Annotated in this window: 38 protein-coding genes (1 of these 38 only partly in view); 20 read left to right on the forward strand and 18 right to left on the reverse strand. The window is 35.8% G+C overall.

The features are described 5' to 3' along the window. A protein-coding gene (locus ABEG63_RS13610; RefSeq protein ID WP_267405991.1) for an acyl-CoA dehydrogenase crosses the window boundary here: on the reverse strand, positions 1 to 478 show its start. Its footprint begins 662 nt before the window's first position; 478 of the gene's 1,140 nt are visible here — the first part of the coding sequence; it begins with the start codon at positions 476 to 478; the stop codon falls past the left edge of the window. Positions 479 to 753: 275 nt separating this feature from the next. Between ABEG63_RS13610 and ABEG63_RS13615 the strand changes: the two genes are divergently transcribed. Then, positions 754 to 2,532 carry a long-chain fatty acid--CoA ligase gene (locus ABEG63_RS13615; RefSeq protein WP_346585514.1) on the forward strand — a complete coding sequence of 593 codons (1,779 nt, stop codon included), beginning with the start codon at positions 754 to 756 and terminating at the stop codon, positions 2,530 to 2,532. Between the two features lie 242 nt (positions 2,533 to 2,774). On the opposite strand, the gene ABEG63_RS13620 is transcribed toward ABEG63_RS13615, so the two are convergent. Together ABEG63_RS13620 and ABEG63_RS13625 are read right to left on the reverse strand one after the other, a co-directional pair. Beyond that, positions 2,775 to 3,551, reverse strand: a complete 777-nt coding sequence (locus ABEG63_RS13620; protein WP_267405989.1) for a hypothetical protein — start codon at positions 3,549 to 3,551, stop codon at positions 2,775 to 2,777. Between the two features lie 2 nt (positions 3,552 to 3,553). Further along, positions 3,554 to 4,651 (reverse strand): Nif3-like dinuclear metal center hexameric protein, encoded by a 1,098-nt coding sequence (locus ABEG63_RS13625; protein WP_346585566.1) that lies wholly within the window; start codon positions 4,649 to 4,651, stop codon positions 3,554 to 3,556. Between the two features lie 62 nt (positions 4,652 to 4,713). On the opposite strand from ABEG63_RS13625, the gene ABEG63_RS13630 reads away from it, so the two are divergent. Next, positions 4,714 to 5,541, forward strand: a complete 828-nt coding sequence (locus ABEG63_RS13630; protein WP_267405987.1) for an ion transporter — start codon at positions 4,714 to 4,716, stop codon at positions 5,539 to 5,541. A 30-nt stretch (positions 5,542 to 5,571) separates the two neighbouring features. Then, on the forward strand, positions 5,572 to 5,733 hold the full coding sequence (locus ABEG63_RS13635; protein WP_267405986.1) for a hypothetical protein: 162 nt from the start codon (positions 5,572 to 5,574) through the stop codon (positions 5,731 to 5,733). Positions 5,734 to 5,837: 104 nt separating this feature from the next. Here ABEG63_RS13635 and ABEG63_RS13640 read toward each other — a convergent pair whose 3' ends face one another. The 5 genes from ABEG63_RS13640 to dnaE form a co-directional block, all read right to left on the reverse strand. Then, complete coding sequence (locus tag ABEG63_RS13640) at positions 5,838 to 7,799, reverse strand: T9SS type A sorting domain-containing protein (protein ID WP_346585516.1); 1,962 nt, start codon at positions 7,797 to 7,799, stop codon at positions 5,838 to 5,840. Positions 7,800 to 7,939: 140 nt separating this feature from the next. Continuing rightward, positions 7,940 to 10,645: a T9SS type A sorting domain-containing protein gene (locus tag ABEG63_RS13645; protein ID WP_346585518.1), complete on the reverse strand. Its 2,706-nt coding sequence runs from the start codon at positions 10,643 to 10,645 to the stop codon at positions 7,940 to 7,942. Between the two features lie 329 nt (positions 10,646 to 10,974). Further along, complete coding sequence (locus ABEG63_RS13650) at positions 10,975 to 13,209, reverse strand: fibronectin type III domain-containing protein (protein WP_346585520.1); 2,235 nt, start codon at positions 13,207 to 13,209, stop codon at positions 10,975 to 10,977. 229 nt (positions 13,210 to 13,438) lie between these two features. Beyond that, positions 13,439 to 14,929 carry a choice-of-anchor J domain-containing protein gene (locus ABEG63_RS13655; protein WP_346585522.1) on the reverse strand — a complete coding sequence of 497 codons (1,491 nt, stop codon included), beginning with the start codon at positions 14,927 to 14,929 and terminating at the stop codon, positions 13,439 to 13,441. A 173-nt stretch (positions 14,930 to 15,102) separates the two neighbouring features. After that, positions 15,103 to 19,779, reverse strand: coding sequence for a DNA polymerase III subunit alpha (dnaE, locus tag ABEG63_RS13660; protein WP_346585523.1), 4,677 nt, complete (start codon positions 19,777 to 19,779; stop codon positions 15,103 to 15,105). 265 nt (positions 19,780 to 20,044) lie between these two features. On the opposite strand from dnaE, the gene ABEG63_RS13665 reads away from it, so the two are divergent. The 4 genes from ABEG63_RS13665 to ABEG63_RS13680 all read left to right on the forward strand — a co-directional run bounded on the left by ABEG63_RS13665 (position 20,045) and on the right by ABEG63_RS13680 (position 26,223). Then, on the forward strand, positions 20,045 to 22,183 hold the full coding sequence (locus ABEG63_RS13665) for a S8 family peptidase (protein ID WP_346585525.1): 2,139 nt from the start codon (positions 20,045 to 20,047) through the stop codon (positions 22,181 to 22,183). Between the two features lie 84 nt (positions 22,184 to 22,267). Then, positions 22,268 to 24,340: a thiamine pyrophosphate-dependent enzyme gene (locus ABEG63_RS13670; RefSeq protein ID WP_346585527.1), complete on the forward strand. Its 2,073-nt coding sequence runs from the start codon at positions 22,268 to 22,270 to the stop codon at positions 24,338 to 24,340. 230 nt (positions 24,341 to 24,570) lie between these two features. After that, entirely contained in the window at positions 24,571 to 24,975 is a 405-nt protein-coding gene (locus ABEG63_RS13675; RefSeq protein WP_267405974.1) for a hypothetical protein, read from the forward strand. A 216-nt stretch (positions 24,976 to 25,191) separates the two neighbouring features. Further along, positions 25,192 to 26,223: a bestrophin family ion channel gene (locus ABEG63_RS13680; protein WP_312396945.1), complete on the forward strand. Its 1,032-nt coding sequence runs from the start codon at positions 25,192 to 25,194 to the stop codon at positions 26,221 to 26,223. A 257-nt stretch (positions 26,224 to 26,480) separates the two neighbouring features. Here ABEG63_RS13680 and ABEG63_RS13685 read toward each other — a convergent pair whose 3' ends face one another. Then, on the reverse strand, positions 26,481 to 26,939 hold the full coding sequence (locus ABEG63_RS13685) for an Lrp/AsnC family transcriptional regulator (RefSeq protein WP_267405971.1): 459 nt from the start codon (positions 26,937 to 26,939) through the stop codon (positions 26,481 to 26,483). Positions 26,940 to 27,085: 146 nt separating this feature from the next. Here ABEG63_RS13685 and ABEG63_RS13690 point away from each other — a divergent pair, with 146 nt between their 5' ends. Beyond that, positions 27,086 to 28,312 (forward strand): aminotransferase class I/II-fold pyridoxal phosphate-dependent enzyme, encoded by a 1,227-nt coding sequence (locus ABEG63_RS13690; RefSeq protein ID WP_346585529.1) that lies wholly within the window; start codon positions 27,086 to 27,088, stop codon positions 28,310 to 28,312. A gap of 46 nt (positions 28,313 to 28,358) precedes the next feature. Here ABEG63_RS13690 and ABEG63_RS13695 read toward each other — a convergent pair whose 3' ends face one another. From ABEG63_RS13695 to ABEG63_RS13705, 3 genes are all read right to left on the reverse strand, one after another. After that, positions 28,359 to 29,363: a glycosyltransferase gene (locus ABEG63_RS13695; protein WP_346585530.1), complete on the reverse strand. Its 1,005-nt coding sequence runs from the start codon at positions 29,361 to 29,363 to the stop codon at positions 28,359 to 28,361. Positions 29,364 to 29,442: 79 nt separating this feature from the next. Then, positions 29,443 to 29,847, reverse strand: coding sequence for a branched-chain amino acid ABC transporter substrate-binding protein (locus ABEG63_RS13700; protein ID WP_267405968.1), 405 nt, complete (start codon positions 29,845 to 29,847; stop codon positions 29,443 to 29,445). Between the two features lie 263 nt (positions 29,848 to 30,110). Beyond that, complete coding sequence (locus ABEG63_RS13705; RefSeq protein WP_346585532.1) at positions 30,111 to 31,271, reverse strand: class I SAM-dependent RNA methyltransferase; 1,161 nt, start codon at positions 31,269 to 31,271, stop codon at positions 30,111 to 30,113. Between the two features lie 124 nt (positions 31,272 to 31,395). Here ABEG63_RS13705 and ABEG63_RS13710 point away from each other — a divergent pair, with 124 nt between their 5' ends. The 4 genes from ABEG63_RS13710 (at position 31,396) to ABEG63_RS13725 (ending at position 37,580) form a co-directional block, all read left to right on the forward strand. Further along, positions 31,396 to 32,121 (forward strand): class I SAM-dependent methyltransferase, encoded by a 726-nt coding sequence (locus tag ABEG63_RS13710; RefSeq protein ID WP_346585534.1) that lies wholly within the window; start codon positions 31,396 to 31,398, stop codon positions 32,119 to 32,121. Further along, positions 32,121 to 32,846, forward strand: a complete 726-nt coding sequence (locus ABEG63_RS13715; RefSeq protein WP_346585567.1) for a ZIP family metal transporter — start codon at positions 32,121 to 32,123, stop codon at positions 32,844 to 32,846. The genes ABEG63_RS13710 and ABEG63_RS13715 overlap by 1 nt, the downstream gene beginning before the upstream one ends. 314 nt (positions 32,847 to 33,160) lie before the next feature. After that, the gene (locus ABEG63_RS13720; protein ID WP_346585536.1) at positions 33,161 to 35,914 is read left to right on the forward strand and encodes a SusC/RagA family TonB-linked outer membrane protein; all 2,754 of its coding nucleotides are present in this window, start codon (positions 33,161 to 33,163) and stop codon (positions 35,912 to 35,914) included. 13 nt (positions 35,915 to 35,927) lie between these two features. Continuing rightward, the gene (locus ABEG63_RS13725) at positions 35,928 to 37,580 is read left to right on the forward strand and encodes a RagB/SusD family nutrient uptake outer membrane protein (protein WP_346585538.1); all 1,653 of its coding nucleotides are present in this window, start codon (positions 35,928 to 35,930) and stop codon (positions 37,578 to 37,580) included. A 57-nt stretch (positions 37,581 to 37,637) separates the two neighbouring features. Here ABEG63_RS13725 and ABEG63_RS13730 read toward each other — a convergent pair whose 3' ends face one another. Both ABEG63_RS13730 and ABEG63_RS13735 read right to left on the reverse strand, forming a co-directional pair. After that, positions 37,638 to 39,050, reverse strand: coding sequence for a hemin receptor (locus ABEG63_RS13730; protein ID WP_346585540.1), 1,413 nt, complete (start codon positions 39,048 to 39,050; stop codon positions 37,638 to 37,640). 40 nt (positions 39,051 to 39,090) lie between these two features. After that, positions 39,091 to 40,152 carry a prolyl-tRNA synthetase gene (locus ABEG63_RS13735; RefSeq protein WP_346585542.1) on the reverse strand — a complete coding sequence of 354 codons (1,062 nt, stop codon included), beginning with the start codon at positions 40,150 to 40,152 and terminating at the stop codon, positions 39,091 to 39,093. 177 nt (positions 40,153 to 40,329) lie between these two features. Here ABEG63_RS13735 and proS point away from each other — a divergent pair, with 177 nt between their 5' ends. The 7 genes from proS to ABEG63_RS13770 all read left to right on the forward strand — a co-directional run bounded on the left by proS (position 40,330) and on the right by ABEG63_RS13770 (position 48,262). Beyond that, on the forward strand, positions 40,330 to 41,805 hold the full coding sequence (proS, locus tag ABEG63_RS13740; RefSeq protein WP_267406332.1) for a proline--tRNA ligase: 1,476 nt from the start codon (positions 40,330 to 40,332) through the stop codon (positions 41,803 to 41,805). Between the two features lie 127 nt (positions 41,806 to 41,932). Next, complete coding sequence (locus ABEG63_RS13745) at positions 41,933 to 43,237, forward strand: OmpA family protein (protein ID WP_346585543.1); 1,305 nt, start codon at positions 41,933 to 41,935, stop codon at positions 43,235 to 43,237. 117 nt (positions 43,238 to 43,354) lie between these two features. Beyond that, positions 43,355 to 44,689, forward strand: a complete 1,335-nt coding sequence (locus tag ABEG63_RS13750) for an Nramp family divalent metal transporter (RefSeq protein ID WP_346585545.1) — start codon at positions 43,355 to 43,357, stop codon at positions 44,687 to 44,689. A 492-nt stretch (positions 44,690 to 45,181) separates the two neighbouring features. Then, complete coding sequence (locus ABEG63_RS13755; protein WP_346585568.1) at positions 45,182 to 45,721, forward strand: nucleotide exchange factor GrpE; 540 nt, start codon at positions 45,182 to 45,184, stop codon at positions 45,719 to 45,721. Between the two features lie 77 nt (positions 45,722 to 45,798). After that, positions 45,799 to 46,917 carry a molecular chaperone DnaJ gene (dnaJ, locus tag ABEG63_RS13760; protein WP_267406338.1) on the forward strand — a complete coding sequence of 373 codons (1,119 nt, stop codon included), beginning with the start codon at positions 45,799 to 45,801 and terminating at the stop codon, positions 46,915 to 46,917. Positions 46,918 to 46,995: 78 nt separating this feature from the next. Next, positions 46,996 to 47,451 (forward strand): hypothetical protein, encoded by a 456-nt coding sequence (locus tag ABEG63_RS13765; RefSeq protein ID WP_346585547.1) that lies wholly within the window; start codon positions 46,996 to 46,998, stop codon positions 47,449 to 47,451. A 226-nt stretch (positions 47,452 to 47,677) separates the two neighbouring features. Further along, positions 47,678 to 48,262 carry a hypothetical protein gene (locus ABEG63_RS13770; RefSeq protein ID WP_346585549.1) on the forward strand — a complete coding sequence of 195 codons (585 nt, stop codon included), beginning with the start codon at positions 47,678 to 47,680 and terminating at the stop codon, positions 48,260 to 48,262. Positions 48,263 to 48,534: 272 nt separating this feature from the next. Here ABEG63_RS13770 and ABEG63_RS13775 read toward each other — a convergent pair whose 3' ends face one another. From ABEG63_RS13775 to ABEG63_RS13790, 4 genes are all read right to left on the reverse strand, one after another. After that, positions 48,535 to 49,464, reverse strand: coding sequence for an acyltransferase (locus ABEG63_RS13775; RefSeq protein WP_346585551.1), 930 nt, complete (start codon positions 49,462 to 49,464; stop codon positions 48,535 to 48,537). A 68-nt stretch (positions 49,465 to 49,532) separates the two neighbouring features. Further along, positions 49,533 to 50,417 carry a DUF808 family protein gene (locus ABEG63_RS13780; protein WP_267406344.1) on the reverse strand — a complete coding sequence of 295 codons (885 nt, stop codon included), beginning with the start codon at positions 50,415 to 50,417 and terminating at the stop codon, positions 49,533 to 49,535. A 164-nt stretch (positions 50,418 to 50,581) separates the two neighbouring features. Continuing rightward, positions 50,582 to 52,837, reverse strand: a complete 2,256-nt coding sequence (locus tag ABEG63_RS13785) for a hypothetical protein (protein WP_346585553.1) — start codon at positions 52,835 to 52,837, stop codon at positions 50,582 to 50,584. 505 nt (positions 52,838 to 53,342) lie between these two features. Further along, positions 53,343 to 55,604, reverse strand: coding sequence for a hypothetical protein (locus ABEG63_RS13790; protein WP_346585555.1), 2,262 nt, complete (start codon positions 55,602 to 55,604; stop codon positions 53,343 to 53,345). 716 nt (positions 55,605 to 56,320) lie between these two features. Here ABEG63_RS13790 and ABEG63_RS13795 point away from each other — a divergent pair. Beyond that, a complete protein-coding gene (locus ABEG63_RS13795) occupies positions 56,321 to 57,193 on the forward strand; it encodes an alpha/beta hydrolase (RefSeq protein WP_346585556.1) in 873 nt (290 codons plus the stop codon). The last annotated feature ends 313 nt before the right edge of the window (positions 57,194 to 57,506 follow it).

Below are 57,506 nucleotides of genomic sequence, written 5' to 3' on the forward strand. Positions count from 1 at the left end.
CATTTGTAATCCAGTTTTTAATACCATTTAAAAGATAATAATCCCCTTTATCCTCAGCAGTTGTTTTCTGAGAAGTTGCATCAGATCCCGCTTCCGGCTCAGACAAAGCAAAAGCTCCGATTACCTGTCCGCTAGCAAGAGGTGTAAGATATTTCACTTTTTGCTCCTCAGAAGCGAATTTTTCAAGACCTGCGCAAACCAATGAATTGTTTACAGACATTACAACAGCCGCAGAAGCGTCGATTTTTGCAATCTCCTCCATTGCCAAAACGTAAGAAACGCTGTCCATCCCAGCACCACCGTACTTAGGATCTACCATCATTCCTAAAAGCCCCATCTCTCCCATTTTTTTCACCTGCTCCGTAGGAAACTTCTGATCTCTGTCTCTTTCGATTACTTCAGGTAAAAGTTCGGTTTGTGCAAAATCTCTTGCCGCCTGCTGAATCATCAGCTGCTCTTCTGATAAATTAAAGTCCATAAAAATTAATAATTAGATAGTCGCTAATTTACACTTTTTGAGCAAATCTGAAAATAGAATTGAAACTTCCTGTTTACGCCCTGACAGATAGCGATTAAAGAGATTCAGCAAAGATTCAACATCATATAAATTATCACTAAAAATTCGCTTTTCGGCTTACTTATTATTGATAAATTATTGCGAATATTTTATCGATTCCTAAATCTAACAATCAAATTTCTCTAATTAAAAAAAATTCTTATATTTAAATTAATTAAAATTATACCTAAAGAATCATGGCCATCAAAAGATTATTCGATATACCGCACTACGCTTTAGAAAAATATCCTAAATCGGATATGTTTGTGACCAAGTATCACGGCGAATGGAAGAAAACGTCTACCCAGGAATTTATCAATCAGGCAAATAAAATATCAAGAGGACTTTTAAAACTAGGCATAAAACCTGGTGATAAAATAGCTTTAATTACTACAAATTCCCGTACAGAATGGGCGGTTATGGATTTGGGACTTTCCCAGATCGGAGTGGTTTCTGTACCTGTTTACCCTAGTATTTCGCCGGAAGATTACGAATTTATCTTTAATAATGCTGAAATTCACTATTGCTTTGTTTCAGATAAAGAGCTTTTCAATAAAGTAACTAAGGTAAAACATAATATCCCGTCTTTACAGGGAATTTTCACATTTGATAATGTAACAGGTGCTGCCAACTGGAAAGAAATTTTGGATCTTGGTGAAGATGATTCTACTCAAATTGAAGTGGAAGATCTTTCTAAAGCCATTAATTCTGATGATTTGGCAACCATTATTTACACTTCCGGAACAACAGGAAGGCCGAAAGGTGTACTGCTGACGCATGACAATATTGTTTCAAATGTGTTGGGATCTATTCCGAGAATTCCGAAGAAAAAAAGTTTAGACTATAAAGATACGAGGGTTTTAAGCTTTTTGCCGATCTGTCATATTTTCGAAAGAATGCTTTTCTACCTTTTCCAATACAATGGTTTTTCGATTTATTTCGCTGAAAGTATTGATAAAATGGGCGAAAACGTAAAAGAAGTAAAGCCTCACTACATGAGCGTTGTACCAAGATTGGTTGAGAAAGTATATGATAAAATTTATGCAACAGGTTCTTCTGCCGGAGGTTTAAAACAAAAAATATTCTTCTGGGCACTTAATCTTTTGAGCAAAAAGAAAACAGTTTCTAAACCATCAGGATTGCTTGAAATTATTGCTGACAAACTTGTTTTCAAAAAATGGAGAGAAGGTTTGGGAGGTGAAATTATAACTTTAGTTTCAGGTTCTGCCGCTTTGTCAACAAGATTAAATTTACTATTTCAAAATGCGGGAATTCCAATTTTGGAAGGCTATGGTTTAACAGAAACTTCGCCTGTAATTTCTGTAAACAGTTTCGGTAAAATGAAGATAGGAACGGTTGGTCCACCATTGGATAATTTACAAGTAAAAATTCAGGAAGATGGAGAAATTACCGTAAAAGGTCCTTCTATATTTAAAGGTTATTTCAAAAATGAGGAAATGACGAAAGAAGCTTTTACAGAAGATGGTTATTTTAAAACCGGAGACATCGGCTTAGTCGACAGTGACGGGTTTCTACAAATCACTGATCGTAAGAAAGAAATGTTTAAAACATCAGGAGGTAAATATATTGCTCCTCAAACGATAGAAAATTTGGCAAAAGCTTCTAAATTTATCGAACAGATCATGGTTGTGGGTGATGGTGAAAAAATGCCAACAGCTTTAGTTCAGCCTGATTTTGAATTTGCGAAAAGCTGGGCAATGAGAAACAATCTAAACATAGGTTCTACTCCTCAGGAAATTGCGAAAAGCCCCGAATTAAAGGAAAGAATCGAAAAAGAGATGGATAACATCAACGAACATCTTGGAAACTGGGAAAAGATCAAAAAGATAGAGCTCACACCAGAAGTTTGGAGCATTGAAGCCGGACTTTTAACCCCAACTTTAAAGTTAAAAAGAAAAGCCATAAAAGAGAAGTTTATGGATCTGTATAATAAAATGTACGAACATCACGAATAATATCAACCGCTTCTTTGGAGGCGGTTTTTTTATGCAAACACGAATGCATAAATTTTTGCACAATAACACAATTATTTAAAATTTCCGAACAGAATGTAACGTTATTTTATCTCTCGCAGATTTAGCAAATTTAGCAGATGACTGCGTTTAAAATCTGCGTCATCTGCAAAATCAGCGAGAGACTAAAAACAAAAAAGCTGTCTCAAAATTGAAACAGCTTCTATATTTTTAAAAATAAGTAATTAGAATTTAATTACAGATTTCATTCTTTCGTTTTCTTCCATTACCAACTCGTCGTCAACAAGGATTTTTCCTGAATGCTCATCGATAATGATTTTCTTTCTCTGAGCGATTTCCATTTGCTTTTGAGGCGGAATTGTAAAGAATGAACCTTTCGGTGCACCTCTTTCCAAACCTACAACCGCAAGACCATTTGGAGAGTTTGTTCTGATTCTGTTGTAAGAAGCCAATAACCTCTCATCGATCTTACCTGCGAATTCTTTAGACTGCTCGATCAAATATTCTTCTTCTTTTTGAGTTTCAGAAATAAGACCGTCTAATTCTTCTTTTTTGAATTTTAAGTGATTTTTAAGATCAGAAATCTTATTGTTAAGCTCGCTTAAAGTTTCGTTTTTGTGAGCAATTTTAGCTCCGAATTCTTTAATTCTTTTCTCAGCAAGTTGAATTTCAAGCTCCTGATATTCAGTTTCTTTACCTAAAGCTTCAAATTCTTTGTTGTTTCTTACGTTATCTTGTTGAGATTTGTATTTTTCGATCAAAGACTTTGCATGGTTGATTACCTCATGCTTAGTTTTGATTTGGTCGTCCTGCTCTTTAATATCTGTATGAAATTTTTCAGCTCTTTTCTCAAGACCTTCAATTTCGATTTCAAGGTCTTCCACCTCGATTGGCAATTCTCCTCTTGTATTTCGGATTTCATCCAATCTAGAATCAATGATTTGTAAATCGTATAAAGCTCTTAATTTCTCTTCAACTGAAATATCGTTGGTTTTTGCCATATTTAAATGAAATAATTTACTGGGTTGGTTTTCTCAATAGATTTTGAAATTGCAAATGTACTAAATTTTTGTGATAAAATTTCAAATAATTGTTGCGTTACAAATTGTTCAGATTCATAATGCCCGATATCGCAAATCAACATCTTAGATTCGGCGAGGAAAAAATCGTGGTATTTGATATCTCCCGTAAGATAAGCGTCGCATTTTTTAGACAAAGCCGATTTTATAGCACTCGCCCCAGAACCACCTAAAACCCCTACTCTTCTTATCTTTTTTCCGGTAAAATCTGAATGTCTGATGATCTCTAAATTGAATTTCTCTTTCACCAATTTCAGAAAGTCAGCTTCCTCCATCGCTTCTTCAAATTCGCCAAACATTCCCAAACCTGTGTGATGATTGTCATTATCCAACGAATAAATCTGATGAGCCACTTCTTCATAAGGATGTGCAGCTTTCATCGCTGCAACAATCTGGCCTTGCTTATAGCTTTCAAAAATTACAGAAATCATATCTTCATCAGCATTTTCTCTGATATTTTGCTGTCCGGAAAAAGGTTTGGAACCTTCTATTGGTCTGAAAGTCCCGTTTCCGTTGATGGTGAAACTGCATTCATCATAAAAACCGATATTTCCCGCCCCTGCCGAAAACAAAGCTTCTTTTACATTTTCAGAATGATCTTTAGGAACGAAAACCGTTAATTGTTTTAAATTATTTTTTTTAGGCTGAAGAATTTTCAAATCTTTTAAACCTAAATGATTACAAATTCCTGCATTTACACCAAAAAAATCATTATCCCAAGCCGTATGAATCGCATAAATGGCCACTTTATTTTCAATTGCTTTTAAAACGGCTCTTTCAACGTAATTTTTCCCGGTTAATGATTTTAACCCGGAGAAAATAATCGGATGAAAACATACTATCAAATTACAATTTTTCTGAATAGCTTCATCCACAACATTTTCAAGCGCATCGTGGCAAACCAAGATTCCGCTCACATTGCGACTTGGGATGCCGCACAGCAATCCTACATTATCAAAATCTTCTGCCTGCTGCAACGGAATGCGCGTTTCTATTTTTGAAACTACTTCGCTTATTGTCATTTTATTCTGTATGTTTGTTACGAAAATAGGCATAATTTGTTAATTTAGAAAAAACAATAAAAATGGAAAAAGAACACAGTCTTGTTCCCGAAGATTCGCTTTGGAAAAGGCATGTTTACCGAATTATTTATCGTTCAGACACCAAACTCGGAAAATTATTCGACATTACTTTATTGTCATTAATTCTTGTAAGCACCTTCATTATTATGATGGAAAGTGTTCCCAAGCTTGATAATAAATACCATTATACCTTCATTATTCTTGAATGGATTATTTCATTGTTTTTCACGGCAGAATATTGGTCGAGAATAGCCGTGGTGAAGAATAAGAAACATTATATTTTCAGTTTTTTCGGAATTATAGATTTTTTTGCGCTGGTTCCTTTTTATCTGAGTTTTATTTTTCCGGTGACAAAATATTTTCTGATTTTCAGAATGTTGAGAATGCTTAGAGTTTTCCGTGTTTTCAATCTTTTAGATTTCATGAATGACGGAACTGTGATTGTAAGAGCTTTAAAAAACAGCTCACGAAAAATTTATATTTTCCTTTTATTTTTAATTATTTTCTCAGTAATCGTTGGTTCTCTGATGTTTATGGTGGAAGGCGGAAGACCTGGTTTTGAAACGATTCCGCAATCTATTTATTGGGCGGTAGTTACGGTAACAACAGTTGGTTACGGAGATGTTTCACCAATAACCCCAATGGGAAAATTTTTCGCTGTAGTCTTAATGTTAGCAGGTTATTCAATCATCGCGGTTCCTACCGGAATTGTAACAGCGGAAATGAGAAACAAACGACAAAACCTTGAAAAAGTATGCGAACGATGCGGAAATGAAGATATTGACGATGATGCGAGATATTGTAAACAATGTGGCAAGAAATTAGCTTAGTTTAAAATATTAACCAAATATCACAAAATCATGGAACCTAAAAAGAAAAACAAGCCCAACAGTTTAGTAGTTATTCTATTTGCGCTTGTTATATTAATGATTATTATCTACTTTGTCCTCGTAACATTTTTCCCGGCAATATTTGATATGATGAATACCGGTGAACTACAGCCTGTTCCTGCGGATAAATAAACAACAATAAAGGTGGCAAAATTGCCACCTTCCTTTTTTTTAAAATTTTATATTATTTAGGGTAAATTTTAAACCAAATTAACTTCAGAATGGTAAAATTAAAGTTATTTCTTAATAGTTTTAATCGTCACTTGCGTACCATCTGACTTAAACAGTGTGATAAGATACATTCCCTGTTTTAAATCTTCCAGATATAACGTTTGCGAAGGCTTATCAATTGTTTTGATTAATCTTCCTGAGATATCTGTAATCGAAAGAGATTTTACGTTAGAAACATCCGAAATAGTAATGTTATCTGTAAATGGATTCGGATACACCTTAATAGCTTTATCTTTTTTAACCATCGCTGAAGTACTTAATACATTGCTCAACATATTAATAGTAAAAGTATCTTCCATTGCATCTGAAAAGCCGCTGAAATGCCCTACATTAACATAGTAAGTATTTCCCAAAACCGTCGGAATGCTGATAAATTCTCTTCCACCTTCTTCAAAATCATCAACAGTGCCTTCACAAATAAGATTATTGCAATTTCCGCTGTAAACCCCAATTTGAGGATCAAACAAACTATCGTTAGGCATTAAGACTTCGATATCTACATTTGTACCATTTCCTGTAAATTTAAACCATACTCCATCATTCATATGATCTTCCGTGCAGGTTGTGATAAAACCATTGTTATTGGTACTTCCCGCAGCATCTAACTGCGTATGATTATAAGGAAAACCTGCAACCGAGAAAGCTCCAAAACAATCATCATTAACAGGCGCAGGAGGCATCGTTCCCACGCAAACATTGAAGCTTTGTGCATAATCCCCGCCCCAGTAGCTGTAAACTCTCACATAATACGTTTCTCCCACCGTAAGCCCCGGAACCAAGGAAGAATTTGAATCTGAACAAAAAATACTCGATAAATTTCCGCAATTTCCGCTAAAAACCTGAAAATTCATATCTGTACTATAATCTGAACCAATAGACTGAATATTTCGTAAAGAAATTACATGAGACGATTCTGTAGCAAAAAATTTAAACCAAACATCCGCATCGGGAAGTCCATTGCAAGGATCTGGTGTGATGCCTGAATCTGAACCGCCCAGATTATAACCTGCTGTTACAGTTCCACAATTCAAATCGGGATTTACTGTTAAAGGAACAGCATCAGAACATTCATCATTCGTTGGAGTAAGCGGAACAGTTGTGAATTTAGAAACTGAACATCCGGCAGATTCTCCCGCCGCAGTTATTGCTATTAATTTAATATAATAAGATGAATTGATATTCAAAGTTGGCGCGGGAGTGTAATTTGTTGCAGAGGTTAATTGCTGACTTACAATATCTTCACCTCCCGGTGTCGTACCTACAGAAATTCTATACTGTAAGGCTCCTGGCACTGCAACCCAGCTAATTTGCGGATTAATGAAAATGAATTCGGAATTATCACTTGGAAAAGTAATGGTAGGACAAGCCGGTGTAGTATTAGCCGTTAATCCTTCTATGGAAATAACAGATTTTGTATCATTTGGAGTTCCGGAAGGGGGCGAAGAAAGATTAGGATTGGTAAAATCGCTTCTAAAATACATAGATGAGCGCGGAGCAGAATCGTAAACATAAAAAGCTTCGGCACTTCCATCATAACCGGGATCACTTTCTTTAATGGCAACCACCAAATTATCAGCATTATTATAAAAGAAAGGCGTTGTGAAATTTATACTTACCACTCCATTATTATTCAGCACATTACCTGAAAAAACCTGAGTGAGCTGAGAGACTGGAATCCAGCTATTTTCGAAGTCAAAACTTCCTTTACTCGTATGCCCAACGTAGACTGCCCAATTTGATGAATTTGTTAAAGATAATGTATTATTTAAATAAAATTTTAATCCTGTAATGCTTCCCGCAGAGACGGCATTGATTTCATATTTACTAAAAATTTGCTGAACGTAAGAATAGCTGTAGTAATTGCTGATAGGCTGCGGACCAGCTGACGTACTTCCTGTGCCCAAGTTTATCTGAGCGTGTGTAATCATACCTATTAGAAATAAGCATGAAAGTAGAATTTTTTTCATAAGCAGTAATTTATTTTGTGTATTACTAATTTAGCAATAATAAACACATATACTTATGATTTCAATTATAATTCATCATAAAAATATAGCGACTAAAAAATATTAGCCGCTATATTGAGTTTTTATGAAATTAATTCAATTTATTTCTTGATTGCCTTAATGACTTGTCTTGTTCCATCTTTCAATTCAAGTGCAATAAGATACAATCCTTGCTTTAAATCTCCCAAACGAAGAGTTGAAGTTGGCTTATCAATTACTTTCACTAATTTTCCTGAAAGATCAATCACTGAAACTGACTTCACATTAGAAACATCAGAAATCGTAATTTCATCTACAAATGGATTTGGATAAATCTTAATATCTTTTGCTTTTGCAGATTGAACATCTGAAGTTGCCAATACTGCCGTTGAAGTAATATTCAGATTAAAGTTACCTTCTGCACTATCACTAGAACCACTGTAATATCCCACATTTACAAAATATTGAGTTCCCGCTACAGAATTGAAGGTATACGTTTCAACAGAACCATTACCACCAAAACTTGAATCAGCAGCTCCCACGCAAGTAAACGAACCGCAAGATCCACTATACACACTTACTTTATGATCCCAACTAGAAGTAGTAGTTGCTTTTACAGCAATTGTATTTCCGTCACCGATAAATTTAAACCACATTCCGTCATTAGCACCCGTGGAACAAGTCATCACATAACCCGATCCGTTGGTAGAACCCGCTCCGTCCGTCTGAGAATAAGTATAAGGGAAAGACGCAGCCTCCAAAGCTCCCGAGCAATCATCATTAGCTGGCGCGGCAACCGTATTTACAGTAAATGATCTTTCTGTACATCCTGTAGATGTATTGGTGTTTACCTTGTAATAATATTTCGTTCCTAAAGTTAATGGAGTTGTAAATGTATACGTTGTTACATTTCCAACATCTACATTATTCATAATATCAGAACCTCCAGAAGTAGTTCCCACTGTTAATGTATAAGATGAAGCAGTAGCAATACCATTCCATTTAATTGTAGGTTTTACAGGCTGAAGAGTCGCCCCATCACTAGGATAAGAAACTATAGGACATGCATTCTGAGTAGTGAAATTTCTCTCTGAACACCCAGAACTTGCCTGGGTAGCAGTATATCCGTTAACCGTATAATAATATTTAGTACTGAAAGCCAAAGGAGTTTGATATGTATAAGTGGTTACGTTTCCTACATCCACATTATTCATAATATCAGTTCCGCCAGCAGTAGTTCCTATCGAAATTCTATAACCTGTAGCTCCTGTTACCGCTGTCCACACAAATGTAGGCGTAATAGAAACATTTGTAGCAGATGCCGACGAAGGCGTAGTAACCGTAGGACACAATGATAATGTTGTAAAGTTTCTTTCTGTACAGCCTACACCTGTTTGAGCAGCTGTATACCCTACAATTGTATAGTAATATTTTGTATTATAGTTTAATGAAGAATTATAATTATACGTTGTTACATTTCCTAAGTCTAAAGCATTCAGAATATCCGTCCCCCCGGCTGTTGTACCGATAGAAATCTTGTACCCAGTTGCTCCGGCAATAGCAGACCACGCAAATGAAGGCGATACAGAAACTCCAGTCGCAGAAGAAGATGGAGTACTAACCGAAGGACACAATGTAAGCGTTGTAAAACTTCTTTCTGTACATCCTGAAGATGTAAGCGTCGCATTATAAGAATTAACGGTATAATAATACTTCGTTCCGTAATTTAAAGGCGTATTGTGAGTATAAGTTGTTACATTACCCACATCAGCATTATTTAATATATCAGTTCCCCCGGCAGTGGTACCGATAGAGATCTTATATCCGGTAGCTGTAGCACTTGCCGACCATGTAAAAGTAGGGGTAACGGAAACTCCCGTTCCTCCCGATGAAGGTGCAGATACTGAAGGGCAAGGTATATTTCTCGTAGTAAACACTCTTTCTGTACAACCTACTGTTGTTCCCACAGAATTCACAGGAGAAACCGTTAAATAATAATTGGTATAATAAGAAAGCGACGATGCAGAAGGCACAGTATAAGTTGTTACGTTTCCAACATTTACATTATTCATCACATCAGAACCTCCCGGCGTTGTTCCCAACTTCACCACATAAGAAGTTGCACCCGATGCTACCGCCCATGTAAATGTAGGAGTAAGAGAAACATTTGTTTCCGCTGCAAGAGGCGCGGTAATAGTGCTACAAGGAGGTGTAGAAGCAGGATTTAACCCTAAAATCTGCATCACAGCTCTTCCTTCACTTCTACTTCCCGAAGTTGGAGGACTAGCCGGATCTGGATTGGTCGTATCATTTCTGTAATACAAAGTAGTATTTGCAGCCGCAGTATATTTATAGAAATATTCATTTAATGAACTACCGACTGTATCATAACCGTCTTTATTTTCATCAACAGCAACCACAAGATTATCTACATTATTATAGGCAAAAGGGGTTGCAAATGTAATTTCAACAACTCCGTTATTGTTGGTTACCGTTCCGGCATACACCTGAGTAAGCGAAGAAAGCGGCACCCAGCTTGAATTGGAAGTAAAGTCATCACTGCTCGTATGTCCTAGATAAACAACAACATCGTCAGAATTCAACAAAGTTTTCGAAGCAGCAAGAAAAAACCTGATTCCCGTTATATTTCCGGCATTGGTATTAAGCTCAGATTTTTTAATGATTTGCTGAGTATAAGAAAATTTGTAATAGTTGCTCCAGGGAGCTGGTACGGAAGTCGGAGCAATTGCAGTTCCACCTCCTAATTGAAGTTGAGCAGACGCACTTACACCAAGTGCCATCATGCATGCAAGTAGAAGTTTTTTCATATATTAAAGAAATTTAAAATTCGTGGGTAAATGTAATAAAATATTACATACAATTCATATTTTATTTATTTTTTTTAATAATTAAACAAACATTTAACAAAATTTAAAAAATAATCTTAAAATCATTCATTTATAAATAGTTATTACTTTAAATCTTAAATTATTTAGATAAAATTTTTACAATCTAATTCATTTAGTACAAATAAATTCTATAAATAGTCTTAAATCACAATAATTAGATACCACAAAATTTAAAAAAAATAGACAACAAAAAAAATAAGCAGCAGATTTAAAAACCTACTGCTTATATTTTAGAAAATTTATATTAATTATTTCCTAATCACTCTTACCGTTTGTTTTGAGCCGTCTATTAATTCTAAAGAAATGAAATACACAGCTTGTTTCAAATCACCTAAGCTAAGTGATGAAGAAGGTTTGTCAAATGTTTTAACCAATCTTCCTGAAACATCCATCACTGAAATAGATTTAACTTTAGAAACATCAGAAACATGTAGTAATTCAGTAAACGGATTCGGATATAGTGATAGCTTATTTTCTAAATTAGCTTCACCAGTATTCAAACATCCTGAAGAGTTGACCGTTGCCACCACCGGATATCTTTCAGACTCACAACCAGTAACGAATTTAAAATTATAAAAACACATATAATAATTTTCGTTATAACCATTCCCAGTAATACTGGCAACAGAAGAAACATAAGGATAAATGGCTCCAGACATATTTCTCATCAATCCACCGCTTGGCAATGTCGGATAGATCGTATAATCTCCCGGAGGTAAGTCTATATCAAGCGCAACAGTCTGCGCCGTTGTTCCTCCAGAAACATTAGTTGTAAAAGGAATCGTGGCAAAAGCAGAACCACCAAGCGAAACAGTTCCATTTACGATATTAATAGCCCCAGATTGACCACTCTGAACAGGGAAAACATCAATAGACTTGAATTTTGCAGGCTTTTTTACCGTAAAATAAACTCCCCATGTAGTGTTTGTCTGAGCAGCAATCCACCCTCCTATAACAGCCGGCGAGGCCAACCCGGCAGTATCTATAACTCCCGTTAATGCAGATGCATAGTAAGTAGTCGTATTATTCAACATAGGTGTCGTAAAGGTGTTACCTGTTGCCAAAATACTTCCGCCCAAAGAAGAATTATACCAATTGACTACAGCACCAGCACTTGGCGTCGCAGAAAGCATCACAGCCCCTCCCGGACAACCCAAGCCTCCCGTAGTGGAAAGCGATGGTGTTTGACAAAGCGTAGTAAACATTATGGGAATACCCGTCCAGATACTTTTACTAGTAGCATCACAAAGAGATCTCACCCAAACATAATATAACGTAGAAGGCGTTAACCCCGTTATCTGAGCAGAGGTAGTATTTGAGGCAACGGAATTTGTTGCATCCAAAACCGTAGCCGATGTAGGCGCTACATTTACTGTACTGTAATATATTTCATAGCCATTAGCCGGAATTAGCGAAGGAGCAGCCCAAGATGCGATAGCAGTTGTTTGTGCTATATTTGCATCTGCAATAACCACGGCACCTGGCGTAGGACAACTAGGCGGCGACCACGTAAAAGTAAGCCCCGATGCAGGAAAATTTGTATTATTTCTTGAAAGAGATGAATTACTTGCCGTTCCAGCAGATGAATTACTCCATGACGTACCCGCCCTATTGTTAAAATCACTTTTTGACGCTCCTCTAAAACCCACATAGGTTGGTTTATTCGCCGTACTCTCAATAAACTGAGAACCATAGACAATTGAAACTTTATTAGTTGTTTCAGCCAGCCTTAATTGAAAGTTTAGATAGCTATGCTCTGTAGCATTATCATTGTACCCCAACCATTCTACCACAAAAGTTCTATTTGGCGCCACTCCTTCTACAGAAGTAAAAACCTTACCAGTTCCATAGATAACAGGAGCACTAAAAACAGTTTTTGTAGCCGGGAGAGACATCGTAATTGTACCCGCAGTCTCATTAAAAGCAGTTATCGTAGCCCCCGAAGCAATACCATTACTTACCGTAATATTACCAAAATCAACAATAGTCTTCAATTTTTTCCCTACTGCAATACCCTTAAACGAAGCTACGCTAGTAATCATATTAGAACCGTTAATCACATTTCCGGTCGTTTCAAATTCTCCATTCAGATCTCTATTCATCACGGCTATAGCCGCGGAATAGGTAATGGTTGAAGAAATCAAAGAAGGGCCGTCACTTTTTAAAGTGCCAAATGTAACCCCTCCGTTTGAGTTTACATACATAGAAGTATAATCACTCCCGTTAAATTTGAAATTAAAAGGAATAGAAACATCCCATCCTGCAGTATCATTATTTCCAGGATTACTTACCGTAGCCTCACTCCCCGGAACCAGAATACCAGTAGCAGCAATACTATTAAAAAATCCTGTACTCTGAGCAAATGCATAATCAGCCACCTGAGCATTTACTCTTTGCATGGCGCCCAAAATCACGAGAACTGCGACACCTGCATTTCGCAAACCAACGTATCGATCCCATGTTTTTTTGTAGAAATTTTTCATGTTTAGTTTTGTTTAAAGTGTGAAAATTACAACAAATTCAATTAAAAATAAAAATTCATCAACAAAATTCTAAACATTAACATAATTATACGATTAAAAACACAGGATAAGTTCAATATAATTAAAACTCCCAAAGGATTGATTTAACCTTAAAATAATTATAATCAATAAATTAAAAAGCAGCAGATAAAAAAACCCGCTGCTTATATTTTATAAAAATTTATATTAATTATTTCTTAATCACTTTCACCACCTGTCTTGAGCCGTCTTTTAGTTCTAAAGAAATTAAATACATACCTTGTTTCAAATCACCTAAACTAAGTGATGAAGAAGGTTTGTCAAATGTTTTTACCAATCTTCCTGAAACATCAACCACCGAAACAGATTTCACTTTAGAAATATCCGATATATTTAAATTCTCAGCAAATGGATTTGGATGAACCTTAATATTGTTTTTATTAGATGCAGAAGCTTCAGAAGTAGCCAATAAAGAGGTATCGTAAGCTGAAATTTTAAACTCACCATCATCAGAAGAAGTATACTTCCAAACACTAACATATAAGGTAGTCCCAGGAGTTTGCCCTGTCAATTCTATTTTAGAGAAAGCATCGGTTCCTCCATCATCATTACAAGCAATAGACGTTGTAGACGAGCAATCTGTGAATACCGACAACACTGTATCATCCAAACCAGATCCAGGAGCCGCATCTGTTTCAATCGTTAAGTTTCCAGATGCAGGAACTACCACCTTGAACCAAACATTATTTTCGGCATTAGAAGAATTAAACAAACATGAAGCCCCTAAGCCAGAAGCATCACTTGCTCCAATTGTATTACCCGTAATGGCATTTTGTACGAATGAGCCACCCGCCGTAAGCGTAATAGCACCAGAACACTCATCATTAGTAGGTGGAGACATTGTTGTAAACGAAATTTGAGAACATCCCACCGCATCTCCAAGATTATTATAAGGAGTAATTGTTGCGTAATAGGTCGTATTCATATTCAATGTTCCCGGAATATTATAATTGATAACATCTCCTAGATCTTCATTATTTACAACATCGGTTCCGCCGCTTGTAGTTCCAACTTTCAATTTATAGCCGGCAGCACCTGAAGCAGAATTCCATGTAAAAACTCCGTCAGAATTTACCCCCGTAGCACCATTTGTTGGGGATGTAAAAGAAGTACATAAAGGAATAGCTGTCGGTGTCGTATCTACCACAAATGTATCTGCATACAAATAAAGCTGGTCAGCATCCGTCGCATGTATAGCAACATAAACCGTCTGCCCTGCATAGGCAGATAAACTGAAAGTTTTTTTCGTCCAAGTTTCTGGCGCTTTTTCAGCAGCCTGAAGAACATTGGTAAAAGCGGCAGCAGCCTGATTCGTAGTTGATAATAAAACCTCATAATCTTCAAGATAAAAATCATCATCTGATTTTACATAAAAGGAAATTCTATCACTTACACCTGCCTGAACCACAATCGCCTTTGTAATTAAATAATCATTGTGAGCATTAGAGTTATACAAAATACTTGCAACATAGTTCCCTGATTGAGCAGACCCCGTACTTGGCTCTGAAATCTCCCAAGAATTACCACCATCAACATCCACAACAGCCCATCCCGCAGGTAAAGTAGTTCCTGCATCGAAGTTCTCAGTCCATTGCCCAAAACTTAAAGCCGGAAAAGCCAAAAGAAATAAAAGTTTCTTCATAATACATAAATTTAAAATTCAAATCAAATTTATACATTATTTAAATATAATTAACTAAAAATCACAAATTTATATAAATAAATTAAAGCAATCGATTACATCACACAAATATGATAATTAAAAAAGACGATAAAAATTATCGTCTTTTAGTTAATATCGAAAAATAAACTTCATTAATTCAAATAAAATTCATATTTATTTAGTAATTGAATATTTTTAATAAGCTCTCCGCTGAGGTTTACCGAATGTTTCATCGACTGAACTTCGAGCTGCGTATCGTCTTCAATATTTTTAATAAAGAACTTAAGCTTTTGGTTTCCTTGATTTTGCTGAAGTACATTTCTAAAAAAGGCTAAATCTTCAGGTCGGAAATCCATCACATCCATTACTAAAGAAATACTTTTAGCATATTTATCAAAAGCTTCCTGAAGCTCAATTACATCATTTACATTCACAAAAACTCGCCCGTCTTTTACCTGAGCAAATTTAATCTTAAAAATAACAAATCGTTGAACTTCCAGCTTCTCCTTTAATTTCATATAATCACGATCTCCCAATCGGAAAGAATAGGATCCTGAATAATCTTCCAACGTTACAAAAGCTACTTTTTCGCCACTCCTGAAACCATCTTTCACAACATATTCCGTAATCAAACCGGCAACGGTATATTCTTTTCCGCCACCGCCATTCTCTCTTTCTTTCTGAAGTGTTTTCCAGTCTTTTTTCTTTTCTTCAAATAATTCTTCCTGTTTATTGGCAAAAGCCTGCTCTTTATAAGCATCGACCTCATCTAAATTAAGGAAGAGAAAATTTCCTTTAGGTTCTGCTTTTTTTGTAACTTCCTCTATTATTTCTTCCTCTTCTCCAGCCACAATATCGTCGGAAACAATTTCGGTTAAATCTGTCGTCTCATCTACCGCATCCTGCTCCAAAATCGGAGCTTCATCCACAACAGCTTTTCCTTCTTCCTCTTTTTCCAGCACAGATTTTTTTGAAAGATTACCTGCTATAAACTGAAACTGATATTTAAACTCATCCAGCGGATGCGCCGAAAGATAGAAACCAATGGTTTCTTTTTCTTTATTCAGTTTATGCATGTTCGGCCATTCCGGACAAGGCAATAACTTCGGCTGCTCGATCTGAACTTCATCAGCAAAATCAGCAAAAAGTGAAAATTCCATTTCGTTTTTACTTTCCTGAAAGCTTTGTCCGTAACGGATTAATCTCTCCAAATTTGTTCTTCCCGCCATATCAATATCAAAATACTGACCTCTGTGGAAAGAATCTAATTCATCAAAACCTCCTGCTAACACCAAACTTTCCGCTACTCTTTTATTCATTTGAGAAGGTAAGATCCTTTCAAAGAAATCATAGATATTTTTAAACCTGCCATTTGCTGCTCTTTCTCTTGTAATCGCTTCACTTGGCCCTTCACCAATCCCTTTAATCGCCCCTAAGCCAAAACGGATCTGTCCTTTTTCATTTACCGAGAATTTATACTGAGATTCGTTTACATCCGGTCCCAAAACATCAACTCCCATACTTTTACAATCTTCCATAAACATGGTAATGGAATCTGTATTGTTAATGTTATTACTCATCACACTCGCCATATATTCTGCAGGATAATTGGCTTTTAAAAAGGCAGTTTGATAAGCAATAAACGCGTAACAAGTCGAGTGAGATTTGTTGAAGGCATATTCCGCAAAGGCCTTCCAGTCATTCCAGATTTTCTCTAAACGCTCTTCATTAAGATTATTTTTTCGCCCGCCTTCAATGAATTTAGGATACATTTTATTCAGAACGTCAATCTGCTTTTTACCCATTGCTTTTCTCAACGTATCAGCTTCACCTTTCGTGAAATTTGCTAATTTTTGAGACAACAACATTACCTGCTCCTGATAAACGGTAATTCCGTAGGTTTCCTTTAAATATTCCTCGGTTTCCGGTAAATCGTAAACAATTTCTTCAATTCCGTGTTTTCTGTTAATAAAATTCGGAATATATTTAATAGGTCCCGGACGGTAAAGAGCATTCATCGCAATAAGATCGGCAAAAACTGTTGGCTTCAGCTCTCTCATGTACTTTTGCATCCCCGGACTTTCATACTGGAAAATCCCGACCGTCCTTCCTTCTTTAAATAACTGATAAGTTTTGGTATCATCAAGCGGAATAAGATCCGGATCGATATCAATATTATATCTTGCTTTTACTAATTTCAAAGCATCCTTAATGATCGTCAATGTTCTAAGACCCAAGAAATCCATCTTCAATAATCCGGCACTTTCCGCCACCGAGTTATCGAATTGTGAAACCAAGATATCCGCATCTTTTGCAGCAATTGTCACCGGAACCAGATTACTCACATCTTCAGGCGTAATAATTACCCCGCAGGCGTGAATACCCGTATTTCGGATACAACCTTCCATTTTTTTAGCACTCGCCAAAACACCGTGACGGGCATCATCAGGACTGTTAAGAACATATCTCATCTCATCAACGAGCATCTGTTCTTCTGGTTTTAATTTATCATATTTTGCTAAAGCTTTCGCAATATTCATCCCCGGACTCGGAGGTATCAGCTTGGCAATATTATTCGTATCAGGAATCGGAACATCCAACACTCTTCCTGCATCTTTAATCGCAGACTTCCCACCCAAAACTGAGTATGTAATAATCTGTGCAACCTGAGTTTTACCGTATTTCTCGACAACCCATTTGATAATTTTATCACGACCTTCATCATCAAAGTCGATATCAATATCGGGCATCGAAACCCTTTCCGGATTCAGGAATCTCTCAAAAAGAAGATCGTATTTAATAGGATCAACATTGGTAATTCCGATGCAATATGCAACCGCAGAACCAGCCGCAGAACCACGACCTGGACCAACCCAAACTCCCATATTTCGGGCTTCGTTACAGAAATCCTGTACAATCAAAAAGTAACCGGGATAACCTGTGTTGGCGATAACTTCTAATTCGAAATCTAAACGTTCTTTAATCTCAGGCGTTATCCCCGGGTTGGGTTCATATCTTTTTCTTGCGCCTTCATAAGTTAAATGAGTTAGATAAGCCATCTCGCCACGTTTTCCTCCATCAACCTCATCTTCAGCATGAATAAATTCCTCAGGAATATCAAATTTCGGAAGAAGAACGTCTCTTTTTAACGTATAAGGTTTAAATTTTGCCGTAAATTCTTCATACGCATCAAAAGCATCAGGATACGCCAAAAATGCTTCTTTGATCTCCTCCGCATTTTTGATATAATACTCTCCCGTAGCCAATCCTCTTCTTTTACCAAACCCTTTCCCTACAGGCGTTGACAGCTTTTCACCATCTTTGATACAGCTTACAATATCTTGAATATTAGAGTCGTCTTTATTGGAATAAAAAGTTTCGTTTTGGGCTAAAATTTTAACATTATATTTATCTGCAAAATGAAGCAAAACATCATTTAAATGCTCTTCTTCAGGCAGTTTATGATTTTGAATCTGAACATAAAAATCATCTTCAAAAGTATCTTTCCACCATTTGAAAAGCTCCTCCCCTTTTTGCTCTCCGGTATTTAAAATAGCATCCGGAATATCTCCGAAAATCCCTGAAGTTAAAGCGATAACACCTTTTTTATATTCCGCAATCAGCTCTCGGCTAATCCTTGGAACCCCGAAATAGAAACCTTTCAGAAAACCGATACTTGAAAGTTTTGCTAAATTTTTATATCCCTCAAAATCTTTTGCCAGTAAAACAACCTGCGTCCTTCTATCAGGATCATCTTTGGTAAACTGCTTCTGTTCGTAACGATCTGAAATATAGAATTCGCAACCCACCACAGGAATTAACGGCTGAGAAGGCGGTTCTTCTTCATTAAATTCCGTTCCGTTTTCTTCTGCTTCCTGTTTTTTTGCTAAATATTCTTTATGCTTTTTCGTACGGTCACCATTCACTCCTTCAACCGCAGAAACGAATTTGAAAGCACCCATCATATTTCCTAAATCCACCATTCCGACGGCAGGAAAATTATCATCCGTTGCTTTTTTAATCAGGTCATTAATGCTTGACGTCGCCGTTAATGTCGAAAAAACGCTGTGATTGTCAAAATTGAAATACTTCCCAAGATCAATCTCATCAACACTTCCGAAATCCTGTTGCTTTTTCTTATTGTTAAAATCGGCAACTTGCCTTCTGATAACAATACTGAAAGGCTTGATCGGATCCGGATGAAGCGTTTTGAAATAAGCCAGCTGATCTTCCGAAGTTTTCAATACTTCCGCAGGAATAATCCCAATTCTCATCATCTCGAAGAAAACCTGAGCCGTTGCATTTACGTCGGCCGCCGCGTTGTGAGCTTCATCAAACTTATGACCGTATAATTTTTCGTACAGTTCTTCCAATTTCGGAGACTTGTATCTGCCACCTCTACCACCACCAAGTTTACAATAATCTGTTCCCAAAATCATTGTATCGGCTCTTGGTTTTTCCTGAAGGTTGTCTGTAATATTTTTTCTGTAAAATTCGGCTCCGACAATATTATAATCAAACTCAACATTGTGACCGGAAACAACTCTTACTTTTTCTAAAACTTTAGCAAATTCATTTAAAATTTCTTCAAGATCCCGACCTTCTTCATTGGCAATCTTCGTTGTAATCCCGTGAATTCTCGCGGCGTTGAAAGGAATATCATATCCTTCCGGTTTTATAATATAATCCTGATTTTCAATTAAAGTTCCGTCATCATCATGCAATTGCCAGGCAATCTGAACCATTCTTGGCCAGTTATCTGAGTCTGAAAGCGGAGCATTGAAATTCTTTGGTAAACCCGTGGTTTCTGTGTCAAAAACTAAATACATGTAATTTTTCTAGCTTTTATTATAAAAGAGAATGTAAAGTTACTTAATTTTACATTAAGGCATTACAATCGCTTGGATAATAATTAACTTTTTTCAAGTTCATAATTAAAACCAATTTTAAAATTTAATGTTACTTTTTTAGGTTTTAACAAATGATTCAAAAATAAATTTTGAATTTTAGATAATTTTAATAATTTAGCACATTATCAATTACTTATTTTACATATATTTGTAAGCGAATTTATTTTAAATTATTTAATATATCATGAAGAAATGTTTACTTTTGGTTAGCACTTTAGCCATTACATTACTAAGTGCACAAAACAATGATGCTTTAAACAGAGAGTTTGAAAAACAAAAAAATAAGAACAATGAGAAGTTCGATTCTTATGTTGCAAAACGTTACGGAGCTAATAAATCTCCTGAAGTATTAAAAGAAATCGAAGAAAAAAGAGAAAACCTAGCGGGATTTTTCCTTAATAAACCTTATTTTTATCAAGCTGATGATCAGAATCAAATCCTAAACAACAATGTAGATGCTTTAACTACAGCAGGTGGAGTTAATGGATTGACAGGATCTTTTAAAGGAGAAGGGATTCTTTATACCATATTTGATGGAGGAAGAATTTATGCTCCTCACACAGCATTTAATAATACAGCTGGAAGAATTTCTAACAAAGAAGCTGCAACAAATGCATACAGTGCACACGCTACTGGCGTTGCAAGTATTGTAGGTGCAAAATCATCTCCTTTAACAGCAACCGCAGAAGATGGAACAACAATGCAAGGGAATGCTATGGGAATCGCTTTAAATTCAACAATGGATTCTTACAGATTCGCAACAACAACCTTACCTGGCAACACAACTACTAGTACTGTATTTCAAAAGATACTAGCAGCTCAACCTAAGATTTCTAACCACTCTTACGGAAGTAATGCTGGATGGAATATTCAAACTGTCTCAGGTGCAACTGCTCTAGTTTGGAATGGAGCTTACTATCCAGCTACTGCTACTGATCCTACTGCTTCATTTGATCTACAAGGGACATATTTTACCCAAGATCAAAACTATGATAACATAGTATACAGTAATCCAACAAATGTTATTGTAAAATCTGCAGGTAACTATTTTGGTATGGGACCTGCTTTACCAGGTGGATCAACAGCTCCTAAATATTATACTGACGAAAATGGATCACTTGCTGCATTTACAGCCACGGATACTCTTCCTGCAACAAACTGTGGTAACGGTGGAGATTGTATCGGACCTGGTTCTTTAGCTAAAAATATTATTGTTGTAGCTGCTACAGAAGTTATCACAACTAACAACTACAGATATACAGCTTCAACAGATGTTGTAAAAGCCGATTACAGTAGTGCCGGCCCAAGAGATGATGGTGGTATCAAACCAGATATCGCTGCTCCGGGATCAGATATTTGGATGGCATCAACTGCAGAAAATACAACAGGAAGTATTGGATGGCAAATTAACAGCGGGACTTCTATGTCTGCTCCACAAGTGACTGGTATTATCGGACTTTGGATGCAGATATATAAATCAATGTTCAACAATGCAGATTTAAATGCAGCTGCCGCTAAAACTTTAATGGTACATTCTGCATCGGAAGCAGGAACTGTTGGTCCTGATGCATGGTATGGTTGGGGATATATCAATGCAAAAAAAGGAGCTGAGCTATTAGTTGGGAAGTCTAATAATACAATCTTATTTAACGATGAAACTTTAACAAGCGGTACTCCTAATCAAAAAACATTAATTGCTTCTGGAACTGAACCTTTAAAAGTTACTATTTCTTGGATTGATCCTGCGTATACAATTCCAACAAATTTAACTTGGGATGATGCTTACAATAATAGATCATCAAGATTAATAAACGACTTAGATTTAAGAATTGTAGATACTGTAACCAATACTGTTTATCAACCATGGAAACTTAATCCACTTACTCCTACGGCAGCTGCTACAAAAGGAGATAATACTGTAGATAATGTTGAACAAGTTGTTATTGATGCTCCAGTAGCTGGCAGATCATATAGAATTGAAATTGGTAATAAAGGTACTTTGAAAAATAGTACTGGAGCAAATGCACCTCAAAACTATTCTATCCTTGCAACAGGATACACTCAACAAGTTTTAGCAACGGGTGAAACTGTAAAAGATAACGGTATCATCGTAGCTCCAACAATTACTAAAGATATTGTAAAAGTATTAAAAGCTTCTGCAAAATCTACATTCAATGTATATGATTTAACAGGTAAAAAATTACAGAGCGGCATTATTAATGGCGATACCAGTGTAGATTTATCAACATATGTTAAAGGAATTTACATCATCGAAGTTAAATCTGGGAATGATGTAGTTACCAAAAAAGTAATTAAAGAGTAATATTAAAACTCTGATTAACAAATAATTCAATGCAAAACACTAACACTTGTTAGTGTTTTGTTTTTTTATGTATATTTGTCTTCTATGGAAAATACACTGCACGAAAAAGTTTCTCAAGATATATTAATTAAGGCTTATAATCACATGATGCTTGCCAAAGCGATGGCAGATATTTATGAAGAAAACAGAAATGTTTGTAAATATGTTCATAGCACATCACGAGGTCATGAGGCGATACAGTTAGCTACCGCTTATCAGTTAAAAAAAGAAGACTGGGTTTCTCCTTATTATAGAGACGAAAGCATTCTTTTGGGAATTGGTCTCGAGCCTTATCAATTAATGCTTCAGTTACTGGCAAAAGCCCAAGATCCTTTTTCGGGAGGCAGATCGTATTATTCCCATCCTTCAAGCAGGGATGAAAATAAGCCTAAAATTATTCATCAAAGTTCTGCAACGGGAATGCAAACCATTCCTACAACAGGAGTTGCACAGGGAATTAAATACATCCAAGATTTTGATTTACAACAATTCGAAAACAATCCGGTTGTAGTTTGTAGTTTAGGTGACAACTCTGTAACCGAAGGTGAAGTGAGTGAAGCATTGCAATTTGCAGCTTTACATCAACTTCCTATCATTTTTCTAGTTCAGGATAACGAATGGGGAATTTCCGTAACCAAAGAAGAGGCAAGAACTTGTGATGCTTACGATTTCGTTGCAGGATTCGCGGGTTTAAGCAGAATGAGAGTAGACGGAACCGATTTCGTTGAAAGCTTTGAAGTGATGAAAAAAGCGGTTGAGTTCGTTAGGTCTGAAAGAAAACCTTTAGTAGTTTGTGCTAAAACTGTTCTTATTGGCCATCATACTTCAGGGGTAAGAAGAGAGTTCTATAGAGATGAGGAAGATTTAACTAAACACAGAGCAAAAGATCCGGGAGAGATCCTGAGAAAACATTTGCTGGAAACTGGCGTTGATGAAGAATTATTAAAGCAAATCACCAAAAAAGCAAGGCTTGAAGCTGAAGAAGCTTTTGAAAGAGCTCAAAAAGCAGAAGATCCAAAACCTGAAACGGTTATGAATCACGTTTTTGCACCAACTCCGATTACGGAAGAAACGGGAACGCGCGAACCGAAAGGTGGCGAAAAGATTGTTATGGTGGATGCTGCCATTCACGCGATTCAGGAATTGATGTGGAAACATCCGGAAGCATTGTTGTACGGACAGGATGTTGGAGAAAGAATCGGTGGTGTTTTCCGTGAAACGGTGACTTTAGGAAAAAAATTCGGAAGTAAAAGAGTTTTCAATACAGCGATTCAGGAAGCGTATATCATTGGTTCTACTGCCGGAATGAGCGCGGTTGGATTAAAACCTATTGTTGAAGTTCAGTTTGCAGATTATATTTATCCAGGAATCAATCAGCTAATTACTGAAATTTCAAAATCAAGCTATTTAAGTCAAGGGAAATTCCCTGTTAGCAATATTATCCGTGTTCCGATTGGCGCTTACGGCGGCGGCGGACCTTACCACAGCGGGAGTGTGGAAAGTATTTTGGCGAATATTAAAGGGATCAAAATCGCTTATCCAAGTAATGCAGCAGATTTTAAAGGTTTATTAAAAGCGGCCTATTACGACCCAAATCCGGTGATTATGCTGGAACACAAAGGTCTTTACTGGAGCAAAGTTCCGGGAACTGAAGATGCGAAAACCATTGAGCCGGCTGAAGATTACATTTTACCTTTCGGAAAAGGAAAAGTAGTCATTGAAGCAAATAAAAATGAAACCGAAAAAGGCAGAACTTTATTGGTGGTAACTTACGGAATGGGCGTTTACTGGGCTAAAGAAGCTGCGAAAAACTTTCACGGAAAAATTGAAGTGATCGATTTGAGAACACTAATTCCTTTGGATGAAGAATTGGTTTTCGAAAGAGTAAAAGCACACGGAAAATGTATCGTTTTAACGGAAGAACAACTTAACAATTCTTTCGCAGAAGCTTTTGCACACCGTATTTCTAAGAATTGCTTTAAATATTTAGATGCTCCGGTTGAAACAATGGGATCTTTGGATGTTCCTGCCGTTCCGATCAACTTGGTTTTGGAAAAGGAAATGCTTCCAAACGCTGAAAAACTGAGTGCTAAAATTGAAGAAATGCTGAAATATTAATTCAAAATAAAAATATAACGAATCAAAATCGATTAATTTAATCAGAATAGGAAATTTTCTATTCTGATTTTTTTTGCCTCAGTTTCAATTAATTTAATTTTCATAAAAACAGCATTTTGTATTAACAAAAATTTAAAATTAAACCTTTAAAAAGCAAAATTTAAGTTAACAATAGACAATTGTGGCATAACTTCTGATATACACTAAGCACACTTTTAAATCATAATATTATGTCGATAAAAATTAAAGTAGCGTTCTGCACAGAATGCAAAGGGTATCATTCAGCCACGCCAGCCAATCAAAAACATACAGATCACATCGATATTATAGATCATTTCTTTTATCATGGCGAACCTTGGTTTACGCTTGATCCCGGAACTTTTGAAAAAGCTTCAAAACTAGAAAATACAGAGGTAAAAACCATCAGCCTTACCGAGCATACCCAGCAAGATCGTTTATATTGCCATTGCAGTAAAAAACGAGCAAAAAGAAGACATTTCAGCTACGAATATTTTGATACTGAACCTCAACTTAAAGCTGCAAAACATACAGCTGATGCTGATTACGATTTCAGAGATCTATATTTTACAGCCAACCAATTTCATCCGGCAAAAAATACAAAATCTTACAACTAAAAAGATAAATAATGATCTAAAAATATTTTTTATCAAGCTAAATTTTACGATCACTTCATTATAACTTTCAAATAATCAAACCTTTATTTTCATTAATAAGGTTTGATTATTTTTTTATTTTGAAATGAAATAAAATGTAACTTTAATATCGTATTTGGAAATGGTATTTATTTTGCTTTCCAATGTTGTTTCACAATAAAGCGACATACACAAATTATGATTACAACGAAGTATTTCAATTACAGACAGGTTCTCAATTTATCGGGAGTTCATTTGATTTGGATTTCGATTTGGTGCACACTTATCGCCGTATTATTTCACTTTTTTCATTGGCAATGGATGACGATTCCATGGGTTCCGGTTGCTTTAATTGGTACTGCCGAAGCTTTCTTGGTTGGTTTTAAAAACAATCAGGCTTACGACAGGCTTTGGGAAGCTCGAAAAATCTGGGGAGGAATTGTGAATTCAAGTCGATCTTTTGCCTCAATGGTTTACGCCTTCAACACCAATAACGAAAATATAGGAACTTTTGACTTGGAAGATAGAAAAAAGAAAATTGTTTACCGTCATATTGCGTGGTTGTATGCATTTCGTGAACAGCTTTTGGTTCCGACAGAATGGGAGCATATTAGTGCTGAGGAAGAACATCATCACAACATCAATCAAAGAAGAAACAGGTTGATTAAAGCGGGTTTTCCTGACTATACAAGAACACCTCTATTTTTGAATAAATATCTTTCTGAAGAGGAAGTAAATTTAAAATCGCATTATAAAAATTTTGCAACGTTTTTAATTTCTCAGCAAGCAAAAGATGTTAATGATCTAAAAAATATAGATTCTATTACCGATTTTAACCAAATGCAATTGCAGACGGCTTTAAATGAATTTTATGGATTTCAAGGTCAGGCAGAAAGAATTAAAAAATTCCCTTCTCCAAGGCAGTTTGCGAGTACGGCATTTATTTTCAACGTACTTTTTATTTTACTACTTCCTTTAGGTTTAGTGAATGAATTTGAAAAACTGGGCGACTGGGGAATTTGGACTTCAATCCCATTCTGCATCATCATCGGCTGGATTTACATCATCATGGAATTGGTTGGAGATTATTCTGAAAATCCTTTTGCGGGATTAATGTTCGACGTACCGATGCTTTCGATTTGTAGAACTATTGAAATTGACCTTTTGCAAATGACGGGAGAAACCGATATTCCGGAAGCTATTCCGTCTAAAAATGGAGTTTTGGTTTAAATTTTCACACCTACTTTTCTGACGAATAAGAAAAAATTTTACATTTTCTAATATTATGATTCGATTCTTATGGAATGACAAAAAGTTTTGAAAATTTCCCGATTTTGAATTGACTGACCTCAACCATAGCCCCGATTGAAGCTTTGTTTGAGCTCGTTTTCGGTTGGTTTCGGCTGCGGCGGCAAAGCCGCCGCAGCCGAAACCAAAATAAATAGCGAGTGCGAAAAGCGGGAAATAGCTTCTAAACAAACACTTAATTACAAAACAATCGCCGTTGTATTTTTCACTTCAGAGATCATAAACGAACTGTGAGTACTCGCAATATGTTGCAAGGTCGTAAGTTTGGTCAACATAAAATTTCTGTAATCTGCCATATCTTTCACACAGATTTTAAGAATATAATCGTAATCGCCACTTACGTGAAAACATTCGGTAACTTCCTGTAAATCCATCACTTCTTTTTCAAACTGAAGCACATATTCTTTTTTATGCTGACTCAATTTTACATGACATAAAACCACAAAATCTTTCTCGATTTTATGTTTATCCAGCAAAGCAACATATTTGGAAATCACCCCCGTGTTTTCAAGCTTTCGAACACGCTCATAAACAGCAGTCACAGATAAACCAAGCTTGTAAGACAGCTCTTTGGTGGTTTGTTTAGAATCTTCCTGTAAAAAAAGAAGCAGTTTTTTATCAATTTCGTCAAGGTTCATAGATAATTTTTTGGTGAAATTTTGATGAATCCAAATATAATAAACATTTTTTCTACATAAACGAATTTTCTTAGATTTATATTCTAATATTTAAAATTTCCATTGTTATAAATATGAAATTAATTCATTTTTAAAACAAAAATATCATGGAAGATTTTAATGCAGCCAACGAAATTCAGGATTTACAGTATTTCGGTGAATTCGGAGGAGTGAATCCTTCTATTTCAGACAGCTCTACTTATACTTTTCTTTCTGCAAAAACAATGTTTGATACCTTTGAAGGAAACGCAGAAGGATGCTATTTATATTCAAGACATTCATCCCCTATGAATCTGTATCTTTCTCAGGCTTTGGCCAAAATGGAAAATACAGAGGCTGCAAACGTTACTGCATCAGGGATGGGAGCCATCACTTCCGTATTGATGCAGGTTTGCAAAAGCGGTGACCATATTATTTCGAGCAGAACAATTTACGGTGGTACCTATGCTTTTTTAAAGAATTTTCTTCCGCCTTATCAAATTGAAACCACTTTTGTTGACATCAGTAATTTTGAATTGATTGAAAATTCAATAAATGAAAACACAAAAATTATATATTGTGAAAGTGTGAGCAATCCGCTTTTGGAAGTTGCTGATCTGAGAAAGTTATCTGAAATCTGTAAAAAGTACAATTTACAACTGATTGTAGATAATACTTTCTCGCCACTTTCTATCTCTCCTACTTTGCTGGGAGCCGATATTGTGATTCATTCTTTAACGAAATTCATCAACGGAAGCAGCGACACGGTAGGTGGTGTTTATTGCGCGAGTCAGGAATTTATTAATGATACTAAAAATGTGAACACTGGAGCTTGCATGCTTTTGGGTCCAACAATGGATAGTTTCAGATCGGCGAGTATTTTGAAAAATTTACGAACGCTTCACATCAGAATGAAACAACACAGTCACAATGCAATGTTTTTAGCTGAAAGATTTGAGAATGATGGCTTAAAGGTTTCTTACCCAGGGTTAAAATCCCATAAAAATCATGAATTAATGAAAAGTATGATGCATGAAGAGTACGGATTTGGCGGATTATTAACCTTGGATGCCGGAACTACCGACAAAGCCAATGAACTGATGGAATTGATGCAGCAGGAAAATCTAGGATATCTAGCCGTAAGTTTAGGATTCTACAAAACTTTATTCTCGTGCTCAGGAAGCTCAACTTCATCTGAAATTCCGGAAGAAGAACGAATGACAATGGGCATTTCCGATGGATTGATTAGATTCTCAATCGGTCTGGATCACGATATCGAACGAACATACAAAAAGATGAAAGAATGCATGCTGAAAGTAGGCATTCTCAACCATGAACTCATTTCCATATCCTAATTTTATTGTTATAAAAGCTGTTGAATTTTCGACAGCTTTTATTTTTCTAATTTTTATGAAAATGTTTTGGAAAAGCATCTTCAGGTTTCATCCTGAAGATATTTAATAAAATCCAAGATTTTAAGAAGCCATAACCGTAAGAAAACATTTGAATATAAGTAGAAATAACAGCCATCACAGCGATACTAATATTTTTAGTAACAATTAATGCGTGAAGCATCACCATAAAAGTATACAGACCATAAAAAGAAAGAATAATCCCTCTTCCCATAATAAAATACTCTAAAAATCCCATAATGTAGCCTAACATAAATAATGTTGGGAAAGCAAATGAAATTTTTACGTAATTCGGATGTCTTTGATTTAAAATTGGTCTTGCGCAACCGAACTGATAAACCTGCTTTGAAAACTTACCAAAATCTACTCTCCGTTTGTGATACACCGCAATACTATCAAAAAAAGCGGTTGTAAATCCGTTTTCCCAAAGTGTCATCGACAAGTCGGGATCCTCCCCAATCCTCATCTCGGAAAAGCCGCCTACTTTTTCAAAAACTTCTTTTTTCACGCCCATATTAAAGCTTCGTGGCTGAAATTTTGAAACCGCTTTTTTATTTCCACGAATTCCACCTGTTGTAAAAACAGAAGTCATGGAATAAGAAATGGCTTTTTGCATTAAATTAAACCCTTTATGCGCTTTGTCTGCACCACCAAAAGCATCACAAGGAATTTCAAGAATATCCTTTTTGATATTTTCAACATAATCTTTTTCCACGATCACATCGCTATCTACAAACACAAGCCATTCATTTTCGGCACGTCTCGCACCATAATTTCTTGATAAACCCGGCCCTGAGTTATCCTTTTTAAAATATTTGATAGTTAAAATCGTATCAAATTTAGCAATTGTCGGTTTCAGATCCACAAAAGAACCATCATCTACAATAATAACTTCAAACTCCTTGTCCGTCTGCGCAGTAAGAGAATTTAAAAGTTCGAAAAGTTCATCTTTTCGGTTAAAAATAGCAACGATAATGGAAATTGTAGGTTTCAAATTTAAAATTTTTCAAAATTACTTATTAGAAAACGAACCTACAAAAAGTTTAACAGCTTATTCTGATAAAATTTATCAATTAAAAAATTCCTGATTCAAAATAAATAAACATGACAAGAGCGATACTCAAAATAATTGAAGAACAACAAAACAAGATCAGCTGTCCAAAACTTCTGAAATAAAACTTTTCTAAAACATATAAAATAAAGAAGAAAATGAAAGAAATCGCCAAACCAATCAAGGAAATAACAATGAGCGTTTTTATAAAATTTTCTAAAGGGAAAGGATTTTTCAAAACAAAAAATAACAAAACCGAAGCTAGAATTAAGAATACAATGCTTGTTTTTTCAGCAAGATACTTTATTTTACTATTTTTAATTTTATCATTTTGAGGATTATCAGAAGGCAAAGAAGCTCCGGTATCAATTAAAAGACCTAAAATATCTAAAGTTTTTCCAACAGTTTCAAGAAAATCAAAAGGCATTGTTTTTTAATTTGAGTTTTAAACAAAAATAGGAAGAATTTGGATTAAATTATTTGAGCATGACAAAACTTGAGAGCATTTAGAACCGTTATAAATATACCCAAAAACCCTAGCCGCGATTGAAGCATTTGTTTGAGCTCATTTTTTTAGATTTGGCTCGGCGGCTTTGCCGCCGAGCCAAATCTAAAAAAATAGCGAGTGCGGAAAGCGGGAAAAAGCTCCTAAAAAAATAAAAACCTTTCCGCAAAGAAAGGTTTTCCATATTATTTTTCAAGTTTATGAACTCTTTTCGTTCCTTCATACATTTCGTACTGTAAAAATCTCGTTGCCAGTTTTCCGTTGAAAAGTTTTATCTTTCTTGATGGGCGAAGACCAATCTTCTTCATTGCTTCCAAATCAGAAGAAATCAGCCAAGCCAGTGTATTCGGATAATTTGCTTTAAAAGTATCTCCTATTTTCTTGTAGAAATCATCATCATTGATAGAAATTCTCTCGTCATAAGGCGGATTGAAAACCATCAACAACGGGAAAAGTTCTTTTTTAGAATCGAAGAAGTTTTGTTTTCTCACCTCAATTACATCTTCCATTTCAGCCGCTTCGATGTTCATTCTTGCCGCATTCAGCATTCTTGCATCAATATCGTAACCAACGATTTTCCCTGTAAATTCTTTCACTCTGTTGATTCTGAATTCTTTAATTTTTGTAAACAACTCGTTATCATAGTTTTTCCAGTTTTGGAAAGCGAATCTTTTTCTGAAAATCTGAGCCGGAAGATCCATCGCAATCATCGCCGCTTCAATTAAAAGCGTTCCCGAACCACACATCGGATCAAGAAAATTACCTTTTCCGTCCCAACCTGCCAGTTGCAGCATTCCGCTTGCCAATACTTCATTAATCGGCGCTTCACCCTGCTCTCTTCTGTAGCCTCTTTTAAACAAAGCATCACCTGAAGAATCCATAGAAATGGTCACCAATTCTCTGTCGATATGTAGGTGAAACTTGATATCCGGACGGCTCGTTTCTACATTCGGACGTCTTTTGAACTTATCCTGAAAATAATCTACAATAGCATCTTTCATTTTCAGTGTTACAAATTGTGAATGCTTGAAAGTTTCAGAATAAACCGTTGCATCAATCGCAAAAGACTGGTCAACATCCATAAAATCTTCCCAGTTGAATTTGAAAAGTCTGTCGTAAAACTGATGCTGATTAAACGCTTTAAATTCATGAATCGGAACCAAAACTTTCAAAGCCGTTCTCGCTGAATAATTAATTTTATAAAGAAAGCCCAAATCTCCCTCACAGTTTACTGCACGGTTTTTCACCTCAACTTTTCTTCCTCCTAATTTCTTAATTTCTTCTGCTAAAATTTGCTCCAGCCCGAAAAATGTTTTTATCTGAATCTGTAGATTATCTGTATTCATGTTGCAAAAATAATCATTTTTAGTGGTTCGTTATCAGTTTATAGTTAATAGAAATCGTCGCAAATGATAAAAACCATTAACCAAGCACTATGAACTGTCGACCAAAAAAGACTATTTTTGCACTATGGAATGGTTTGAATCTTGGTTTGATACCCCTTATTATCATTTGCTTTACAGTAACAGAGACTACATGGAAGCAGAAAACTTCATCACAAAGCTTACTGCGGACCTTGGGTTACCGCCAAATTCTAAGATTATCGACCTTGCCTGCGGAAAAGGAAGACATTCGGTTTTTCTTAATAAGTTGGGATATGATGTGCTTGGTTTGGATCTTTCCAGACAAAGTATAGAATTCGATAAACAGTTTGAAAATGAAACCTTGAAATTTCAGGTTCATGATATGAGAAATCCTATTGAAGCAGAACCGAAAGATGCCGTTTTTAATCTATTTACAAGCTTCGGATATTTTGATAACGAAAGTGACGATAAAAATGTTTTCAAGTCGGTTTATAATGCGTTAAAACCAGGCGGTTTTTTTGTTTTGGATTATCTGAATGAAGATTTCGTGAGACAAGGCATCATTCCTGAATCAACTACAAAACGTGGCGAAATTGATTTTAAAATTGTAAAAAAAATCGAAGGACGACATATTATTAAGGATATTCAGTTTGAAGATAAAGGAAAGCCTTTTCATTATTTTGAAAAAGTAAAACTGCACTCGCTGGAAACTATAAACGCTTATGCTTCAGAATTTGGTTTTGAAAGAATAAAAGTTTGGGGCGATTATCAGCTGAATGAATTTAATAAAGAATCTTCACCTCGTTGCATCAATTTATTTAAGAAAAAATGATAACAGTACTTTTACTGATTTTCAGCGTTATTGCGGGCGTATTTTTAGGAAAATATTTTGGTAAGAAAGAAAAACTGGCAAAAAATTTATTAATTTTAAGTGCCGGATTTTTAATTACCATTTGTTTAAATGAAGTTTTTCCGCAGGTTTACACTGCTGAAGCCGGAAGTAGCCTCGGAATTTTCGTTATTGGAGGTGTTTTATTACAAATGATTCTGGAAGCACTAACAAAAGGCTTCGAGCACGGACATTTTCATCATCACAGTGAACACAATATTCTTCCGATGGCTTTAATGGTGGGGCTTTTCATTCACGCATTTATCGAAGGAATACCTTTGGCAAATGAAGAACATGAATTGTCACCCTATCTTTTAGGAATTGTATTTCATAACCTTCCGATCTCATTTATTTTGGGAGCGTTTTTGTTTAACCGAAACGGAGAATCTAAAAGTGCTTCTTACCCATCCATGTTGATCGTGGCATTATTTGCACTTGCTTCACCAATGGGAATGATGTTGGGTAATTATTTTAACCCAAATTTGCAACCGTATTTCTTGGCAATTGTTGGCGGAATTTTCCTTCATATCTCTTCTGTGATCATTTTTGAGAGCAATAAAAACCATAATATCGACTGGTTAAAGATCGGATTAGTGATTTTAGGAGTCTCTTTGGCCTTAACCATGCATCTTTTCCATAATCACTCTCATGTGGGACATGTTCATTAATGGGTAAAATTTCAATTCATCATAAAAATTACTAAGCTTAAAAGTTTCTTTTAAGCTTTTTTCTTAGCATAAATTCAATTAAAAGTGATTTTTATTACTCATTAAAAAAATTATTTTCTAAATCTTAAATCAATTCGATTAAATTAAAAGATAATTTTTCACAAAACCCAATAAAAAATTCACAATAATTAAGCATTGAACAAAATAAATATTTTATAATTAAATTTAATTTAAATATTTAACTTAAATTAAGAATAAAAATATAATTACATTACTATTTTTTATACATTAGCTTTTATAAAAATCGCTTATGTATGAAAAGACAAACTATCAACCTGACTACAGGGGTCTGCTTTTTTTTATTGTACGGAATCTCATCTGCCCAAACAGTAAAAAAACAACAGGACACCCTTAGAGAAAAAGACATTGAAGACGTTGTAATTATTGGGTATAAAGCACAGAAAAAATCCAGTCTTACAGCTTCTGTTGGTGTTGTTTCCGAAAAAAAACTGAAAGACGCCAGCACATCCGATGTTTCAAGTATGCTACAAGGAAAAGCAGCCGGAGCACAAATTATGCAAGGAGGCGGGGGTCCTGGTACTTCAGCTACCGTTAGAATTCGTGGTACCGCTACCATCAATGGCCCCAGCCAGGCACTTTGGGTAGTAGACGGTGTAATGATGCCGGGTGTTCCCAACTTGGATCCTAACCAAATTGAAAGTATTAACATTCTAAAAGATGCCACCTCAACAGCATTATATGGTTCACGAGGAGCCAATGGTATCGTACAGGTATTTACCAAATCGGGAAATTCAGGAAAGGGAACTTTAAGTGTCTCGATGAATAATTCATTCAACACATTTAATAACGGACGTTTTAAACTGATGGATGGCGTTCAGTTATACGATTATTATTCAACTTTAAAAAATGCACCTCCCGTACCCAAAGAATTGAGGACTCCCGGCTATGATTGGTTGAAAAACGGCACCCAGACGGGCGTTGTACAAAGTTATACATTAGACTTTAGAGGCGGCTCTCCCACTTCCAAAACTTATATTTCTGGAAATTATTACGATGAAACAGGAACCGTAAAAGGACTTGATTACAACAGATTATCTTTTAGAATTAATCATGAACAAACCATAAAACCTTGGTTGATAATAAAACCTAAATTAAGCTTATCTTACACGGCTCAAGACGACAAACAAGGAAACCTCTTTGAAATGTACCTTAACAATCCCTGGGACAACCCAAGGGATAAAGATGGAAATCTAATCAACCCTAATAATTATACACCTTGGTACGGAAGAGATAATACAAACTATTTATACGATCAACAATGGAATTATGGAAAAAGTAACCAATTGGATCTTATCGGAAACATTGATGCGGAAATTAAAATTACAGATTACCTGAGATTTATTTCCACAAACAATGTAACGTATAGAAATTATGATGATTTTTATTATACAGATCCCCGATCCATTTCCGGAAACAGTAATAAAGGAGGCTTAAGAGAGTCTAATTATAGAGATATCACTAAATTCTTCAATCAGATGTTACGGTTTGATAAAGATTTTGGAGTTCATAACGTGAATGCCTTGGCTGCTTACGAATATAATGACAGGTTTTACAAATCTTCTAGCGCAGGTGTTTATGGGATCGTTCCCGGAACTGAACTTTTCGACACAGGCGCTTCCTCGGGCGCAATTCCAAGAGGTACAAAATACGACAGAGCATACAACGCATTATTATTCAATGCAGAATATGTTTATGATAAAAAATATTTTGTACAGGGATCATTAAGAAGCGAGTCTTCTTCCGCATTTGGAGCAAGCCAACGAAACGGACTATTTTATTCTTACAGCTTAGGATGGAATGTTCATAAGGAAAAATTCTTCAATGTAAAACCAATCAACGAATGGAAATTAAGAGCCAGCCGCGGATTGGTAGGAAACACACCAAGCCCTAATTACGGATGGCAGGATTTGTATTCATTAATTCAAAAATATGACGGCCAGGTTGGCGGAACATGGAATCAATTAGGTAACCCTAATTTAACCTGGGAATCAATTTATCAGAACAATATCGGAACAGATATTAAAGCTTTTGACAACAGATTGACGTTAAATGTAGATTATTTTAGCAATAAAACTAAAAATTTATTAATGCTGGTAACACTTCCCGCATTAACAGGGGTTGATAAACAATATTTAAATGTAGGAGATGTTCAAAATAAGGGTTGGGAATTTAATGTTAACTATTCAATTATCCGAAATAAAGATGTGACTTGGGATTTAGGATTTAATGTTAGTATGTATAAAAACAATGTACTTTCAACGAGAAATAATAATATTCAAATTCTTAATAATTACCACGTTGCCATTCCCGGATATGATGTAAACTCTTTCTACATGAGAAAGTGGATGGGTGTAGATCCTAACACTGGATCTGCTCAATGGGAGATCATTAATGCTGATGGTAGCAAAGGTTTAACAACCAATTACAATCAAGCTTCCGTACAAGTTGTAGGAACCACCACACCAGATTATTATGGTTCGGTAACTACCAATTTAACGATAAAGAATTTTTACTTAAACGCCAATCTTTATTTCTCCCAAGGAGGACAAGTTTACAATTATTACAGAGAATTTTTTGATTCAGACGGAGCTTATCCTTCTTATAACCAAATGGTATTGAAAGATGGTTGGAGCCGATGGGAAAAACCGGGAGACATCGCCACTCACCCTATTGCCAATTATGATAGCAACACTTTAAGCAACAGACCATCATCTCGTTATTTGGAAGATGCAAGCTACGTTAAACTAAGATCATTAAGATTGGGTTATAATTTCCCAGCAGCATTAACTGAAAAACTGAATATAAAATCTATAGGAATTTATATTATGGCAGAAAATCTATTCACCATTACCCGATTTTCAGGAGTTGACCCGGAAGTTGGAGTATCTGATAGTGACAGACAGGAAGGAAAACCATACTCTGGTTTTGCAGGAGCTATTTATCCTATTCCAAGAAGATTTTCTTTAGGTTTTAATTTCTCATTCTAAAATGTAAACAATCATGAAAAAAATATTAATTCCCTTACTTTTATTGTCTTTAGCTTCATGCAATATAGATCGTACCCCTTATGATTCCAAGGAATCTGATGTCATATTGGGAGACGCCACAGGATTACAAACCATCACATTAGGAAATTACGCTCTTTTGAAAGGAGATGCAGATGGCGGCGGCTTTTTCAACAACCTTTATCGTGTAGGTGAATATGCAGGAGACAATGTAGACATCAGCGGAACAACATCAGACCAGTTTTTCTATTATTACAACTATCGAAGCATTAAAACAAATACCCGAACCAACACTATTTGGAATACAGGCTACAAAGCGATAGTAGGCTGCAACAGGGTAATCGCTAAAACTTCAGAAGGAAAAGATGCAGATACAGATCAGCTGATTGGTGAAAATTATTTCTTAAGAGCCTATGTATATTTTTCTTTGGTAAATGTATTCGGAAGACCTTATAATCAGGGAACCAGCAACCTTGGAGTACCGTTAAAAACTTCGGATGACGTAAACGATCTTCCTCCAAGAGCAACAGTGGGAGCAATTTATAATCAGGTGGTAAGCGATTTAAAAAAAGCTGAGCAATTGATGACTTTAGATAAAAAAAACATCTATGGTTCTAAAGAAGCTGCTCAGGCACTACTTTCCAGGGTGTATCTGTACATGGAAAATAATGATAAAGCCATTGAATACGCTGATAAAGTAATTAATTCAGGAAAGTACGCCATGTTATCTAAAACTGAATTACCTTCTTATCCTACCAGAGCACCTGAAAATAATACCGAAACTATTTTCGCTTTTAAATATAATAAGGATGGCGATTATAATGACGGCTGGAATACCATCGGCTCGATGTATGTGAATATTCAGAGTGTGGGCTGGGGCGAAATGTACCCTTCTTCCACCTATTTGGATCTTATCAATAAGCATCCTGAAGATGCCCGATTAAAATTTATTTCACCAAAATATAAAACTCCCTTGGTTCCCGTTGCATATTGGGTTCAGAAAGAAAACAACGCTTCCGGAGCAATAACCTACAATTATAAATATCAACCCACTTTCCAGCAAAGCGGAAATACATTTTTCACCTGGAATGGGGTCAATTATCAGGTACAAACGGAAGTAACTCCGTTTAAGACGAGTTATTATTTCATCAATTCCGGAGGAACAAAAACCTATGTTTACCTTGATAATGACATGGAAAAACGAAACGGCTATCCTAAATTTTATGTATTAAAATGCTCCATGCAGGAAAGTGTTCCACAGTTGTGGTCTCCTGTAATTTTGAGGCTTGCAGAAATGTATCTTAACCGAGCGGAAGCGTATGCTAAAAAAGGAAATACTTCGTCAGCACTTGCTGATGTAAATCTCATCCGAACAAGAGCAGGAATTCCGAATTACACTTCAGTTCCTGCGGGTTACACCATTTTAGACGTTGTATTGGAAGAAAGAAGGTTGGAACTAGCTTTTGAAGCCCATAGAAAATATGATGTTTTCAGAAACAAAAGAGATCTTGACCGAAATTATCCGGGTACACACTTAAACGGAGTTAATCCTTTTTATACTGTACCTTATACTCATAATAGAATTGTGGAATATATTCCTGAACAGCAGATTCAGATTCAACCTAATTTAGTTCAGAATCCTGATTAAAAATAAAGCTCCGAATGTATAATTCGGAGCTTTTATATTTTAGTTTTAATTCAATGATTAAAATTTCCAACCTAATGTAAGGAAGAAATTGTTTCTAACGCTTTTTACATCAGATACAATGTAAGCATCACTTTCGATCGTTCTTGTAGAAGAATAATACGCGGAATTAATTCCATTAGCCGTATCCAAAATTCCAAACATAAAAGGATTGGTATATTTTGATGAAATATTCTGATAAGAACCATCAATATAGAAGGATCCAAAATCATAACCAATACCAAATGAAAGCGCATTTCTGTCACTCAAAATAAGGTTACTGTATGACGCATCAGAAATTCCTCCATCATTACTGAATCTGCTTACTGTTAATGCATCGATCGGGCTTGAAGCATAAGAGTAACCTCCTCTTAATCTCACCTGTTTCAATCTGTATTCAGCACCAATTCTTAATTCTGATAAATTTTTGTAATTATCCTTAAAGAAATTGTTGATTTCTACATCTGCACCACTGTATTCTTTATATTTTGGCTTTGTTAAACCTAAAGTATAGTCAACATCCAAAGAGAAATTTTTACTTGGAACAAAAGCAGCACTCACACTTGCTTTAAGCGGAGAAGTGAATCTTCTGTTTTCGATAGCCGTATCGTCTCCGTAAACAGCGTCGTTATAGAAGTCATAACTTCTGTCGATTTCCCAAAATGTAGGTGTTTCGATGGAAGCTCCTAATCTGAACATTGGTCCAACTTTTCCGATTACCCCCAATGAAGCAGAGAAACCACTTCCTCTTTCAAAGAAAGGTGTTTCATTTTTATTAAAATATTCTGCTGCACCGTTAGCTGTAGAATTAAATCTTGCCGTATCATATTGATCGATGCTTGTATTGAAGAAATTCAAACCAGCTCCGATATATAAAGCGTGATTGTAATTCGCTCCAACTCCTAAACTTGTTCTGGTTAAATACCCTGATCTGCTGTACGCGTGTCCTCCGTAAGAAGAACTGATGTTATTAGCCGCATCAAAATCATAAATGATATTACTGTTTCCAGGAGTTTCAATATAATTATCTATAGATTGGCTTGAAAAATTTACCCCAATATTGATAAACTTCCAAGCGCTTTCAGACATTAACTGGAAAGTCATTACCGCCCCAACATTTCCTAAGTTACCTTTCGTTTTATTATAATCAATGGCAGCACCACCAAAAGACGAAGTATTTTTATAATTTGAAATGGATAAAGTACCATTTACTTCCCCGGAAATTGCAACCCCTAAACCGGCAGGGTTTGTTAAAAGAGAATTCGCATCACCTCCTAGAGCTCCATTAGCTCCTCCCATTGCATTGAATTTAGCAGAACCCACCATTGGAGAACCTGAATAAACATCAATCGAATTCCTGATTATAGATACATCCTGAGCCTGTGCATAAAATGCAGCAGCAACACCCATTAAGACTAAAGATTTTTTTAACATTATTTTTTAATAGTTATTACGTTTGAGATTTGAAAACAGTTTATCTTCTGAAGCCACCGCCTCCACCGCCGCCGGATCTGAATCCGCCACCGCTGCTTCCACCACTGAAACCACCTCCTGATCTGAAGCCGCCTCCACTGTTGGAGTTATTATAACCTCCGCTATTTCTGAAACCGCTGTCATTTCTGAAGCCACTATCGTTTCTGTATCTCGGTTGAGATTGTTGCGGTTGCTGATAATTATAGTTAGGTCTTGGCTGACGGAATCCTGAAGATTGATTTCTCGTTCCTCCGTTCATATTTCCCGGTTGTCTGAAACCTGAGTTATTAGAATTTCTAAATCCTCCTGTATTCCCTACATTTCCGGAATTTCTGAATCCGCCTGTATAAGCATTACTGTTTCTGAAACCTCCACTATTTCTGATGATAGAATTTCTGTTGCTGTTAGAATTACCAAATCCTCCTGAATAAGTGTTACCATTCATCCCACTTCTTCTGTAAACCGGTCTGTAATAGTTGTTACCCCAGTAACCGCCACCCCATCCCCAATAAGGATTTCCGTAGCCATATCCGTAGTAACCACCCCAGTAAGGATTATAACCACCCCACCCCCAAGGTGAATAGCCCCAGCCCATGTTCCAGCCGCCGCCCCAGCCCCATGAGCCACCCCATGAAAGACCAAGACCCCAGCCCCAACCGCTGTTCATACCCCAACCCCAGTAAGGATTGTAGCCGTACATACCACCCCAACCCCAAGGAGAATATCCCCAAGAGTTATCGTAATAATTGGTTTGAGAACCTGCAAAAGCACCCCAATCTGAATCGGTAGCATTACCGTTCACATTGTAGTCATTCCAAGAATCGTATCTGCTTTCTTTAGCATTAGCTTCTGCATTCTGGATTAAGTTAGAATCATTCTGATAGTAATCATAGTACTCTCCTACTCTGTTACCGCCATCATTAATGATCACTCCTTCAGGTAGGGTATCCTTGTTAGGGTCGTAATATACCCCGTCTGTCTCGCTGTACCCACCCATCTGAGCACCACAAGAAACCAATAGTAATCCACCTGATATCGCCAATACCCCTTTGGATTTTAGCATACCAAGTAAATTTTTATGTATATTTCTTTTCATGATAACGTAAAGATTTTTAATTTAAATTATATTTGCAATCTGTACCAAAAATGTACCAAAACACTGGTAAAAAAATCTATCAAAAATAGATTTTATTTTTTAGATAACAATAATAAGGAAAAGTTAAAAAAATTTTAAATAATAATGGCAAAATTAACCTCAAGAAGCGAAGATTACAGCAAATGGTATAATGAGTTGGTGGTAAAAGCCGACTTAGCTGAAAACTCAGGAGTAAGAGGATGCATGGTTATCAAACCATATGGCTATGCAATCTGGGAGAAAATGCGTGATGAAATGGACAAGAAGTTCAAAGAAACCGGTCACGTTAATGCTTATTTTCCCCTTTTCGTGCCCAAGAGCTTGTTTGAGGCTGAAGAAAAAAATGCAGAAGGTTTTGCAAAAGAATGTGCTGTAGTAACTCACTATAGATTAAAAACCGATCCGGACAATCCATCAAAATTAATTGTAGATCCGGATGCAAAGCTTGAAGAAGAATTAATTGTTCGTCCTACTTCAGAAGCAATTATTTGGAATACCTACAAAAGCTGGATTCAATCTTACAGAGATTTACCAATACTCATCAACCAATGGGCAAACGTTGTACGTTGGGAAATGAGAACCCGTCTTTTCTTAAGAACGGCTGAATTTTTATGGCAGGAAGGTCACACCGCTCATGCTACGAAAGATGAAGCAGTAGAAGAAGCAGAAAAAATGAATAAAGTCTATGCAGATTTTGCAGAAAACTTTATGGCAATGCCGGTAGTTCAGGGAATAAAAACACCTTCTGAAAGATTTGCTGGAGCCGATGAAACATATTGTATCGAAGCTTTAATGCAGGACGGAAAAGCTTTACAGGCTGGAACTTCTCACTTTTTAGGTCAGAATTTCGCAAAAGCATTTGATGTAAAATTCACCAATAAAGAAGGAAAAATAGAGCACGCTTGGGCAACATCTTGGGGAACATCAACCCGTTTGATGGGAGCTTTGATTATGACGCATTCAGATGATTTCGGATTGGTACTGCCTCCGACGTTGGCGCCGATTCAGGTGGTGATTGTTCCTATTTTTAAAGGAGACGAACAATTGGCACAAATCAGCGAAGTGGCTTTGGATATTCAGGCTAAACTGAAAGCAAAAGGTATTTCTGTAAAATTTGATGATGATACACACAACAAACCAGGCTGGAAATTTGCAGAATACGAATTGAAAGGTGTTCCTGTAAGAATTGCCATGGGACCAAGAGATCTGGAAAATAAATCTGTGGAGATCGCAAGAAGAGATAATTTAACGAAGGAAGTTCGTTCTATCGACGGTCTAGATTCTTATATCGAAGAATTATTAAAAACAATTCAGAAAGATCTTTATACCAAAGCAGCAGACTTTAGAAAAGATAATATCACTAAAGTTGATACGTACGAAGAATTCAAAAAGGTGTTGGAAGAAAAAGGAGGATTTATCTACGCTCATTGGGACGGTACTGCTGAAGAAGAAGAGCAAATTAAGGATGAAACCAAAGCAACCATCAGATGTATTCCTTTGGACGATGATGTGGAAGAAGGCGTTTCGTTAATTTCCGGAAAACCATCTGCAAGAAGAGTTTTATTTGCAAAAGCATACTAAAAATCAATTCTATATAATTAAGAAATCTTTAAAAATTCATGTAATTTTTAAAGATTTTTTTTTGAATTTAACCTTTGGACGATTTTTTGATTAAATTTATACAACATTAATCTCAAAATAATTTATTATGTCTTTAAACATCATTGATTTAATTAAAGGACAGCTAGGTCCTGCTTTAGTATCCCAAGCTGCATCGCAGTTTGGAGAAAGCGAATCAGGTATTTCAAAAGCTATTGGCGGATTATTACCTGCCGTTGTAGGCGGATTGGCAAACAATTCGGACAACCCGAATGTTTTAGACGCTATTAAAAATGCATCTTCAAACGGAATTTTAGGCAATTTAATCGGAGATTCTGCTACAAGTCCGTGGATTACCACTTTACTATCATCTATCTTCGGGGATAAGCTGAGCGGATTGGTCAATTCCATTGCCACTTATGCAGGGATCAGTCACAGTACTTCCAATTCATTATTAAATTTAGTAACCGGAGCTACAGTAGGCTCAGTGGGGAAATATGCAGCAGATAATAATTTAGACCAATCTGGAATTTCAAGCTTATTGAATGATCAAAAAGGAATTGTTTCTACTTTATTACCTGCAGGACTTTCATTAGCGAGTTTAAATGTTGGGGATTGGGCAAAAGGCTATGCCTTCGACAATGATAAGGATGCTATCAACATGCCGACTCAGGAAGCACCGGTAGAGCAGCCAAAAATACAGGTAACGAGAAGTACAGCAGAAACAGGAACTTTCCCTGACAGAAATACAAATGAAGGAGGTTCTATCTGGAAATGGCTACTTCCGCTTTTATTATTAATTGCAGCAGGATATTTCCTTTGGAAACAATGTGAGAAAAAAGAAACAACTACCACGACTACCGTAAACGATTCTACAGGAACGGTAACCGAAACAACAACAGTAACTTCCGACAGTGCAGGAACAACTACCGTAACTAAAGTTGATGAAAATATTGACCTAAATGGTACCGCATTAAAAGGCTACAAAGGCGGAATGGAAGATCAAATGATCATGTTCTTAAAATCTGACGGTTATAAAAATGCTGCAGACGACAGTGTTTTGAAAGATAAATGGTATGATTTCGACCATGTAAATTTTAAAACAGGAAGTTCTAATCAGCTGGAAGCCGGATCTGAAGGGCAGCTACAAAATTTAGTAGCTATTTTGAAAGCTTATCCTGATGCTAAAATTAAAATCGGAGGTTATACCGATAAAACAGGAAACGAAGCTACCAACCTTAAAATCTCTAAAGACAGAGCTACTTTCATCAAAGACTGGTTAGGAAAACAAGGCGTTGGAAGCCAAGTTTTGGATGCGGAAGGTTACGGAAGTAAATTTGCTAAAGTAGATTCTAAAGCAACCGATACAGAAAGAGCTATCGACAGAAAAATGTCGGTAAGATTCGCAAAATAAATTCTTTAGAACCAATAAAAATTAAATTCCGGAAAGCGATTTTCGGAATTTTTTTGTTCAAATCATTTCTTCATTTACATTTATTTAATTAAATTTGTTAGTCATTTCTAACAATTTATGAATTTCAATATAAAAGACGCTTGGCGAAAAGATAAAACATTCCATTCATTACCGGAAGTATATTCATCGGTTAAAGTACCTAAAAATGCAAGTTTTTGGAGAAAATATTTAGCCTTTGCCGGTCCCGGATTAATGGTTGCCGTAGGCTATATGGATCCCGGAAACTGGGCGACCGATATTGCCGGAGGGGCCCAATTCGGATACACTTTACTTTCCGTAATTCTGATTTCAAATATTTTTGCGATGGTTTTGCAGCATTTATCTGTTAAATTAGGTGTTGTTGCAGAAAGAGATTTAGCTCAAGCGTGTAGAGATCACTTCAGTCCGACGACTAATTTTATTCTTTGGGTATTTTGTGAAATTGCCATTGCCGCCTGCGATCTCGCCGAGGTAATCGGCTCTGCCATTGCTTTAAACTTACTATTTCATATTCCTCTAACTTGGGGAATTGTGATTACCACAGTTGATGTTTTAATTATTCTTCTCTTACAGGCAAAAGGTTTCCGATGGATCGAAAGTATTGTCGGCGGATTGATTTTTATCATTTTAGCCTGTTTTGTTTATGAATTAGTAATTTCAAAACCAGCAATTAATGAACTTTTAGGAGGGTTGGTTCCACAAAAGGAAATTATTACCAATCCCGCAATGCTTTATATCGCCATTGGAATTCTGGGCGCAACGGTAATGCCGCACAATCTATATTTACATAGCAGCATTGTTCAGACGAGAGATTATGAACGTACAAAAGAAGGCAAAAAAGAAGCGATAAAGTTTGCTACTTTAGACAGCACCGTTTCTTTAATGCTCGCCTTTTTTATTAATGCCGCTATTTTAATTTTGGCTGCTGCAACCTTTCATACTACAGGAAATCATGGTGTGGCAGATATTCATGATGCCTATAAATTGCTAACGCCAATTTTAGGAGCCTCTATGGCAAGTATTGCTTTTGCGGTTGCATTATTAGCTTCCGGACAAAACTCTACATTAACAGGAACTCTTGCCGGACAAATAGTAATGGAAGGTTTCTTAAATATCAGACTAAAACCTTGGTTAAGACGTTTGATTACCAGATTAATAGCTGTAATTCCTGCTTTAATCGTTGCTATCTTGTACGGTGAAGAAGGCACGACAGAATTATTAGTTTTAAGTCAAGTAATTTTATCGATGCAGTTGAGCTTTGCTGTAGTTCCATTAGTGATGTTTACAAGTGATAAAGCCAAAATGGGTGAATTTGTGAATAAACCTTTCATGAAAATTTGCGTTTGGGTTATTTCATTTGTGATTATTATTCTGAATCTTTATCTTTTATATCAAACGTTTTTTGGAGAATAATATAAAGTTTCTTTAGAAGCTTTTTCCCGCTTTTCGCACTCGCTATTTTTCTGTTTTCGGCTCGGGCGGCTTCGCCGCCCGAGCCGAAAACAGAAAAATGAGCTCAAACAAAGCTGCAATCGGGGCTAGGATGTGGTTCTTCGTTATAAAATTTGGAATATTGCAACAAAGATTTTCCTTCTTTGAAAAGGTGATTTCCTGTGTTAGCTAAAGAAGAATCCATTTGTTTTAAAAAACTAAGAATAGCCAACATTATAAAACCACCCCGACAAAAATTCTTACGAATTTTCGCCACCCCTCCAATGGAGGGGAATTAATGCTACAAAATTAAAATCAAGTATAGAAAGTACTATTGTTCGCGCAACTATAAACTATAAACTATAAACTATAAACCCTAAACCCTAAACCATAAACCAATAACAAACTCTGCCTAAATGTCCTATTTTTTCCTTTGGCAAAGTGTTTGAGAATAATAAGGAAAATAAAGATTGAATTATGGAAAATCAGGATATTAACGAAGAAAGCATCAATAATCAACAAGATACGAATATTCAGAACGAGGCAACAAGAGAAGAAAATGTGACAGTTCAACCAACTGCTGAGGAACTTTTGGCAGAAGAAAAAGACCGTTACATCAGATTATATGCAGAGTTCGAAAACTATAAAAAAAGAACTTCTAAGGAAAAAATGGAGTTTTTCCAATATGCAAACCAAGACATGATGATCTCTATGCTTGGCGTGTTGGATGATTTTGAAAGAGCTTTAAAAGAAATCGCTAAAAACGGAAATCCTGCTGACCTACAAGGTGTTGAATTAATTTACAATAAATTCAAAAATAAATTAACTGAAAAAGGATTAAAAGCAATGGAAGTAAGAGCGGGAGACGCTTTTAATGTAGACTTCCATGAAGCGATCACTCAGATTCCAGCTCCATCAGAAGATTTGAAGGGGAAAATCGTAGACGTAATCGAAACAGGATATACTTTAGGTGATAAGGTGATTCGTTTTGCAAAAGTAGTTACAGGAAATTAAAACATAAGCAATAAGTAATGGGTAATAAGCAATTTTGAATATTACCCATTTCTCATTACTAATTACTCATATAAAAGATGTCAAAAAGAGATTATTACGAGGTTCTTGAGATCAGCAAATCTGCATCGGCCGACGAAATAAAGAAAGCATACCGTAAAATGGCTATCAAATTTCACCCAGATAAAAATCCGGGTGATAAAGAGGCTGAAGAAAAATTCAAAGAAGCAGCAGAAGCTTACGAAGTACTGAGCGACGAGCAAAAACGCGCAAGATACGATCAATACGGTCATGCAGGAGTTGGCGGAAACGGCGGCTTTGGTGGCGGTGGTTTCGGCGGCGGAATGAATATGGAAGATATTTTCAGTCAGTTTGGAGATATTTTCGGTGGCGGCGGTTTCGGAGGATTTGGTGGCGGAGGTGGTCGTCAGCAGGTGAAAGGTTCTAATTTAAGAATCAGAATCAAGCTGAACCTTGAAGAAATGGTAAACGGAACGCAAAAAACCATTAAGGTTAAGAAAATGAAGATGGCAGAAGGTGCTACTTCAAAAACTTGTCCTACCTGTAACGGTTCCGGAGTTCAACTGAAAGTAATGAACACCATGTTCGGTCAGATGCAAACGCAGACGACTTGTGGAACTTGTCAGGGAATCGGGAAAGTTGCTGATAAAATTCCGGCCGGAGCAAACGCTCAGGGTCTTATTAAAGATGAAGAGGAAATCTCAATCAACATTCCTGCAGGAGCTAGAGACGGTATCCAGCTTAATGTAAGAGGAAAAGGTAACGACGCTCCTTTTGGTGGTGTACCGGGAGATCTATTGGTTATCATCGAGGAGGAAGTTGACAAAGTAATCAAAAGAGAAGGTGATAATCTTCATCAGGAATTATATATTTCTTTTGCTGAAGCGGCTTTGGGAACGAAAAAAGAAGTTCCGACCGTTGGCGGAAAAGTAAAAATTACCGTTGATGCGGGAACTCAATCCGGAAAAATCTTACGATTGGCAGGAAAAGGTCTTCCAAGCATCGATAGCTACGGAAAAGGTGACATGTTCATCCACATCAATGTATGGACGCCGCAAAAGCTTACGAAAGATCAAAAAGATTTCTTCGAAAAGCAAATGAACAGCGGAGAAATGGTTGCAGAACCATCCGGAAAAGAAAAAACTTTCTTTGATAAAGTGAAAGATTTATTCAACTAAAATATAAAAGGATTCTTACGGGAATCCTTTTTTTATTGGTGATTGGCTGGTTTAGTTTTGAATCAAATAAATTAAACTATGAAACCAATATCAGTATTTCTATTTTTAGTCATTTCATTGATTTCTTGTAAAGAGAAAAAGCAAGATTCAATTATTAAAGAAAAAGCTACAGCAGCAAAAATTTATAATTTGCCAAATGATGAATTTCGTGAAAAAGTTTTGCCTAAAGTAAAACAAGGAAAAGACAAAAATAAACTAACTTCTTTTTTAGATTCGTTAGATAAAAGAAATTTAAGTTATTGCGATCTGATGAAAAGAGAATATGAAATTGATGATTCCTGCTATGATGTTGCAAGAGCAAAATATCCTGAACCTGAAATGAGTATTCAATTCGTAAAGTTACATGATGAGACTTTTGATGTTGCACACGCAAAGTTTGCGAAACAAATTAATCTCACTGAGAAACAGATTAACTATATCACTATATTTTATTACTTTGATAAAAATATTAAAAATTTCTGTGGTGAATATTGATAAATAAGATTTAGGCTTAATTTTACATAGTTCATATCCATCAAGTTTGTCATCCCCGTAGGGATCTAAGCTTAATATTAGAAAGATAATGGAAAGATTCGAGTCTAGATCCTTTCAGGATGACAAATCTGATGGATATTACTAATTTTGGAATTAAAATTGAAATTTTCTTTTCACTAAATTTTAATCTATATTTGTTTAAACACCGAAGCATTTACAGAAATTAATGGATTCCGAAACAGTATTTTTAAACGCTTGTCAAGCCATAGCAAATCAGCTTGAAGGTTTTAAGATTTATGAAAAAGGACAACGGTTGAAAAAGGTTGCTTTCGATAAAGACATTTTCTTTGAGATCACGTTTCAGAGTTATTGGATTCAGACTTTAGTTCCTGTTGGTAAAGGCGCGGAAGGATTTGATGTTTCAAGCAACGGAAAAGAACTTTGGACGGCAAAACCTGACGGACATATTGCCATTGTTGATCTTGAAAAAAGAGAAGTAATTTCCGACATTGATACAAAAGTGTTGGGATTGCATCGATTAAAATTCACTCCCGACGGCAAATATGTTTGTATTGTGAGTGTAAAAACTGGGGAATTATTGTTTTTTGATAGCAAAACCAGAAAAGAAGTCAAAAAAATAAATGCAGGACAAGGCGCCGCCATGTTGATGGATAAGGGTAAAAACAGACTTTTTATGTCTTGTACGCCGAATAATTCTGTTTCAGTGATTGATTTGAATAAAATGGAGGTTATTCAGAAACTGGATATTGGCGGAAGACCGGATGGATTGACGATTGCGGAGGTTCGATAAGTTTTATTTATCAATAATAAGTTTTCATAAACACTTCGACTTCGCTCGGTGTGACATCTCTAATACTATGCTTCTTATTATAAATGTTGTAAGGTTGAGCTTAAATAATTTAACATTAAGCAATTAAGATTTTACGACTTAAAGAACTTCAATAAAATCAACTCATTGATTCTTAACCTTTAGCGAAAAGAAAACTCTTAAATCCTTACTGTTAAAAAATAAACAGAGTTTATTTTAGTTAAGAGAATTAAGATTAAAAAAACGTCTAAATTTTACAACAAATATTTCAGTTTCCGATTGATTAGAACCAATAGCAAACTCGAAATCAATAAACTTGAGGTGAAAAGAATGTTTTGATATTGCTGAATAATTGGATAAGGAGATTTATAAATGAATTCCATTAAAAGTGGATGGATGAGATAAATTGCAGTTGAGATACTTGCCAGAATTTTAGAATCTGTTTTTGCGGGAAGGTTTTTACAATATAAAAACAGTATTGGGCAAGCCAATAACAAAGAAAACAAAAGATCAATACTTTCTTTTTGATTTAAATGTAAAACTCTGTAATTTAAAAAAGATTCAACAATAACTAAAGCCACAGAGAAAATAACCATGAAAAGAGAAGGTTTTCTTTTGATGTCGACTTGTAGTTTTTTGATTAAAAATCCCATCGCTAAAAACGGAAAGCAAACGAAAAGAAAATTTCTGTACGTAGGGTATAAATTGAGCGTCTTGTCAAAACTTCCTTTATAGTAATGAATATTTCCGAGTAACTGAATCGCGTAGCCGCAGCAGAAAAATAGTAACCCTAAAATTATTAAAACTTTTGCTGAAGATTTTCTCAAGGCAAATAAAATAAGTCCCGAAAAAAAAGTTCCGATGAGATACCATAAATGATGATATCCGAAAAGAATATTCAAGGTATAATTATCTTTTTCTTTCCACAACTGAAAATAAACGACTGACCAAATAATATACAGTAAAAGTATTCTTACCGACCATTTTTTTAATCGTTTAAAATCATCAACATAAAAAAAATAATATCCCGAAATAATCAGAAAAACAGGAACCGCAATTCTGAAAAGTCCGTTGACCAAGACATAACTTAAAGACGGATACGTCTCCCGCAACACATGCATATGCAGAAAAACCACAAAAAGGGCAAGAACGATCTTTAAAATATCAATAGACAGACTTCTCATAACAATTAAAAAAGCTTATGAATATTTAATTGGTTCATAAGCTTTATATATTTTCAAATGTAAGTTAATTATTTACTTTTTACCAAAGACAAAGCACCTTTTCCGATGGTGAAAAGAAGTACTGTTGCCAAACCTCCAATCAATCCGAATACAATTTCTTTCAAAGTATCCGGCCAGCTCGGGAATAAATGATGAAGAAATTCTACTCTGTGGGCAAAAATACCACCGGCAACCATAATTAATGCAATCGTTCCGATTACGCCTAATGCTTTAATCACAATCGGTAAAGCTTTCACTAAAATATGTCCTAATTTTCCGAAGAAGCCTTTATCATTACTTTTTTTGATTAATTTAAATCCAGCATCGTCCATTCTTACAATCAAAGCTACAATTCCGTAAACGCCAACTGTTGCAATAAATGCCACCAAACTCGTCACCAAAATCTGAGTGATAAAAGGATGACTTTCTTCTAAAACCGTTCCCAATGCAATAATCACAATCTCAATGGATAAAATAAAATCTGTGGTAATGGCTGATTTTACTTTTGTTTTTTCGATCTCTTCCGGGCTTTTTTCTTCTTTCTCAATCTCTTCTACCACTTCATGTCCTTTTTTATCACGATGAAAAAGAAATTCTATAATTTTTTCCATTCCTTCGAAGGATAAATAGAGTCCTCCGAGAATCAATACATAATTGATGGCAGGCGCATAGATCCAGTTGAGTAAAAATACAATTGGTAGAATGATGAGCTTATTGATGAATGAGCCTTTGGTGATCGCCCATAACACAGGAAGTTCTCGCGAAGAAAGAAAGCCTGTTGCTTTTTCAGCATTTACCGCCAAGTCGTCTCCTAAGATCCCGGCTGTTTTTTGAGTGGCTATTTTACTTGTCACCGCTACATCGTCCATCAGCGCAGCGATATCATCTAAAATCGCAAAAAAACCAGATGCCATATGAATTTAATTTTTTTTTAATATTTGTTAAAGAGCAAAAATAATTATTTAATTTGATTTGAGATAGCTCAGAAACATTTATTAACAGATTATTTTCAATAAAAAAGCGGCCTTATAAAAAGACCGCCTCATTTTGAAAATTATTAATCTAACTGTTTTGAAGATTAGTTTGCCGTTGCTTCACATAAGAATGCATTTAAGAACATTCCACCATCAGCTGCGGTACCATTTCCTGTATTATTAATTATAATTTTGTCATAAGTTCCTTTTAAATAGAATAATCCACTTTGAGTTACCTGATTACCAGTTACTGTAGGAGTTTGGTAACAAGACTGGCCGGATGTTAATACAGCATTTACTACATTACCTCCGTTTTCAGTTCTAACATTTAGACGTTCCGGAGTACTATTTGACTTAAATAAAGCTCTGAACGATACATTACTTACAGGTCTACTGAACTGGAAGGTAATACTTCCTATAGTTGTTGCTGGGAAAGACCATGAATTTGCATCTGTCTGGCCACCACATACATCTGCATATTGTCCATTTCCAGTGTTATAAGTTGCAACAGTTACTGTTACAGGAATTCCATTGATTAAATATGTATTCGGGAAATTAGATCTACCTAGTTTGTCAACCGCACATTGTGCTACAGGTTGCGTTCCAAAAGAAATTGTTCTTGAACAAGTACTTCCTCCGTAGCTAAACACATAAGTAAAATTACCTGAATTTGATGGTGTTCCACTTGCTGTAAGTGTAACCGTTTGAGATCCTGTAGAAGTAAATGTTCCAGAGCCACTGAACGTTATACCGTTTACTGTATTGGATGAAATAGACCAAGTACCTACTTGAGCTACATTTACATTCAACTGAATTGTGTTACCACTATTCATAGACATTCCTTTATAATAATTACCATTTAATGTCGTCGTTGAACAGTTAGTGATAGTACCACCTGATACTGCTTGAGTAAATGTAATACTTCTAGAACATGTACTGCTTCCTAACGAGAAAGTAAAGTTAAAGTTTCCAGTCGCTGAAGGTGTACCATTTGCCGTTAACGTAATCGTCTGAGATCCTGTAGTTGCAAATGTTCCGGATCCGCTGAAGGTTACTCCGTTTACTGTTGCAGAAGAAGCTGACCAAGCACCCGTTTGTGTAGCATTTACCGTTAACTGGATAGTATTGCTGCTGTTCATAGCTGTTCCTGCCTGATATGTACCGTTTAATGCACCTGTTGTACAGTTCGTAATAGTACCAGCACCTGTTGCCGCATTAAATGTAATATTTCTTGAACATGTGCTGCTTCCCAATGAGAACGTAAATCCGAAGCTTCCTGCTGCTGAAGGCGTACCGTTAGCTGTCAACGTAATCGTTTGAGATCCTGTAGAGGTAAATGTTCCTGAACCACTGAAAGTCACTCCGTTTACTGTTGCAGAAGAAGCTGACCAAGCGCCTGTTTGCGTAGCATTTACAGTCAATTGAATCGTATTGCTGCTGTTCATAGCTGTGCCTTCTGTATAGGTACCATTTAATGCACCTGTTGTACAATTGGTAATGGTTCCTGTTCCACCTGAAGAAGCAAAGGTAATTGTTCTGCTACATGTATTGCTTCCCAATGAGAATGTAAAAGCATGATTTCCGGCAGCTGCAGGTGTACCACTTGCCGTAAGGGTAATCTGATGCGTACCCGTAGTTGTGAAGTTTTGAGATCCACTGAATGTAACTCCGTTTACTGTATTAGAATTTACTGTAACAGTTCCTACTTGTGATACATCGATTGTTAATACCACCGTATTGCTACTATTCATAGGAGTGCCCACTTGGTAAGTTCCACTTAAAGCGCCAGTTGTACAGTTTGAAATAGTTCCCGTTCCCGGATTAGTTCCTCCGCCGTTGTTTGTACAGTTTCCGATCCATTCGGTAGCATTCCAAAAATGTAAACAATGTAAATCTAAGTCGTAAACCACCAAACCTTCAGGTTTCGGATTAATGGCTAAACGTTGTGCCGTAGTCATTCTTGGAGGTAAAAATCCCTTCGTCGTACTACTAAGCTCTAATAAAGCATTAGTAGCCGGAGCTGCTGTACCAATCCCAACATTACCACTAGGTGTCATTGTTGCCACCGTTGTTAATGTTTGACCGTCACCATAGGTTCCTGATGAATTTTTCCCAACATTAAACTGTAGTCCTGTTTCTGCTCCTGAAGCATTGATAGAAGGGGTATAATGATCCAGCTTAAACCAGATATTATCCCAGCTTCCAACAGCATCTGATACTTTCATCCCAAAGATCGGGCTTGTTCCCGAATTGTGGGAGGTGACATCCAAAGTAGCCTTTGGAGCCGTTGTCTTAATGCCTACTTGAGCATTACTTATTACTCCTAAAAAGAGTAATGACGCATAAAGAGCTTTTTTCATTTTTTGTGTGTATTTATAATTTGTATTGATCTTTATAAAAACATATTTAAAAAAACTTGATTTTAAAGTTCAGATAATAGAAAACCATTCAGCAATAAAAATATTACTGGATATTTCTTTATTAGTACTTTAAATACTGATAAAAACTGATAATTTAGAAAAAGGAAAATAACTGAAATCTAGCTTTAGATTGCAGCAATAAAAATTTATATTAAAAAATATAAAACATGTTTCTTTTGAATTTTACTGTATATAATTCAGATTCAAAAGATTCTTCAAAAGGTTGTGATATGTAAGTTTCTCTGAAACGAGATTTACTAGATTGTGCTTTTTCATTTTTGTGTGTATTATTTTTTCTCCTTGCAAATATATAAAAATTCACCAAACAAAAAAATATATATGCATAAAATACAAATTATTACAAGATCATACTATTAAACACAAAAAAACGACCTCTAAAAAGAGGCCGTCTCATTTAAAAATTATAATCTAACTGTTTTGATTATTAGTTTGCCGTTGCTTCACATAAGAAGATGTTCAAATACATTCCACTATCTGCTGCTGAATTATTTCCTGTATTACTAATTGTAATTGATGTATAAGTTCCTTTCAAATAGAAAAGTCCACTTTGAGTTACCTGATTACCCGTTACTGTTGGTATTTGATAACAACTCTGACCAGATGTCAGCACTGGGTTTACTGTCGTTCCTCCGTTTCTAGTAGTTATATTTAGACGCTCCGTATTGCCAATAGATCTAAATAAAGCTCTGAATGAAACATTGCTTACCGGTCTGCTGAATGTATAAGTAATTGTACCTACACTATTTCCTCTTAAGCCCCAAGAGTTGGCATCTGTTTGTCCACCACATCTGTCGAAAGCTTGTCCGTTAATCGTGTTGGAAGTTGTTACAGTAACATCTACCGGCACACCATTAATTAAATACGTATTCGGGAAATTAGATCTACCTAACCTTTGTACTGCACATTGTGCCACTGGCTGTGCTCCATAAACAATAGTTCTTGAGCAAGTACTGCTTCCATAGTTAAATACATGAGTGAAATTACCAGAGTTTGTTGGAGTTCCACTTGCTGTAAGTGTTACCGTTTGAGCTCCTGTAGAAGTAAATGTTCCTGATCCGCTGAAGGTTACTCCATTCACTGTATTGGATGAAATAGACCAGCTACCTACTTGTGTTACATTCAGATTTAATTGTATAGTATTTCCTCCGTTCATAGCTACTCCTCTATAATAATTACCATTTAATGTACCTGAACAGTTGGTAATTGTTCCAGCTGATACTGCTTGAGTAAACGTAATACTTCTAGAACATGTGCTGCTTCCCAATGAGAAAGTAAAGTTAAAGTTTCCAGCCGCTGAAGGTGTACCATTCGCTGTTAATGTAATTGTCTGAGATCCCGTAGAAGTAAATGTTCCAGATCCGCTGAAGGTTACTCCATTTACTGTTGCAGAAGAAGCTGTCCAGTTTCCTGTTTGTGTAGCATTTACTGTTAATTGGATGGTATTGCTGCTGTTCATGGCTGTTCCTGCCTGATATGTACCGTTTAATGCACTTGTTGTACAGTTTGTAATAGTACCAGCTCCTGTTGCTGCATTAAATGTAATATTTCTTGAACATGTGCTGCTTCCTAATGAGAATGTAAATCCGAAGCTTCCTGCTGCTGAAGGCGTTCCATTAGCTGTTAACGTAATCGTCTGAGATCCTGTAGAGGCAAATGTTCCTGACCCACTAAAGGTAACCCCGTTTACTGTTGTAGAAGAAGCTGACCAAGCACCTGTTTGGGTAGCATTTACAGTCAATTGAATCGTATTGCTGCTGTTCATCGCTGTACCTTGCGTATACGTGCCATTTAATGCTCCTGTTGTACAGTTTGTGATTGTTCCGGCTCCTCCGGAAGAAGCAAATGTAATTGTTCTGCTACATGTATTGCTTCCCAATGAGAAGGTAAAAGCATGATTTCCGGCAGCTGCAGGAGTTCCACTTGCTGTAAGAGTAATTTGGTGAGTACCCGTAGTTGTGAAGTTTTGAGATCCACTGAATGTAACTCCGTTTACCGTATTAGAATTTATGCTAACAGTTCCTACCTGGGTTACATTAATTGTTAACACCACTGTATTACTGCTATTCATTGCGGTACCTGCTTGGTAAGTTCCACTTAAAGCTCCTGTTGTACAGTTAGCAATCGTTCCACCTCCAGTTCCAGGATTTGTTCCTCCGCCATTATTTGTACAATTCCCAATCCATTCGGTTGCATTCCAAAACTGTAAACAGTGAGTATCTAAATTATAAACCACTAAACCTTCATGCTTAGGGTTAATAGCATCACGCTGAGCAGTTGTCATTCTGGTAGGTAAGAAACCTTTAGTTGTACTACTAAGTTCCAGTAAGGCATTAGTAGCCGGAGCCTCCGTACCAATTCCAACAGTACCACTGGGCGTCATCGTAGCCACAGTAGTTAAGATTTGGTTATTATCTCCATAAGTTCCTGCGGTATTTTTACCTACATTAAACTGTAGACCTGTCTCTGCACCGGAAGCATTGATGGATGGAGCATAAGAATCTAGTTTGAACCAGATATTGTCCCAACTACCTCTGGTATCGCTCGTTTTTATACCAAAAGTAGGTCCTAGGCCTGCATCATGTGCAGTAACATCCAAAGTAGCCTTCGGATTTGTCGTCTTGATACCAACTTGTCCGCTTGCAATTACTCCAAGAAAGAGTAATGAAGCAAAAATAGTTTTTTTCATTTTTCGTGTGTTTATGTTATATTGTTTTTACAATAATTAAAGCATAATCTATGCTCCAGGTATTTATCACACTATATCATCAGCAATTGAAAATTCCTGAGTACATAGTGACAAGTACCTTAATTTATAATTCGGATAAAATTGGATAATTGGGGATACGAAAATTATGTGTAACCTATCTTGCTAGATTACAAAAAAGCATATTATATTTTAAATATATCTTTTTAAAGTTTTGTATCTGATAAAAGTAAGTCTGTATTCCGACTCCGAGAAATTCTGTACTGTATTAGCTTTCCAGTAGCGGAAGCTAGTGAATATTTTTTTTTCATTCTTGTGTGTATATTTTTTCATTGCAAATATATGAAAATTTACATTACAAAAAAATGTAAGCCTATAAAATACAGATATTTATTATACTTTATAATATTTTACATTAAATAATAATATCTAACTAATTTTTTCACGAATATTTTTCATAAATATCAAACAAACGACAAATAATTAATTACCATTATGCTAGTGGTAGAATGAATAATATTCCGAAACTCAATCCTATTGCTATCAAACTTCGAATTTTTTAATGTTTTTTATTTTATTCACCATTAAGAGATGATTAATTAAATAAATAATAGTCCATTTTCTGTAAAAACAGAATCTATAAAATAAATTTAATTATCACTCCTGAATTTAAATTCAAATTTCGTTATCTTTATTCTATGAAAAAGCTGGTTCTTAAATATCATTTCTTCGTTGTAGGATGTTTAAGCTTTTTATTAAATTCTTGTAATACGAAATTCCGAGTTTGGGTGGGTACAGATCATCAACAGAAAATTTATAATTTAAAATACGGAGAGCATAAAAGACAAAAAATGGATATCTTCCTTCCTTCGGATTATCCTAAAAACTCTCCTGTTGTATTAATTGTTCACGGTGGCGCCTGGACGCTGGGAAAGAAAGAACATATGATTCAGATTCAGAAAATGCTTTTTAAGAATAATATTCCAAGTATTAATATGAACTACAGATTGGTTTCTAAATCTAAGAAAATTACCTATAGAGAACAGTTAGAAGATATAAGCCTTGCTATTACACAATTTAATTCCTTAGCCGAAAAGGCAAAGCTTGAAGCTGATAATTATATTCTTTTAGGTGAAAGTGCCGGCGGCCATTTGGCTTTGTTATATGGCTATCAACATCCGGATCAGGTTAAAAAAATTATCTCATTGAGTGGCCCTACGGATTTTTATTCTGAAGATTATGTGCATTCTTTTTATTCAAAATACACCTCTCCTACTTTCCAAAAAGTGGTTGGAGAAAAATTTGATCGAAAAAATATGTCTGAAGAGTTTAAAAAAGCCAGTCCGATTGCTAATATTTCAAATGTCCCCACTTTGCTTTTTCAGGGAAATCAGGATTTCTTGGTAAATCAGCATCAAGGTTTAGCATTAGATTCGGCATTAACGGCTCAAAATATTCCTCACAAATTAATTTTCATGGAAAGAACCGGGCACGTTCCGAGATTTTTTAATAAAAAGAAAAGAGACAGTATTATTTATCCTAATATTTTGAATTGGATTAAACATGAGTAGTGTTTTTTAACGCAAAGCTCACAAAGTTTTTGTGAATTGATTGGGAATATTTTTTGTTCGCAAAGGCGTTTCACTCAGCAAATGATAGCTGAATCATACTTTTAAATTTATTTTAGATTCTTGACAGGATCATAGTATTCTTTTTATTTTTCAACTATTGAAAGAAACGACTCCCACCCTAGCCCCGATGTTCTATGTTAAATTGCAAATTATTTAGGTTAAAATTTTAAAGTTTTTTTGATAATCCGGTTGATATTTCGTCTTATTCTTCACCACTCCAAAACAGATTCTCAAAAGTTTATTACAAACCGCT

It is taken from the genome of Chryseobacterium sp. C39-AII1, from assembly GCF_039672645.1.
Taxonomy (GTDB): domain Bacteria; phylum Bacteroidota; class Bacteroidia; order Flavobacteriales; family Weeksellaceae; genus Chryseobacterium.

Coding starts and splice junctions, on each gene's coding strand:
- ABEG63_RS13615 (WP_346585514.1), top strand. CDS start 754: ATGGCCATCAAAAGATTATTCGATATACCGCACTACGCTTTAGAAAAA.
- ABEG63_RS13620 (WP_267405989.1), bottom strand. CDS start 3,551: ATGGCAAAAACCAACGATATTTCAGTTGAAGAGAAATTAAGAGCTTTA.
- ABEG63_RS13625 (WP_346585566.1), bottom strand. CDS start 4,651: ATGACAATAAGCGAAGTAGTTTCAAAAATAGAAACGCGCATTCCGTTG.
- ABEG63_RS13630 (WP_267405987.1), top strand. CDS start 4,714: ATGGAAAAAGAACACAGTCTTGTTCCCGAAGATTCGCTTTGGAAAAGG.
- ABEG63_RS13635 (WP_267405986.1), top strand. CDS start 5,572: ATGGAACCTAAAAAGAAAAACAAGCCCAACAGTTTAGTAGTTATTCTA.
- ABEG63_RS13640 (WP_346585516.1), bottom strand. CDS start 7,799: ATGAAAAAAATTCTACTTTCATGCTTATTTCTAATAGGTATGATTACA.
- ABEG63_RS13645 (WP_346585518.1), bottom strand. CDS start 10,645: ATGAAAAAACTTCTACTTGCATGCATGATGGCACTTGGTGTAAGTGCG.
- ABEG63_RS13650 (WP_346585520.1), bottom strand. CDS start 13,209: ATGAAAAATTTCTACAAAAAAACATGGGATCGATACGTTGGTTTGCGA.
- ABEG63_RS13655 (WP_346585522.1), bottom strand. CDS start 14,929: ATGAAGAAACTTTTATTTCTTTTGGCTTTTCCGGCTTTAAGTTTTGGG.
- dnaE (WP_346585523.1), bottom strand. CDS start 19,779: ATGTATTTAGTTTTTGACACAGAAACCACGGGTTTACCAAAGAATTTC.
- ABEG63_RS13665 (WP_346585525.1), top strand. CDS start 20,045: ATGAAGAAATGTTTACTTTTGGTTAGCACTTTAGCCATTACATTACTA.
- ABEG63_RS13670 (WP_346585527.1), top strand. CDS start 22,268: ATGGAAAATACACTGCACGAAAAAGTTTCTCAAGATATATTAATTAAG.
- ABEG63_RS13675 (WP_267405974.1), top strand. CDS start 24,571: ATGTCGATAAAAATTAAAGTAGCGTTCTGCACAGAATGCAAAGGGTAT.
- ABEG63_RS13680 (WP_312396945.1), top strand. CDS start 25,192: ATGATTACAACGAAGTATTTCAATTACAGACAGGTTCTCAATTTATCG.
- ABEG63_RS13685 (WP_267405971.1), bottom strand. CDS start 26,939: ATGAACCTTGACGAAATTGATAAAAAACTGCTTCTTTTTTTACAGGAA.
- ABEG63_RS13690 (WP_346585529.1), top strand. CDS start 27,086: ATGGAAGATTTTAATGCAGCCAACGAAATTCAGGATTTACAGTATTTC.
- ABEG63_RS13700 (WP_267405968.1), bottom strand. CDS start 29,847: ATGCCTTTTGATTTTCTTGAAACTGTTGGAAAAACTTTAGATATTTTA.
- ABEG63_RS13705 (WP_346585532.1), bottom strand. CDS start 31,271: ATGAATACAGATAATCTACAGATTCAGATAAAAACATTTTTCGGGCTG.
- ABEG63_RS13710 (WP_346585534.1), top strand. CDS start 31,396: ATGGAATGGTTTGAATCTTGGTTTGATACCCCTTATTATCATTTGCTT.
- ABEG63_RS13720 (WP_346585536.1), top strand. CDS start 33,161: ATGAAAAGACAAACTATCAACCTGACTACAGGGGTCTGCTTTTTTTTA.
- ABEG63_RS13725 (WP_346585538.1), top strand. CDS start 35,928: ATGAAAAAAATATTAATTCCCTTACTTTTATTGTCTTTAGCTTCATGC.
- ABEG63_RS13730 (WP_346585540.1), bottom strand. CDS start 39,050: ATGTTAAAAAAATCTTTAGTCTTAATGGGTGTTGCTGCTGCATTTTAT.
- ABEG63_RS13735 (WP_346585542.1), bottom strand. CDS start 40,152: ATGCTAAAATCCAAAGGGGTATTGGCGATATCAGGTGGATTACTATTG.
- proS (WP_267406332.1), top strand. CDS start 40,330: ATGGCAAAATTAACCTCAAGAAGCGAAGATTACAGCAAATGGTATAAT.
- ABEG63_RS13745 (WP_346585543.1), top strand. CDS start 41,933: ATGTCTTTAAACATCATTGATTTAATTAAAGGACAGCTAGGTCCTGCT.
- ABEG63_RS13750 (WP_346585545.1), top strand. CDS start 43,355: ATGAATTTCAATATAAAAGACGCTTGGCGAAAAGATAAAACATTCCAT.
- dnaJ (WP_267406338.1), top strand. CDS start 45,799: ATGTCAAAAAGAGATTATTACGAGGTTCTTGAGATCAGCAAATCTGCA.
- ABEG63_RS13765 (WP_346585547.1), top strand. CDS start 46,996: ATGAAACCAATATCAGTATTTCTATTTTTAGTCATTTCATTGATTTCT.
- ABEG63_RS13770 (WP_346585549.1), top strand. CDS start 47,678: ATGGATTCCGAAACAGTATTTTTAAACGCTTGTCAAGCCATAGCAAAT.
- ABEG63_RS13775 (WP_346585551.1), bottom strand. CDS start 49,464: ATGAGAAGTCTGTCTATTGATATTTTAAAGATCGTTCTTGCCCTTTTT.
- ABEG63_RS13780 (WP_267406344.1), bottom strand. CDS start 50,417: ATGGCATCTGGTTTTTTTGCGATTTTAGATGATATCGCTGCGCTGATG.
- ABEG63_RS13785 (WP_346585553.1), bottom strand. CDS start 52,837: ATGAAAAAAGCTCTTTATGCGTCATTACTCTTTTTAGGAGTAATAAGT.
- ABEG63_RS13790 (WP_346585555.1), bottom strand. CDS start 55,604: ATGAAAAAAACTATTTTTGCTTCATTACTCTTTCTTGGAGTAATTGCA.
- ABEG63_RS13795 (WP_346585556.1), top strand. CDS start 56,321: ATGAAAAAGCTGGTTCTTAAATATCATTTCTTCGTTGTAGGATGTTTA.